Below are 57,671 nucleotides of genomic sequence, written 5' to 3'. Positions count from 1 at the left end.
TGCGGTCGGCCTCGCCCAGCTTGTGCTGGCGCAGTACCACCGCGTTGTCCCGATAAAGCCTCACTCCCCGAGTCTGTCATGTCGCGGTGACAGGGGACGACCCGCGAAGGGACTCGACACCCAGAACTGGAACGCGTTATTGTTCGTTCGAACGAACGGGGGAACGAATGGACGCTCGAACCGACCTGCGCGACCTGAAGGCGACCGTCGAGGCACTCGACCGCGGCGAGACCACCTCCACGGATCTCGTCCGTGCGAGCCTCGGCCGGATCGACGAGTCGCAACCGCACCTGAACGCCTTCCGCGTCGTGCGCCGCACGGCCGCACTCGACGAGGCCCGCGAGGCCGACCGGCGCCGCGCGAACGGCGAGCGTCTCCCCCTGCTGGGCGTCCCCATCGCGATCAAGGACGACACCGACATCGTCGGTGAGACGACGATGTTCGGCTGCGCCGGCACCTTCACCCCGAAGGACACCGACGCCGAGGTCGTGCGCCGCCTGCGGGCCGCCGGCGCGGTGATCGTCGGCAAGACCCACTCCCCCGAACTCGGCCAGTGGCCGCTCACCGGCGGCGACGCCTTCGGGCACACCCGCAGCGCGTGGTCGCGCGACCATACCCCCGGCGGTTCGTCGGGTGGCAGCGCCGCGGCCGTCGCGGCGGGACTCGTGCCGGCCGCCCTGGGATCCGACGGCGCCGGATCGGTCCGCATCCCCGCCTCGTGGTCCAATCTCGTCGGCATCAAGCCGCAACGCGGCCGGATCTCCATGTGGCCCGACGCCGAATCCTTCAACGGACTCACCACGCACGGCCCACTCGCCCGCACGGTCGCCGACGCGGCCCTGCTCCTCGACGTCGTGTCCGGAAACCACCCCGGCGACCGGCACAGGTGCGCGCCGCTGACCGTCTCCGACGCCGTGGGACGAGATCCCGGCAGACTGAACATCGCTCTGTCGCTGAAGATCCCGTTCACCGCGACACCCACCCGCCTCGACGCCCGCGTCCGCACCCGCATCGCCGCACTCGCCGCGGTACTGCGTGATCTCGGCCACGAGGTGACCCTCGCCGATCCCGACTACGGAATGGCGTTCGGCCTCGCCTTCCTCCCGCGATCCATGGCCGGTATCGAGGACTGGCTGTACCGCCTGCCCGACCCGTCCCTCGCCGACGTACGCACCCGCGCCAATGCCCGCACCGGCCGATTCCTGCACGGTTATCCGCTGCGGGCGGCGCGCGCGATCGAACCGCGACTGCACCGTCGGGTCGGCCGCATCTTCGACCGGTTCGACGTCGTGCTCGCCCCCACCACCGCCACACCGCCGCTGCCGGTGACGGCGATCGACGGCATCGGCGGCTGGGCGACCGACAAGGTCATCACCGGGGCATGCCCCTATGCGTGGCCGTGGAACGTGCTGGGCTGGCCCGCGATCAACGTCCCCGCGGGTTTCACCGAGGAGCGACTGCCGGTGGGTGCCCAGCTGCTCGGCCCGGCGAACTCCGAACCGCTGCTGGTGTCCCTCGCCTCCCAACTCGAATCGGTGCTGCGCTGGCACGAACACACCCCGGAGCACTGGTGGTGACCACACGCGACGACACCCGCTCGCGGATCGTCCACGCCACCCTGTATCTCGTCGGCACCGACGGGGTCGCCGGGGTGACGAACCGGCGCATCGCGGCGCGCGCCGAGGTCTCGCTCGGTTCGATCACCTACCACTTCCCCACCCAGGCCGACCTGCTGCGCGCCGCGCTCGAGTTCTTCGTCGACGAGGAGACCGAGCGGCTGCGAGAGCTCGCCGAGCAGTATCGATCCCGGGTCCTGTCGCTGACGGAGGCCGCCGAACTCACCGAACGCGTCGCCCACGACCTGACCTTCACGGCCGAACGCATCGCCCCCTTCGAGCTCTACGTGCAGGCGGGGCGCGACGAGGAACTGCGGCGGGTCGCCGAACGCTGCTGGCGTGCCTACGACGCGTTGACCGTCTCCGTCCTTTCGGCGTTGGGAGTGCCGGATCCGGAGACGATCGCCCCGACGGTCGTCGCGACCATCACCGGGCTACAACTGCGCCGCCTGTCGACGGGTACGGAGCCGGATCTGTCGGAGGCCGTCCTGCTGTTGCTGCACGGCGCGACAGCCACCCGTCGCTGAGTTCCCCTCGGTCACCGGCCCCGGCGTGACGACGCGTTCACATCCGCCTCCGTGACGAAACACCCCCGTCACGAATTGTGCAGTGTGCACAGTTCTTTCCCGTCGCGAGTGGTCTGTCGGCCGATTGCCGAGTCCTGTCCGACTCTTCAAGATCGACATGTTCCGGCCGACGACGGCGGTGCCGCCCATCGATGTCGCGGCGCCCTTCGATCCGTCCACGGTCGTCGCCCGCCGCATGTTCACACGTCGAGGAGTCTCCCGTGACCGTCGCGCACATCGTCTTCCTGCTCGGACTGGTCGGCCTGATCGTCGCCATGGCACTACGCAAGAACGTCCTGATCCCGGCGGTCGTCGCCACTTTCGCCACCGCCCTCGCCTACGACGGCAACGTCGCCTCCGCCGTCATGGCGGTCTTCCGCGCCACCCTCACCGCCGGCGGAGCCCTCTTCGAGATCTTCGTCGTCATCGCCGCCGTGACATCGATGCTCGCGGCGATGCGCACCATCGGCGCCGACGAACCCATGGTGCGTCCCTTCGGACGCTGGATGATCAACGGCCGCGTCGCCTACATCGTGCTGTTCGTCGTCACCTACCTGCTGTCGCTGTTCTTCTGGCCCACACCCGCCCTCGCACTCATCGGTGCCGTGCTGCTCCCGGCGGCCATCAAGGCCGGGCTGCCGCCGCTCGGCGCCGCACTCGCCCTTGCGATCTCCGGGCAGGGCATGGCACTCGCCTCCGACTACGTCATCGGTCTCGCACCGTCGATCTCGGCGAGCGGCGCAGGTGTGCCGGCCGACGACATCGCCGACCGCGCGCTGGTCCTGTCCCTCATCGTGGGTCTGACCGCGGCCGTACTCGCCTGGTTCCTCACCATCCGCAAGGAGATCGTGCGCCACTCCGCGAATCTCGTGTCTGCGACGGACGATCCGGGCACCGGTGGCTCCGTTTCCGGAGGTCCGGCACCGCACCCGAACGGGGACCTCCCGACCCCCGAGAACGATCACACCGGGACCGACCACACCGCACCGGTGAGCACCGTGGCCGCCATCGACCTGCCCGGAACTCTCACCCCGGTCCTCACCCGCCCCACCCCGGCACGCGCCTGGGCTATCGGGGTTCCCGCGACCTTCGGTCTGGTGCTCGTCTACATGATGCTGGGGCGCTTCACCGATCTCGTGCCGTGGTCGGACGGCGCCGGTGCCTCGCTCGTCGGCGGCACCGCGCTCGTCCTCATGGCCGCCGTGACCCTGACGACGCGCCCGGCCGACACCCTCGAACACTGCGCCACCCATTTCGTCGACGGCCTGGTCTACGCGTTCAAGGCCATGGGAATCATCCTGCCGGTGGCCGGATTCGTGTACCTCGGCATCCCCGACTACTCCGGTTCGATCCTGGGACTCGAGGACGGCACCGGACCGGCCTTCCTGTTCGACACCGTCGAGAGCATCCAGACCTACATTCCCGACAACGGTCTCTTCGCCGCGTTCAGCATGCTCCTGATCGGCCTGCTCATCGGCCTGGACGGCTCCGGCTGGGCCGGTCTGCCGCTCACCGGTGGTATCGCCGCCGCCCTCGCCCCGCAGGCCGGCATGGACACCGCGACGCTCGCCGCCCTCGCGCAAAACGCCGCGACCTGGACCGGCGGCGGCACCCTCGTCATCTGGTCGTCGCTGATCGTGGTCGCGGGCTTCTGCCGCGTTCCGGTCGGGGATCTCGTGCGACGACTCGCGATCCCGGTGGTGAGCGGACTGCTCGTCGCCACCGTCGCCGCGGTGGTGATCTGGTGATCACCGCATCCGCACCGAACACCTTCGAGGAGAGGACCCCCGTGGACGAATCCGGTTTCCGCTACGACCCCCAACGCTGCGCCCTGGTCGTCGTCGACATGCAGAACGACTTCTGTTCCACCGACGGCGCTCTCGCCGGCTGCGGCTTCGACGTCTCCGCCGCGGTCGCCATGACACCGCGGCTGGCGGAACTGATCGACCGCGCCCGCCGCAGGGACGTGTCCGTCGTCTGGGTCCGTACGGAGCACGACGAGACCACGGACACGCCCCAGTGGCTGGGCCGCGTCGGTACCGGTCCCGGCACGGCGCGGACCGGTCTGACCTGCCGACCCGGTACTGCCGGAGCGGACTTCTACGGTGTCCGTCCGGAGCCGGAAGAACCGGTGATCGTCAAACATCGCTTCAGCGCGTTCGTCGGCACCGACCTCAATAGCGTCCTGCGGTCACGGGGCATCGAATCGTTGTTGTTCACCGGCGTCGCCACCGAGATCTGCGTCGAATCGAGCCTGCGCAGCGGCCTGTTCCACGAGTACTGGGTCTCGCTCGTCGAGGACTGCGCCGCGTCCTACAGTCCCGCCGCGCACGCCGCCTCGGTCGCGGTGGTCGCGCAGAACTTCGGGACCGTGGTGACCGCAGACGACCTCGCGTCGATGTGGGTCGCCCGGCCGATCACCGCGTCCACCCCGTAGGGGCTCGGCGTCAGAATCCCAGACGGCCCAGCTGTTTGGGATCTCGCTGCCAGTCCTTCGCGACCTTCACGTGCAGGTCGAGGTAGATCTTCACGCCGAGGAGCTTCTCGATCTGGGTGCGTGCGGCGGTGCCCACCTCGCGCAGCCGCGCACCCCCCTTGCCGATGACGATGCCCTTCTGGCTCGGCCGCTCGACGTAGAGCAGGGCGTGCACGTCGAGCATCTCGCCCTGCTTCTCGGTGCGACCCTCACGTTCGGTGATCTCCTCGATCACGACGGCGAGCGAGTGGGGCAGCTCGTCGCCGAGACCTTCGAGGGCGGCCTCGCGGATGAGCTCGGCCATCAGGGTCTCCTCCGGCTCGTCGGTGAGCTCGCCGTCGGGATAGAAGGCCGGTCCGGGCTCCATGTGCGAGACGAGGACGTCGACGAGGACCTCGACCTGCTCCCCCGAGGCCGCGGAGACCGGCACGACCTCGCAGTTCTCGCCGAGGAGTTTCGACACGGCGAGCAACTGCGCGGCGACCTGCTGTTTGCCCACCTTGTCGATCTTCGTGACGATGCCGATGACCGGGGTCTTCGGCGCCATGTGGCGCACCTGCTCGAGGATCCAGCGGTCGCCGGGGCCGATCTTCTCGTCGGCGGGGAAGCACATGCCGATCGCGTCGACCTCGGAGTAGGTGTCCTGCACCAGGTCGTTCAGCCGCTGGCCGAGCAGGGTGCGCGGGCGGTGCAGTCCCGGGGTGTCCACCAGGATGAGCTGGGCGTTGTCGCGGTGGACGATGCCGCGGATGGTGTGACGGGTGGTCTGCGGGCGCGACGAGGTGATCGCGATCTTGCTGCCGACGAGTGCATTCGTGAGCGTCGACTTCCCGGTGTTGGGCCGGCCGACGAAACAGATGAAGCCGGAACGGAAGTCGGTGTCGGTCATGCATGCTCCTCGGTGGTGGCCGTATCGGTATCGGTGGGTTCTTCTTCGGGTGTCGCGCGCTGCACGAAGACGGTGCTCACACGCACCCGCCCGCGGACGTCCGGTCCGCCCTCGCCGCGGAGCAACAGGCCGTGGGTCCGTACCTCCGCACCCGGCAGAGGAACTCGGCCGAGTTCGTAGCCGAGGAGTCCGCCGACGGTGTCGACCTCGTCGTCCTCGATGTCGATGTCGAACAGTTCGCCGAGGTCCTCGACGGGAAGTCGCGCGGAGACGCGGTAGGTGTCGTCGCCGAGTTCCTCGACGTCGGGGATCTCCCCGGTGTCGTACTCGTCGGCGATCTCTCCGACGATCTCCTCGATGACGTCCTCGATCGTCACGAGGCCGGCGATGCCGCCGTATTCGTCGACGAGGACCGCCATGTGGTTGCGGTCGCGCTGCATGTCGGCGAGCAGGTCGTCGAGGCGCTTCGAATCCGGCACGAAGACCGCCGGTCGCATGACGTCGGCGACGGAGACGCTGCGCCCACCGTCGCGGTGGTAGTAGGTCTGCTGGACGAGATCCTTGAGGTAGACGACACCGCGAATGTCGTCGACGTTCTCGCCGATCACCGGGATCCGGGAGTGCCCGCTGCGGACGGCGAGCGAGGTGGCCTGACCGGCTGTCTTGGTCTCCTCGATCCACACCATCTCGGGGCGCGGAACCATGATCTCGCGGGCCGTGGTGTCGCCGAAGTCGAACACCGACTGGATCATCCGGCGTTCCTCGTCGGCCACGACTCCGCTTTCCTGAGCGAGGTCGACCAGTTCGCGCAGCTCGATCTCGTTGGAGAACGGACCGTTCCGGAAACCGCGACCGGGCGTGACCGCATTGCCGACGCTGATGAGGATCCGGCTGATCGGGCCGAGCAGGACACCGAGTATCCGCAGCGGTCCGGTGGCGGCGAGCGCGATCGGGTACGCGTGCTGGCGTCCGAGCGTGCGCGGACCGACACCGATGACGACGTAGTCGACGATGACCATCACCGCAGCGCCCACGACGAGCGCCCACGTGCGGTCGAGCACGGCGAGCAACGCACCGACGAGCACGACGGTGGCGGTGATCTCGCAGAGGATGCGCAGCAGCACCGTCAGATTGACGTAGCGGGGCCGATCGTCGAGCAGCCCGAGCAGGCGGCGCGCACTGGGACGGCCCTCTTTCGCGAGTTCCTCGGCGCGCGCCGCGGATACGGTGTTGAGCGCGGAATCGACGGCGGCGAACAGGCCTCCGAGCACCACCAGGACGACCGCCAGGACGACGAGGGGCACGGTACTCACGCGATCGTCACTCCCTCGATCGGTGTCGTCCGATCACGATGGCTCGTACTGTCGCCGCTCATGATTCGGGGGTGTCGACGAAACCGGCCTTGCCCAGCAGCTTCCGGTCGCGGGCGGCGAGCCGCGCCTCGTGCTCGGCCCGGCGGATCTCCTCGTACCACTCGGCGAGGAGCTGGTTCTGCAGGCCGAACATCTCCTTCTCCTCCTCCGGTTCGGCGTGGTCGTAGCCGAGGAGGTGGAGCATGCCGTGCACGGTGAGCAGGGCGAGTTCGTGGGCCACCGGGTGACCGGCCTTCGCGGCCTGGTCGGCGGCGAACTGCGGACACAGCACGATGTCGCCGAGCATCGACGGTCCCGGTTCGGGAGCGTCGGGGCGGCCGCCGGGTTCGAGTTCGTCCATGGGGAACGACATCACGTCGGTGGGGCCGGGCAGGTCCATCCACCGCACGTGCAGATCGGCCATGGTGTCGAGATCCACGAGCACCATCGACAACTCCGCCGCCGGATGCACATCCATCCGGGCGATCACGAAGCGGGCGACGTCGAGGAGTTCCTCCTCCGAGACGTCCATTCCCGATTCGTTCGAGATCTCGATGCTCATGACTGGAGTTCCTTCTGCACGACGGTATTCGGTTGATCTGCAAGGGTGTTCATCGACGCTGCACCCGCTGCGCGCGACGCTGGGCGCGGTTGCCGGGGATCCCGTCGCCGTCGCGGGTGGTGGCCTCGAAACGGCTGTAGGCGTCGACGATGTCGGAGACGAGCCGGTGCCGCACGACGTCGCTGCTGTCGAGGCGCGCGATGTGGATGTCGTCGATGCCGTCGAGGATCTCGGTGGCGGCGGCGAGACCCGAGCGGGCACCGCCGGGCAGGTCGATCTGCGTGATGTCGCCCGTCACGACGATCTTGGAGCCGAAGCCCAGGCGCGTGAGGAACATCTTCATCTGCTCGGCGGTGGTGTTCTGCGCCTCGTCGAGGATGATGAAGGCATCGTTCAGGGTGCGGCCACGCATATATGCGAGGGGCGCGACCTCGATGACACCCGCCTGCATGAGCTTCGGGATGGCCTCGGGATCCATCATGTCGTGCAGCGCGTCGTGCAGCGGACGCAGATACGGGTCGATCTTCTCGTGCAGGGTGCCCGGCAGGAAGCCGAGCCGCTCCCCTGCCTCGACGGCGGGACGCGTGAGGATGATGCGGTTGACCTGCTTGGTCTGCAGGGCCTGCACGGCCTTCGCCATGGCGAGATAGGTCTTGCCCGTACCGGCCGGTCCGACACCGAAGACGATGGTGTGGGCGTCGATGGCGTCGACGTACCGCTTCTGGTTCAGGGTCTTGGGCCGGATCGTCTTCCCGCGCCGCGACAGGATGTCGAGGCTGAGCACGTCGGCCGGCGACTCGGAGAGCCCCTGGGTGAGCATGCCCACGGTGCGACGCACGGCGTCGGGCGCGAGCGATTGTCCGCGACGGACGATGGTGACGAGCTCGGCGAGCGCACGTTCCGCGAGGGCGACGTCGGCGGGCGCTCCGGTCAGCGTGACGGTGTTGCCCCGCACGTGGATGTCCGCCGCCAGGAGGGCTTCGAGGGCGATCAGATTCTCGTCCGCGGCTCCGAGCAGGGGCGCTGCGGCCTCCGAGGGGAGGTCGAGGCTCGATTTGACCGTGGTCGGTTCGAATTCGGCGGGCTCGTGGGGTCGGTCTGGTTCACTCACGTGGACGGTACGTCCTGCTTTCGGTTCGGCTCCTGCACGACGGTCGTCGTGTTCGTGCCAGTCTAGCGCCGGACGAGGCGCACCCTCCCGCAACAGCGAGTTTCAGCGAGGTTCGGTTCCGCCTTCGCCTGAGGTGGCCTCCGCGAGCCACCGCCGTGCCTCGGCGAGGATCCCGGGTGCCCGGTCGGGTGAGACCCCGGCGAGCACGAGGTTGCCCAGGACGATCGTGTCGCCCGAGTCGTCCACCAGCCCGAGATTGGCCTGCTCGAGTGTGGCCATCGTCAGGCCTTCCATCATCCCCACGAGGACGGGCGCCGGCAGATAGTCGGAGAACTGGCTCTGCGCGAGGCCGCGTTCGACGTGTCCGAGGACACGCGAGCGCACCGGGGAGACGAGTTCGGCGATGCGCTGCTCTCCCATCTCCTTGCGCGCGAACGAGAGCAGCACGCGGTAGCGGTCGCCGATGGGCCAGGTCCGCAGCGCCACGACCGCGAGTGCGACCGCGGGATCGTCCGGTTCAGGATGGTCGAGAGCCTCGGCGAGTGCGGTCGAGGCGTCGTCGACGATCCCCTCGACGAGGGCTTCCCGGTTGGGGAAGTGCGCATAGACGGTGCGGCGGACGACACCTGCGGCCTTGGCGACATCGTCCATGCTCGCGTCGGAGTCGGCGGCGAAGCACATCACCGCAGCGTCGAGTATGCGCATGCGGTTCGCATTGAATCGGGTTCGCGGTCGTGTGACCGAGTTCTCCACGTTCTCGTCCTCTTCCGCCGACTGTGATCTGTCTTTCATTTTAGTTGCACACAGATGTGCAGCTGCGTAACTTGCACACCACCGTGTAGATCGGGGCTCCGGTCCCGGCCCGTGTCGCACCCGAGGAGAACCCATGACCACTGCCGTCACCCCCGCAGGAGGGACCGCAGCGAAGGAACCCTACCGGCTGCGCTGGGCCGGACTGGCAGTGCTGTGCCTGAGCCTGCTCATCGTCGTGATGGCCAACACCTCGCTCATCGTCGCCGCACCCGGCATGCTGCGCGACCTGCAGCTCACCAGCGCCGACATGCAGTGGATCATCGACGGCTACACCGTCCCCTACGCCGCGCTGATGCTACTGTTCGGCGTGCTCGGCGACCGGTACGGGCGACGCCGCGCGTTGCTGGCCGGCCTGGTCGCCTTCGCCGCCGGCGCGGTCTACGGATCGTTCGCCGACAGCGCCGGCGACGTGATCGTCGCGCGCATCGTCATGGGTGTGGGCGCAGCCGTGATCATGCCCGCAACGCTGTCGCTGCTCGTCGCGATGTTCCCCGTGCACGAGCGTGCCCGTGCGATCGCGGCCTGGGCGGCTACGTCCGGACTCGCCATCGCGCTCGGTCCCCTGCTCGCCGGATGGCTCCTCGAATCGAACTCGTGGGGTTCGACCTTCCTCATCAACGTGCCGATCGCGGCGTTCGCCGCGATCGCGGCCCTGATCCTCGTGCCGGCCTCGAAGGCGGACGATCTCACCCGCACCGACTGGGTCGGCGGCGCCCTGTCGGTCGCGGCTCTCGGCGGAATCGTCTACGCGATCATCGAGGGGTTCCACTTCGGTTGGGGCACCGGCGTGATCGCCACCTCGATCGGGTCGGTGATCGCCGCGGTGCTCTTCGTGGTGTGGGAACTTCGTCACCCCCGGCCGCTGCTGGACGTGCGCCGGGTCGCGGACCGGACCGTCGGCGGAGCCTGCGTGTCGGTGCTGTTGCTGTTCCTCGTCGCCTTCGGCGCCATCTACTTCGTCGCGCAGCAGTTCCAGTTCGTGCTCGGTTACGGCCCGCTCGAGACCGGCCTGCGTCTGCTTCCCCTCGCGGTGACGGTCTCGCTGGGTGCGGCGCTGAGCGGCCGGCTCGCACCCCGCCTCGGCGCGCGGATCCTCGTGGGCGCGGGCATGGTCGCTGCCGCGGCGGGCATCCTTACACTGACCGTCACGGACGCCGCGTCCGGTTTCACGCCCTTCCTGATCTCGTTGCTGCTGCTGGGGTTGGGCATCGGTCTGGCCACACCCCCGTCCACCGACCTGATCATGGGCGGTTTCCCCGACTCGGATCTCGGAGCTGCGGGCGGATTGAACGACACCGCAGTGGAATTCGGAGGTTCACTGGGCATCGCCGTGCTCGGTTCGATCCTCGCGACCACCTATCACCGCGAGATCTCCGGCTTCCTCGACGGATTGCCGCTCGCGGATCTGACGGGCCCGATGGCCGATCAGGCCGCGATGGCGATCGAGGCGGCCGGCGATTCGGTGGGCGGGGCGGCGATCGTCGCGGAAGAACTCGCGGCGAACCCGTTCGCGGCGTCGTACGCACAACCGCTGCTCGACGCGTCGTCCGCAGCGTTCGCCGAGGCGATCTCGTCCGCGAGCCTCGTCGCCGGCATCGTCCTGCTCGTCGGCGCCGCGGCGGTCACCGCGCTACTCCCCCGCGGACTCCGCACCCGCGCCGGCAGCGAGGCCGAGATCGGCAACTGACCGGACGGTGAGCAGGTCGAGCGATCGCGCCCAGGCACGGGTGGTCCGGTTCAGGAAGGCGACGTGATCCTCGCCGTCGAACAGTTCCAGCGACACCGGGTCGCCCGCCGCGTCGGCCGCGTCGACGTAACGGTGCGCGACACTCACCGGCACCTGCTCGTCGGCGGTGCCGTGCAGCACCGCGACCGGCACACCGATCGGCGGCCGGTGCGTCGGTGAGGCAGACCGGTAACGCTCGGGTGCATCCGCGTAGGACGCACCGAAGAGCGCCTCGAACGCCTCCACGCGACGACCACGTTCCCCGGCGGTGACGAGATCGAGCGCACCCGCCTGCGAGACCACGAATTCCGGTCGCACCGATGTACTCTCACCCGCGAGCCACACCGCCAGCTGACCTCCCGCCGAGTGACCGACGAGCCTCACACGGTCGAGATCGACCTCGACACCGCCGCGCTGCGCGTGCGGAACGACCTCGCTGAAGATCGTGTAGTACGCCGCGACCACATCGGCGGACATCTCGTCCCACGCGCCACCGGCCTCGAGACGGCGGTACTCGACGTTCCACGCCACCACACCGCGACGCGCGAGTTCCACGGACAGCGCGGTACCGAGGGTGAGCTGGTAGCGGCCGTGCCACGAACCGCCGTGAACGACCATGACGACGGGAACGGGCCCCGTCACCGTCGCGGGGTCGGGCAGGAAGACGTGCCCGAACTGCTGCGAGTGGGTGCCGTAGGCGATCTTCGTACGAGCCAAGAGAGGAAATTCCTTCGCTACAGAGAATCGGGACCCGCAAGCGATCCCTCAGTGCAAGGGCCTGGTCCGCCACCGGTCGGTCATCACACCGATCGCGCCGAGGGCGACGGCCGCGGCGGTCGAGGTGCGCAGCACCGTGGGGCCGAGACCGACCGCCACCGCTCCCGCGTCGACGAGGGTCTCGACCTCCGCGTCGTCGAGTCCCCCTTCGGGACCGACGATCAGCGTCAGCGAATCGGCGTCGCGCACCGGCAGATCGGCAAAGGGGATCGTGGCGGATTCGTGGAGCACCGCGACGACGTCGCCGCGCTCGACGGCCGAGCGGACCCGGGCGACGACCTCGGGTGTGCGGTGCAAGCCGACGACCGTCGGCACGTGCGCGCGCCGCGACTGCTTCGCCGCGGACGTCGCGACCGCCTGCCACTTGGCAACACCCTTGTCCGCCTTGGCATCCCACCGTGCGACGCAGCGCGCCGACTGCCACGGCACGAACTCGTCGGCGCCGGCCTCGGTGGCCAGTTCGACGGCGAGTTCGGACCGGTCGGATTTCGGCAGCGCCTGCACGACGGTCACGCTCGGACGGGGCGGATCGACGACGCGACGATCGAGCACGAGCGCTTCGAGCCGGTCCTTCGCGACCGCCGTGACCTCGACGTCGGCGACCTCACCGGCACCGTCGGACAACACGAGCCGCTCGCCGACCGCGATACGGCGCACCGTCGCGGCGTGCCGGCCCTCCTTGCCGTCGAGAACGGCCGTCTGCCCCTCGTCGGGCAGCGGGTCGAGGTAGAACAGTGTCGCGGCCACCCGAGCGACCTAGCGGGCGCTGAACGCGTCGCGCAGGCGCGAGAACAGGCCGCCGGTGTTCTGCGAACCCGTGGTCACGACCTCGACGTGCTCCCGGTCGCTGTGCCGGCGCAGGTCCTCGAGCAGCTTCGTCTGCTTGTGATCGAGCTTGCTCGGCACCACGACCTCGAGATGCGCGTGCAGGTCGCCGCGCGTACCCGAGCGCAGCTTCGGCATGCCGTGGCCGCGCAGCACCGAGACCGAACCGGGCTGGGTGCCGGGATCGATGGTGATCTCGGTGGGGCCGTCGAGGATGGTCTCGACCGTCACCTTGGTGCCGAGCGCAGCGTCGACCATGGGCACGCGGATGGTGCAGTGCAGGTCGTCGCCGTCGCGCACGAAGACCTCGTGCTGCTGTTCGAGCACCTCGACGTAGAGATCGCCGGCGGGTCCGCCGCCGGGGCCGACCTCGCCCTGGGCTGCGAGTCGGATGCGCATCCCGTTGCCGACACCGGCGGGCACCTTGACGGTGATCTCGCGGCGGGCACGCACGCGGCCGTCGCCGCCGCACTTGCGGCAGGGATCCGGGATCGTCTCGCCGACACCGCGACAGGTGGGGCACGGTCGGGAGGTCATGACCTGGCCGAGGAAGGAACGCTGGACGGACTGGACCTCGCCGGCACCGCCGCAGGTCTCGCAGCGCACGGGCTTCGAGTCGCCGTGGGTGCCGGAACCGGTGCACGCGTCGCACAGGATCGCGGTGTCGACCGTGACCGTCTTGGTGACGCCGCGAGCGCATTCCTCGAGGGTCAGGCGGGTGCGGAGCAGCGAGTCGGCGCCGGGCTGGACGCGGCCGCGCGGCCCGCGGGAACCGCCGGCGCCGCCACCGAAGAACGCCTCGAAGACGTCGCCGAGGCCACCACCGAAGCCGGCGCCGCCGAAGCCGCCCGCACCGCCGCCACCGGGTTCGAGCGGGTCGCCGCCGAGGTCGACGATGCGTCGCTTCTCGGGATCCGACAGCACCTCGTAGGCGGCCGAGATCTCCTGGAAACGCTTCTGCGCCGACTCGTCGGGGTTCACATCCGGGTGGTGCTCGCGCGCCAACTTGCGGTACGCCCGTTTGATCTCCTGGTCGGTCGCGTTCTTGGACACGCCGAGCGTCCCGTAGTAGTCCCGTGCCACGTTTGGTTCTCGTCCTTACGTCGTTCTACAGAGCAAAATGGACGGTGCTCAGCGTTCGCCGAGCACCTCACCGATATATCTCGCAACGGTGGCGACCGATGCGATGGTTCCCGGATAGTCCATCCGGGTGGGGCCGAGCACCCCCAGACCACCGAAGACCGTACCCGCGGCCCCGTAACCGGTGGACACGACCGAGGTGGTGCGCATCTCCTCGAACTGGGTCTCCTCACCGATGCGGACGGTGACCCGGCCGGCGTCCTGGCTGGACGCGAGCAGTTTGAGCACCACGACCTGCTCCTCGAGGGCTTCGAGGACCGTGCGCAACGAACCCGGCACTATCCCGTGGCCGTCGAAGTCGGCGGCGTTACGGGTGAGATTGGCGGTGCCTCCGAGCACGAGACGCTCCTCGGGGTGCTCGACGAGGGTCTCCACCAGCACGGTGGTGCACCGGATGAGCGCGTCGCGCAGATCGTCCGGTGCGTTGTCGGCGAGCTCGGTGACCGCGACGGAAGCCGCGGCGAGCCGCTTGCCCGTCAATGCCCCACCGAGCAGCTCACGCAGCCGCGACAGGCCGTCCTCGTCGATCACGTCGCCGAGTTCGACGATGCGCTGATCGACGCGGCCCGAGTCGGTGATGAGCACGAGCAGCAGCCGCGCCGGTGTCAGCCCGACCACCTCGAGATGTCGCACGGACGACGCCGAGAGCGTCGGGTACTGCACGACCGCGACCTGGCGGGTGAGCTGCGCGAGCAACCGCACCGCGCGGCGCAGCACGTCGTCCAGGTCGACGCCCGATTCGAGGAACTGCAGGATCGCGCGGCGCTCGGCCGACGAGAGCGGTTTGACCTCCGCGATCCTGTCGACGAACTGGCGGTAGCCCTTGTCGGTGGGCACGCGTCCCGAGCTCGTGTGGGTCTGTGTGATGTATCCCTCTGCTTCGAGCACAGCCATGTCGTTACGGACCGTGGCGCTGGACACACCGAGGTTGTGCCGGTCGACGAGAGTCTTGGAGCCGATCGGCTCCTTGGTGGACACGTAATCCGCCACGATGGCGCGCAAGACCTTGAATCTCCGCTCCTCGGTACTCGACAACCCGCCACCTCCGTTTCCGCCGCCTGCAGGACTGCACCTCTCGGGGCCGTACCCTGCCAGTCTAATCGCGCGACGACCTCGAAGGTGTCGGGCACGTGTGCGACACCACCCCGAACCGGAGGCGACGCCGTCGGCGCGTCCCCCGTAATGTGTCCGCATGATCTTCAAGGGCGTCCGGGACGGCAAACCGTATCCCGATCACGGACTGTCTCTGCGCGACTGGTCGAGGATTCCGCCCCGCCAGGTGCGCCTCGACGAGATCGTCACGACGACGAAGGTGCTCGAACTCGACCGGCTGTTGTCGGAGGACTCGACCTTCTACGGCGATCTGTTCCCACACGCCGTCCAGTGGCAGGGCGTGCTGTACCTCGAGGACGGGCTCCACCGTGCCGTGCAGTCCGCGCTGCGGAACCGGCCGGTGCTGCACGTGCGTGTCTTCGAGTACGACGTGCTGATTCCCGGTGGCGTGCCCGACCCGGGCGCCGAGGTTCGGGGCCCGTCTCCCGCATAGCCCGATCAGGGGTGGATTCGCCCCGTTTCGACCGACGTCCGACGGACCGCCCGAGCTCTCGGACACCGACCGGGAAGGAATGGCATGGGCGAGACGTTCGGCCGCTACGAACTGCAGACCCGGCTCGGCCAGGGCGGGATGGGTCAGGTGTGGTGCGCATTCGACTCGGTCACCGATCGTCAGGTCGCGGTCAAGGTCCTGCCGCCGGAACTCGCCGACGACGCCGGATACCGCGCGCGTTTCGATCGTGAGGCCCCGGCCGTCTCCAAGCTCCGCCATCCGAACATCGTCCCGATCCACAATTTCGGTGAGATCGACGGACGGCTGTACATCGACATGGCCCTGCTCGAGGGCGAGGATCTCGGCACCGTCCTACGACGTGAAGGTTCCCTGCCGCTCGACCGCACCGTGCGCGTGATCGGCCAGGTCGCTGCGGCTCTCGACGCCGCACACGATGCGGGACTGGTGCACCGGGACGTCAAACCGGCCAACATCGTGCTGCACCCCAGCGGCCATACCTATCTGATCGACTTCGGGATCGCACATGCCGACGGTCAGACCGCGCTCACCCGCGAGGCCGGGGCGATCGGCACTCTCGCCTACATGGCCCCGGAACGCTTCGACGGCCGATCCGGGCCGGGTTCCGACATTTACGCGCTGACCTGCGTGTTGTTCCAGTGCCTCACCGGACGAGCACCGTTCGCCACCGACAGCACCGCCCAGCACGTCGCCTCCCATCTGACGAAACCGCCGCCGCGTCCGACCGACCTCGTGCCCGGCCTCCCCGCCGCGCTGGACGGCGTCGTCGCACGTGGGATGGCCAAGCGGGTCGAGGATCGGTATCGCCGGGCCGGTGAACTCGCCGAGGACCTGGCTCGGAGCACGATGGACCGACGGCCGCCGCGCGGGGCACCGGTCCCGCTCCGGAAGGTCGAGCCCGGACCGCCGCCCACGGCGGTGATCCCGCCGACCGCGGTGAACCCGTCGAGCTGGACGGGCCCGCCGACCTTCCCGAACCGACCCCCGATGGGGCCTCCTCCCCCACCTTCGGCGCGTGCACCGCGCCGCGGTGCGGTCGTGGCACTCGCGGTCGCCGCCGCGGTGATCGCAGTGGGGGCGGTGCTCGCCTTCGTCCTCGGGCGGGACACCGGCGACTCGCCGTCCGCCGGTGCCACGAGTCCACTCCCGGCGGAGACCTCGACACCCTCCACCGTTCCGTCCTCACCCGGATCGACGTCACCCGAACCGACCTCGTCGGAGTCACCGCCGAGTTTCGAGCGCATGGCGACCTTCGTGCGGGACTACTACGCGTTGCTCCCGGACGACACCGAACAGGCCTGGGCGTTGTTCGATCCCCACTACGCGGGAAAGGTCGGCCGGGCCGGCTTCGAGGAGTTCTGGCCGACGATCCGGTCCGTCTCGGTGGATGCCGTGGAGCCCCGCGATGCGTCGAGTGTGATCGTCACCCTGACGTTCGTCACCGTCGACGGCCGGACCGAGTCGGAGAAGCGCTGGGTGTCGGTGGTCGAGAACCGTGGGCGGCTGTCGGTCTACGACTCGGAGCGCATCGGAGCGGCATGACGCGACCGGTCGGTCGGAGCGGCGTGACGCGACCGGACGGTCAGTCGTCCGCGCCGAGCAGGATGGTGCGGACCACCGCGTCGGCGAGCAGCCTGCCCCGGTCGGTCAGCACGAGATGATCGTCGCGCTCCACAGCGAGCCCGTCGGCGACCACCGTCTCCGCCGCGACGCGCTCACCGTCGTCGAGCTCCGACAACGGCAGGCCCGTGCGCAGCCGCACGGTGAGCATGACGAGTTCGGTGTGCCGGTCCTCGGCCGTGAGATGTTCGCTTCCCGCAACGGGCAGGGCTCCGTCGGCGAGGGTCGACGCGTAGCGGGCCGGATGCTTGACGTTCCACCAGCGCACGCCGCCGACATGGCTGTGCGCGCCCGGCCCGGCGCCCCACCAGTCGCCGCCGTCCCAGTAACCGAGGTTGTGGGCGCAGCGCGCCGACGGATCGTCGGCCTTCGCCCAGTTGGACACCTCGTACCAGGTCATCCCGGCGTCGGCGAGTCGCGCGTCGATCCGCTCGTACCGCGATGCGAGCACGTCGTCGTCCGGGGCCGGCAGCTCGCCGCGACGGACACGGCGGGCGAGGGCGGTGCCGTCCTCGACGATGAGCGCGTACGCCGAGACATGGTCGACCCCCGCTTCGAGCACGGCATCGAGGGAGGCGTCGAGGTCGGCGTCGCGCTCGCCCGGAGTGCCGTAGATCAGATCGAGGTTGACGTGGCCGAAACCGGCCGCGCGCGCTTCCTTCGCCGCCGCGACGGGACGCCCGGGTGTGTGGGTGCGGTCGAGGACCGCCAGCACGTGGGGCGCCGCGGACTGCATGCCGAGCGACACGCGGGTGTATCCGGCCTCGCGGATCGACGAGAAGAACTCCGTGGAGGTCGACTCCGGGTTCGATTCGGTCGTCACCTCGGCGCCGGGGGCGAGCCCGAACGAGTCGCGGATCGCGTCGAGTACCTGCGCGAGACCGTCCGCGCCGAGCAGCGAGGGCGTTCCGCCGCCGACGAAGACCGTCTCGGCGGCGGGGGCCGGTCGTCCGGCCTCGGACAGCAGCCGGGCACCGGCGTCGAGTTCGCGGCGCAGACCCTCGAGCCAGGACTGCGGCGAGGCCGCGCTGCCGAGTTCCCCGGCCGTGTAGGTGTTGAAGTCGCAGTAGCCGCAGCGGGTCGCGCAGAAGGGCACGTGCACGTACACGCCGAACGGTCGCGTCCCCACGCCGGCGAGTGCCGAAGCGGGAAGTTCGAGACCGGCCGGACGACCCGCGATACCGATTTCCGTGCCGGTGCGTCGACCGATCTCAGTGCTGTTCACGCCCTCCAGTGTTCCAGAGACCCGAAGGGCGGTTCCGCGCGCGACGCCCCTACCTCGACATTTCCCGAAAATTGGGTGGAAATACCGCCCGCAATTCGGAATCGCCCCGGTGACATGGCACAATGGTCCGCATGACAGGACACGGAGTGCGACTCGTGGCGCGACGCCACGTCGACTTCAAGCGCGTCTGCGCATCCTGTTGTCTGCCTTGCGCCGCTTGTCTCTGCGCCGACTGTCTCTAGTCGGCACTCCCCGGCACATCCCAGATCCCGCCGGGTCGAAGCATGCGTGCACGAGGTCAGCCCCCTCCTGCGCTCGTCGATCCGGTTCCAGCGAATATCAGGAGACCCTGTATGTCGTCGACCACCGACGTCACGCCCGCCGACGAGTCGGCCACTCCCGCCCGCCGCGCGCGTCCCGCCAAGCGTCGCGCCGAGGGCCAGTGGGCCCTCGGTTACCGGGAGCCGCTCAACGCCAACGAGCAGACGAAGAAGGACGACAACCCGCTCAACGTCCGCAAGCGCATCGAGAACATCTACGCGCAAACCGGTTTCGACGGAATCGACAAGAGCGATCTGCGTGGCCGCTTCCGCTGGTGGGGTCTGTACACCCAGCGCGAGCAGGGCTACGACGGCACCTACACCGGTGACGAGAACATCGACCTGCTCGAGGCGAAGTACTTCATGATGCGGGTGCGCTGCGACGCCGGCGCCCTGAATCTCGCGCAGCTGCGGACGATCGCCGGTATCTCCACCGAGTTCGGTCGCGACACCGCCGACCTGTCCGACCGCGAGAACGTCCAGTACCACTGGATCGAGGTCGAGAACGTCCCCGAGATCTGGCGTCGCCTCGAATCGGTCGGCCTGAAGACCACCGAGGCGTGCGGCGACTGCCCCCGCGTCGTGCTCGGTTCGCCGCTCGCCGGTGAGTCCCTCGACGAGATCATCGACGGCACCCCGGCGATCGACGAGATCGTGCGCCGCTACATCGGCAACCCCGAGTACTCGAACCTGCCGCGCAAATTCAAGACCGCGATCTCCGGCCAGCAGGACGTCGTGCACGAGATCAACGACGTCGCCTTCATCGGCGTCGAGCACCCCGAGCACGGCCCCGGCTTCGACCTGTGGGTCGGCGGCGGCCTGTCCACGAACCCGATGCTCGCGCAGCGGGTCGGCGCGTGGGTGCCGCTCGAGGAGGTCGCCGATGTGTGGGAAGGCGTCGTCGCGATCTTCCGCGACTACGGCTACCGCCGGCTGCGGTCCAAGGCACGCCTGAAGTTCCTCATCAAGGACTGGGGCATCGAGAAGTTCCGCGAGGTGCTCGAGACCGAGTACCTGAAGCGTCCGCTGATCGACGGCCCGGCCCCGGCCGCACCGGAGCGTCCGATCGATCACGTCGGTGTCCAGAAGCTGCGCAACGGCCTCAACGCCGTGGGTGTCGCGCCGATCGCCGGTCGTGTCTCGGGCACGATCCTGTCGAAGGTCGCCGACGCCGCCGAACGTGCGGGTTCGGACCGGATCCGGTTCACGCCGTACCAGAAGCTGATCGTGCTCGACGTGGCCGACGACAAGGTCGAGCAGCTCGTCACCGAGCTCGAGGCGCTGGGTCTGCCGGCCTCGCCGTCGCCGTGGCGCAAGAACCTCATGGCGTGCACGGGAATCGAGTTCTGCAAGCTGTCCTTCGTCGAGACGCGCAAGCGTTCGCAGGCCCTCGTGCCCGAGCTCGAGGAGCGTCTCGCCGACATCAACGCGCAGCTCGACGTCCCGGTGACGATCAACATCAACGGCTGCCCGAACTCGTGCGCGCGCTCCCAGATCGCCGACATCGGCTTCAAGGGGCAGCTCGTCGACGACGGTGAGGGCAACCAGGTCGAGGGTTTCCAGGTGCACCTCGGCGGTGCGCTGGGCTTCGACGCGAAGTTCGGACGCAAGCTGCGCCAGCACAAGGTCACCAGCGCCGAGCTCGGCGACTACATCGAGCGGGTGGTGCGCACCTTCGTCAAGGAGCGCACGCCCGGCGAGCGCTTCGGCGAATGGGTCGTCCGCGCCGAGGAGGCAGACCTGCGATGACGGGCACTGCTGCAGCGGTCGACACGAAGACGGATCGGGAAGGGACGCGATGACGATCGATACGAACATCGACGAGCTCCGGAGTATTGCCGCGCAGGGGGCGGCAGAACTCGAGGGTGCGTCGGCGCAGGAACTCCTGCGGTGGACGGACGAGACCTTCGGTACCCCCACCACCGACGGTGGACGTAGCGGGTACATCGTCGCGTCCAACATGCAGGACGGTGTCCTGGTCCATCTGGCCGCGCAGCAGCGCCCCGGCGTGGACGTGCTGTTCCTCGACACCGGCTACCACTTCGCCGAGACGCTCGGCACGCGCGATGCGGTGGAGCAGGTGTACGGCGTGAACATCGTCGACGCCCGGGCGCAGCAGTCCGTCGCGGAGCAGGACGCCCTGCTCGGCAAGGATCTGTTCGCTCGCGACCCGAACGAGTGCTGCCGTCTGCGCAAGGTGGTGCCGCTGAAGGAGAGCCTGAAGGGCTACCGCGCCTGGGTGACCGGCATCCGCCGTGTCGAGGCGCCCACCCGCGCGAACGCACCGCTGATCTCGTTCGACGACGCGTTCGGACTGGTGAAGATCAATCCGATCGCGGCATGGTCCGACGAGGACATGCAGAACTACATCGACGAACACGGGATCCTCGTCAATCCCCTCGTCGACGAGGGCTACCCGTCCATCGGGTGCGCCCCGTGCACCACCAAACCACTTCCCGGAGCCGATCCGCGCAGCGGGCGCTGGGCCGGCCGAGCCAAGACCGAATGCGGGTTGCACGCCTCATGACACTCACCGATACGAATCCCACCGAGACCCGGACGCTGCTGGACGGCAACCGGTTCGACACCCTCGACGCCCTCGAGTCGGAAGCGATCCACGTCTTCCGCGAGGTCGCGGGCGAGTTCGAGCGCCCCGTCATCCTGTTCTCGGGAGGCAAGGACTCCACCGTCCTGCTGCACCTCGCGATCAAGGCGTTCTGGCCCGCGCCGCTGCCCTTCGCGCTGTTGCACGTCGACACCGGCCACAACCTCCCCGAGGTCCTCGAGTTCCGCGACCACGTCGTCGAGAAGTACAACCTGCGACTGCACGTCGCGAGCGTCGAGGACTACCTCGCCGACGGCCGGCTCACCGAGCGTCCCGACGGCATCCGCAACCCGCTGCAGACCGTGCCGCTGCTCGACGCGATCTCGGAGAACCGGTTCGACGCCGTCTTCGGCGGCGGCCGCCGCGACGAGGAGCGTTCGCGCGCCAAGGAGCGGATCTTCTCGCTGCGCAACGCATTCGGCCAGTGGGATCCGAAGCGTCAGCGTCCGGAGCTGTGGAATCTGTACAACGGGAAGCACGCACCGGGTGAGCACGTGCGGGTCTTCCCGCTGAGCAACTTCACCGAGCTCGACATCTGGCGCTACATCGCCCGCGAGAACGTCGAACTGGCGAGCATCTACTACGCGCACGAGCGTCCCGTCTACCGCCGCGACGGCATGTGGATGACCCCGGGTGTCTGGGGTGGTCCGGCCGAAGGCGAAGAGCTCGAGACGCGTTCGGTGCGCTACCGCACCGTCGGCGACGGATCGACCACCGGCGCGATCCTGTCCGAGGCCTCCACGAACGAGGAAATCCTCGCCGAGGTCGCGGCATCACGACTGACCGAGCGCGGCGCCACCCGCGGCGACGACCGGGTTTCCGAAGCGGCGATGGAAGACCGCAAGCGAGAGGGCTATTTCTGATCATGAGCGACCTTCACGAGCGGAGCGTGCAGAGCGACACGCAGCTGCTGCGCCTCGCCACCGCCGGTTCGGTCGACGACGGCAAGTCCACCCTGGTGGGCCGGCTGCTCTACGACACCAAGTCCGTGCTCGCCGACCAGATCGACGCCGTCACCCGCGCGTCGGTCGACCGCGGCCTCGACACCCCCGACCTGTCGCTGCTCGTCGACGGCCTGCGCGCCGAGCGTGAGCAGGGCATCACCATCGACGTGGCCTACCGCTACTTCGCGACGCCGAAGCGCAGCTTCGTCCTGGCCGACACGCCGGGTCACGTCCAGTACACCCGCAACACGGTGTCGGGTGCGTCCACCGCACAGCTCGTCGTCCTGCTGGTCGACGCGCGCAAGGGTGTCGTCTCGCAGACCCGTAAGCACGCCGCCGTGCTGGCCCTGCTCGGTGTGCCGAAGCTCGTCCTCGCGGTCAACAAGATCGACCTCGTCGAGGATCCGGCCTCGGTGTTCGCGCAGATCTCCGCCGAGTTCGGCGAACTGACGAGCTCGCTCGGCTGGGCCCCCGAGGACGTGCAGGAGATCCCGGTCTCCGCGCTGCACGGCGACAACGTGGCGGTGCGCAGCGAGAACACCCCCTACTACGACGGCCCGACCCTCATCGAGTACCTCGAGTCGGTCCCCGTCGACGCCGACGTGCACGGCCGGCACGAGACCGGTCTGCGCTTCCCGGTGCAGTACGTGATCCGTCCCCGCACCGCCGAGTTCCCCGACTACCGCGGCTACGCCGGTCAGGTCGCGGCAGGCTCCGTGCGCCCCGGCGACGAGGTCGTCGTGCTGCCGTCCGGTGTCCGCACCACCGTCGAGCGCATCGACAGTGCCGACGGCGCATTCGATGTCGCGCACGCCGGCCGGTCGGTGACCCTGGTGCTCGCCGACGACGTCGACGTCTCCCGCGGCGACATCATCGCCACCCCGGAGGCGGCACCCGAGCCGCTGTCGGAGTTCGAGGCCACCGTGTGCTGGCTCGCCGAGAAGCCGCTGCGTCCCGGCGCCCGGCTGCTGCTCAAGCACGGCACCCGCACCACGCAGGCCATCGTCGGCACGATCGACGAGCGGTTCGACGAGCAGAACCTCTCCTCCGTCCCGAGCCCGGACAGCATCGAGCTCAACGAGATCGCGCGCATCACGGTGCGTGTGGCCGAGCCGATCGCCGCGGACGACTACCGCGTCAACCGCCGTAGCGGCAGCTTCCTGCTCATCGATCCGGCCGGGGGCAACACCCTGGCTGCGGGTCTCGTGGGCGACGGACTCGCCGACATCGAGCTCGGGGACCGCGTCCCGGCATGATGCCGCTCGTCGCCGTCGCGCACGGCAGCCGCGACCCGCGTTCGGCGCGGGCCGTGGCTGCCGCGCTCGACACCGTCCGGGCCGAGAACCCCGGTCTGGACGTGCGACTCGCGTTCCTGGACCTGAACACCCCCTCGGTCGGGCAGGTCCTCGACGCGCTCGCCGCGGACGGGCATCGGCAGGTCGCGGTGGTGCCACTGCTGCTCGGCAGCGCCTTCCACGCGCGGGTCGATCTGCCGGCCCTGTTGCACGAGGCGCAGCAACGTCATCCGTTGCTCGAGGTGCTGTGCTCGCCGATCCTCGGCGACGATGATCTCCTCGTCGACGCGGCTCGCGACCTGATCACGGCCACGGGGGTGTCGGTCGATGATCCGTCCGTCGGTGTCGCGGTGTGCGCGGTGGGATCGCGGCGCCCCGAAGCGAACCGGGCGACAGAACTCGTCGTGCCCCGCATCCTCGCCGGGACGGCGTGGACGCAGGCCGCGGCGTGCTTCGCCACCACCGGCCCGTCGGTCGGAACGACCCTCGCCGATCTCACCTCCCGCGGCGCACGCACCGTCGTGCTGACGCCGTGGATCCTCGCCCCCGGACTGCTGTGGGACCGCGCCTGCGCCGAGGCCGAGAGTCTCGGGCACGTGCGGGTCGCGGAGACCCTCACCCGGCACGATGCCGTCGCGCGGGTGATCACCCAGCGCTACACCGAGGCCGTGCACCGCCGGCGCGGACTGCGCGTCGCCTGAGTCGCGTCCGACTCTCCGCCCGAGTTCACGCACGATTCGCATTCCTCCGCTACAACGGAGTCACAGTCGTCGTTCGACGACATCGGTGATCCGGGAGGACCTCGCGTGCAGAACGAACTCCGTCGCTACATCGACCGGCTCCGCACGGAGGGCTATTCGGTGCGCGACGACCACGGTGAGGACCCCGATCTGATCGACATCGAGGGCCGGGCCGTCGACACCTGGCGGGAGAACTATCCGTACGACACCCGGATGGACCGCGCCACCTACGAGGTCGAGAAGTACCTCCTGCAGATCGAACTGCTGAAGTTCCAGTCGTGGGCCAAGGACAACGGGTCCAAGCACATCATCGTGTTCGAAGGTCGCGACGCCGCCGGCAAGGGCGGCACCATCAAGCGGTTCCAGGAGTACATCAACGTCCGGCACGCCCGGACCGTCGCGCTCAACAAGCCGTCCGACCGCGAGCAGGGCCAGTGGTACATGCAGCGCTACATCCAGCACTTCCCCACCGCCGGTGAGCTCGTGCTGTTCGACCGCTCCTGGTACAACCGTGCCGGGGTCGAACGCGTCATGGGGTTCTGCAGCGACGACGAGTACGAACGCTTCATCACTCAGATCCCGATGTTCGAGCAGCTCATCGTCGACGCCGGGATCTCGCTGACCAAATTCTGGTTCTCGGTCACGCAGAACGAACAGCGCACGCGGTTCGCGATTCGCCAGCTCGACCCCGTCCGCCGCTGGAAGCTGTCGGAGATGGACCTCGAATCGCTCGACAAGTGGGACCAGTACACCGAGGCGAAGGAAGAGATGTTCCGTCGCACCGACACCGATCACGCCCCGTGGACGACGATCAAGTCGAACGACAAGAAGCGGGCCCGGATCAACGCGATGCGGTTCTTCCTGAACCAGTTCGAGTACGACGACAAGGACCGTCAGATCGTCTTCCCGGCCGACCCGAAGATCGTCCAGCGCGGCAAGGACGCCGTCGGCGACTAACTGCCGGGAGGTCGTGCTCCGGCGTGCCGAGGCGCGCAGGGCTGGCGCGCAGCCTGTGATCCGTACCACACTGGACGGTGACGCGAGGAGGCAGCATGGGCACAGCCAATGTCGGTCACGGAATCGTCGTCGGCATCGACGGATCGGACAGCGCACTCGATGCGGCCCGGTGGGCCGCGTGCGTCGCCCGACGTCTCGGCGAACCGATCGACCTGGTGCACGTTCATCCCCCCACCTCCGACAACGGGACCGACCCGTCGGAGGCCGTTCTCACCGCCGCGGAAGCAGCCGTTCGTGGCGCAGTCGACCGGGTGGAGGTCCGGCGGTCCACCCCGTCGGGCAAGCCGGATCGCGTGCTCACCGACCTGTCGCGCGAGGCACGGATGATCGTCCTCGGTCACACCACCACCACCGAATGGCAGTCGATGGTGCGGCGCTCCGACGTCGTGTCGGTCGCCAACCACGCCGAATGCCCGGTGGTGACGTGGCGCAGCCGCGAGGGATTCCAGCCACCCGACGGCCGTCCGGTCGTCGTCGGCGTGGACGGCACCGAGGTCAGTGCGGAGGCCGTCGAGCACGCGTTCGCGACCGCAGCGGCGCTCGAGGCACCGCTCGTCGCGATCCACACGTGGACAGAGCAGTCCACGCTCACCTACGGCGAGGGATCACGGTTCACGGACTGGACTGCCTACGTCGAGCACCGGAGGGAGGAGATGAAGTCGCATACCTCCGGGCACACCGAGCGGTTCCCCGACGTCGAGGTCTCCTACCGGGTCGAGCGGGGCAAGCCCGACATCGTCCTGCTCGAGGAATCCAAGAGCGCCCAGCTCGTGGTGGTGGGCAGCCACGGCCGGAGTCCGCTGGCCGCTGCGGTGGTCGGCTCGAGCAGCCAGGGACTCATCCACCACAGTTGCTGTCCGGTCATGATCTGCCGGGCCCACCACCGGTCGGAGACCGAGGCCCACTGAGCCGACCCGCGTGACCCTCGAGTCCCCCGCTCGGTTACTGCGCGGCGGTACCGAGCGGGGCGGTCTCCGACGCGGCGGGAGCGTGCGCGTAGACCGTGTCGCCCGCGACGAGACCCAGGTCGTGGGCTTCGCCGCGGGTGATCTGCGTCGTGAACTGCTCACCGGTCGCGTCGTTGCGTAGTTCGACACGGACCTCGAAGCCCAGCCGGACCACACGCTCGACGGTCGCCCGCGTGACACCGACCGAACCGCCGGAGGTGTCGGAGAGCGCGGGTCGCCGGGCGAGCCGGATGTCGTGCGGCCGCACCAGCACGCCGTTGAGCTTGGACACCGTCCCGAGGAACGACATCACGAAGCTGTTCGCCGGGCGATCGTAGAGTTCCTCCGGCGTTCCGACCTGTTCGATGCGTCCGGCGTTCATCACCGCGATGCGGTCGGCGACGTCGAGCGCCTCTTCCTGGTCGTGCGTGACGAGCACGGTGGTCACGTGCACCTCGTCGTGCAGGCGGCGCAGCCAGGTCCGCAGGTCGGCGCGGACCTTCGCGTCCAGGGCGCCGAACGGTTCGTCGAGCAGCAGCACCTGCGGGTCGACGGCGAGGGCACGGGCGAGGGCCATGCGCTGACGCTGGCCGCCGGACAACTGCGCCGGATAGCGTCGCTGGAACCCCCCGAGCCCGACGATCTCGAGCAGGTCGTCGACCCGCTTCGTGATCTCGTCCTTGGGTCGCTTGCGGATCTTGAGTCCGAAGGCGACGTTCTCGCGCACCGTCATGTGCTTGAACGCGGCATAGTGCTGGAACACGAAACCGATGTCGCGCTTCTGCGGGGTGACGCCGGTGACGTCCTTGCCGGCGATGTGGACGGTGCCCGCGTCGAGGGTCTCGAGGCCGGCGATCGAACGCAGCAGTGTCGACTTCCCCGAACCGGACGGTCCGAGCAGGGCGGTGAGCGAGCCGGACGGGATGTCGATGCCGACGTCGTCGAGTGCGGCGAAGTCTCCGTAGTTCTTGCGCGCCCCGGTGACGGTGATCATTCGGTGCTCCTCTTCCGGTCGAGCAGGGTCATCAGCAGCAGGACGATCACCGCGATGGCCATGAGCAGGGTCGCGGCGCTGTAGGCGCCGAAGGTGTTGTGGTCGTCGATGTACCGGGCGTGCACGAGCAACGTCAGGGTCTGGGAGACGCCGGGGAAGCCGGACGAGACCATGATGACGGCGCCGAACTCGCCGAGGGCCCGGGCGACGGTGAGGACGATGCCGTAGGTCAGGCCCCAGCGGATCGCCGGCAGCGTGATCCGCCAGAAGGTCTGCCAGGTGTTCGCACCGAGGGTCGCGGCGGCCTGCTCCTGCTCCTCCCCGATCTCGCGCAGCACCGGTTCGACCTCGCGCACGACGAACGGCAGCGTCACGAAGATCGTCGCGAGCACCATGCCCGGCAGCCCGAAGATCACCTTGAAGCCGAGATCCTCGACGGCACCGAACCAGCCGTTGGCGCCCCACAGCATGATCAGGGCGACACCCACGACGATGGGCGAGACCGCGAAGGGCAGGTCGACGACGGCCTGCAGCAGTCCTCTCCCCGGGAATCTGCCGCGGACGAGGGCCAGCGCGACGACGATGCCGAAGATCACGTTCACGGGAACGACGATCGCGACGATCAGCAGCGACAGGTTCAGCGCCGAGATCGCGGCGGGAGTGCTGATCGACTCGGCGAACGCCACGATGCCGTTCTCGAAGGTGCGGTAGAGGATCACCCCGATCGGGACGAGCAGCAGCACGAACAGATAGGCGAGCGCGACGAAGCGCAGCGACAGTCGGGATGCGACGGACGGTTTCACCGGTCGTCCTCCTCTCGGCGCAGCCCCCGGTTCGCGACCAGGCGCAGGACGAACAGCACGACGAAGGCGATCACCAGCAGCGCGACGGAGACCGCGGCGGCGTTGACCGGCCGGTCGATCTCGATCTGCTGTTGGATGTACTGCGACGCGACCTGGGTCTTGTACGGGATGTTGCCGCCGATGAGCACGATCGAGCCGTACTCACCGATGGCACGGGCGAACGCCAGGCCGGTGCCGCCGAGGACGGCCGGTGCGAGCACGGGCAGCACGACCGTGCGGAAGATCGTGAAGTTGCCGGCTCCGAGCGAGGCGGCGGCCTCCTCGACCTCACGGTCGGCCTCGATGAGCACCGGCTGCACCGAGCGCACCACGAACGGCAGCGTGACGAATGCCAGCGCCACCACCAGTCCCGGCTCGGTCGCGTTGAGCTGCACACCGATCGGGCTCTGCGGCCCGTACAGCGAGAGCAGCACGATGCTCGCGACGATCGTCGGCAGGGCGAAGGGGAGATCGATGAGGGCGTTGACGAACTTCTTCCCCGGGAACTCGTCGCGGACGAGCACCCAGGCGATCACCGTGCCCATCACCGCGTTGATCGCCGCGACGACCAGCGAGACGACGACGGTGATCCGCAGGGTCGCCAGGGCGGCCGGAGCGGTGATCGCATCGACGAAGGTCCCGAGACCGTCCGAGACGGAGTGGAAGGCCAGGGCCGCGAGGGGAAGCAGGACGATCAGGCTCAACCACAGGGTGGCGATGCCGATACCGAGGGGCCCGACGGCGCCGGTGAACATCCGGCGACGCCGTCGGGCGGGGGCCGCGGCGGACGGCCCGCGACGCGAACCCGCCGGGGCGGGAGACGAATCTCCCGACCCGGCGGTGTGTTCCGAGATGGTCACGCGCGCGCTCTACTTCGTCGCGTTGTCGTAGATCACCGCGATGGTGCCGGTGCTGTCGGCGAACAGCTCCTCGTTCACGGTCTCCCAGCCACCGAGATCGGCGACGGTCCACAGCTTCTCCGGCTGCGGGAACTCGTCGGCGAACTCCTCGGCGACGGTCGGATCGACGGGCCGGAAGCCGGCCTCGGCCCACAGGCGCTGCGCCTCGGGGGTGTACAGGAAGTCGTTGAACGCCTGCGCGACCTCGACGTCCTTCGCGTTCTTCAGTACCGCTGCGGGATTCTCGATCTTGAAGGTGACGGGCGGGGTGACGTGCTCGACGGGGTCGCCGTTGCGCTCGATGAACAGTGCCTCGTTCTCGTAGCTCAGCAGCACGTCGCCGGTGCCCTGCAGGAAGGTCTCGGTGGCCTCGCGACCGGACTTCGGCTGCACCTTCACGTGGTCGGTGACCAATGCGGTGACGTAGTCGATGCCGGCCTGCGGGTCGGCGCCGCCGTTGCTCTTCGCGGCATAGGGCGCGAGCAGGTTCCACTTCGCCGAACCCGAGCTGAACGGGTTGGGGGTGACGACCTCGACGTCCGGACGGAGCAGGTCGTCCCAGTCGCGGATGTTCTTCGGGTTGCCCTCACGGACGACGATGGTGACGACCGATCCGAACGGAATCCCGTTGTAGGCGTTGTCGTTCCAGTTCTCGTCGACGAGACCGGCCTCGACGAGGCGGGTGATGTCGGGCTCGACGGAGAAGTTCACGAAGTTGGCCTCGGCGCCGTCGCGCACCTTGCGGGACTGGTCTCCGGAGGCGCCGTAGGACTGCTGGAAGACGACACCCTCGCCCTCTTCGGTCGCCTCGAATGCGGGGATCAGCGAATCGAATCCGACCTTGGGCACGGCGTAGGCGTAGAGGTTGATCGTGCCGCCGGACCCGTCGCCACCACTCTCGGCTCCGACGGTGTCGCTCGAACCGCCGGCGCAGGCGGTGAGGGAGAGGGCGGTGACCGCGGCGAACGCCGCGACGACGAACCTGGAACGTTTCATGACGAGCCTCCTGAGGGGCTGTTTCGAGGGGAATGAACGCGACCGGCACCGGACGAGGGGTTGCCGGAATCGGACCGGCCGGGATTCGCGAGGATGCGGCACCGACGGACGAGAGGGCCCGGAAGATGGGGACCGCGGAGAGAAGAAGGGTTCAGCGACAACAGTCGATGTCGGCGACCGAAGGCATGCCCACAGCGATCAACGCCAACTCGTGGCGGATGCGGGGCAGAGTGGTCGCGGACACGCGGCAGAGATTAGCAGAGGTCGAGGGTCGACCGAAATCGACGATTCGGACACCGGGCGTCGAGCACCGAACCGGATGCGCGAGCGGCGTGCTCACATGGAGACGAGCCATGCGACGACGACGATGATCAGCAGCGCGATCAGCGCCAGGGTCACGCGCGAACGCGGCATGTCAGCAATCCTCCGTCGTCGTGGCGGGCGAGTCCGTCTCTCCGCGGCCGAGCAGTGCGAAGACACCGGCCATCGCCCGATCGAGCAGCCATGCGACCCCGAAGCAGGCCGGCACCAGCACCGCCAGCACGAGGGCCACCTGGGGGACGAAGGACAGGCCCGCGAGCCACAGCTCGAAGCCGTCCCACCACGAAGCCACCCGATCCATTGCCTACACCCTAGTAGGTTCGGCAACCGCACTGCGATCCGCCCGGCCCGCAGTGATCATGGAGGAATGGATCACCACCACTCCTCACCGCTGTCGGGGTCACCCTTCCGACGGAGCGTGTTCCCGCCCATCGACGACTACGCATTCCTCTCGGACTGCGAGAGCACCTGCCTGATCGCGCGTGACGGCACCGTGGAGTGGATGTGCGTGCCGCGACCCGACTCCCCCAGCGTGTTCGGTTCGTTGCTGGATCGCAGCGCAGGTCATTTCCGGTTGTCGCCGCACGACCGCACCGTTCCCGCGGCACGCCGATACCTGCCGGGCGGGTTGGTCCTCGAGACGACCTGGCAGACCGACACGGGCTGGATGATCGTGCGCGACGCGCTGGTCATGGCGCCCTGGTACGACGTCGAGGAGCGCTCGACCACGCACCGCCGGACGCCGTCCGACTGGGAGGCCGAGCACATGCTGTTGCGGACGGTGCGCTGTGTGAACGGGACGGTGGATCTGTACGTCAGTTGCGAACCCGCCTTCGACTACCACCGGGGCCGCACCGAATGGCGGTACACCGGCAAGGTCTACGAGGAGGCCACCGCGGTGTGCCGGAACGCACCGGACGAGCATCCGACGCTGCGCATGACGACGGATCTGCGCCTCGGTATCGAGGACCGCGAGGTCCGCGCGCGACGCCGACTCCACAAGGGCGACACGGCCTTCGTCGCCTTGTCGTGGGCGGACTGTCCGATGCCGCACACCTTCGACGAGGCCGTCGCCAAGATGGTCTCCACCCAGGACTACTGGCGCGAATGGATCACGACGGGCCGCTTCCCCGACCACCCCTGGCGCACCTACCTGCAGCGCAGCGCGCTCACGCTCAAGGGACTGACCTACAGCCCGACCGGAGCGCTGCTCGCCGCGTCGACGACATCTCTTCCGGAAACACCTGGCGGAGAGCGAAACTGGGATTACCGCTATGCCTGGGTACGCGATTCGACCTTCGCACTGTGGGGTCTGTACACCCTCGGATTCGACCGGGAGGCGGACGACTTCTTCTCGTTCATCCTCGACGTCTCGCGCGACGCGGACGGCGTCCGCTATCCGCTCCAGGTGATGTACGGGGTGGGCGGCGAGCGCGAACTGCCGGAGTCGACCCTCGGGCATCTGAGCGGCTACGACGGCGCCACCCCGGTCCGCATCGGCAACGACGCCTATCACCAACAGCAGCACGACATCTGGGGCACGCTCCTCGACTCGGTGTACCTGCACGTAAAGTCCCGCGGACACTTCCCCCAGACGTTGCTGCACACCCTGCGGCGGCAGGTCGAGGAGGCGGCGGCCAACTGGCGCAAGCCCGATCGCGGCATCTGGGAAGTGCGCGGCGAGCCCCAGCACTTCGTATCGTCGAAGGTCATGTGCTGGGTTGCCCTCGATCGCGGAGCGAAACTCGCCGAGCTGCAGGGCCGCCCCGACTACGCCCGCAAGTGGGCGGCGATCGCCGAGGAGATCAAGGCCGACGTCCTCGAACACGGCGTCGACGAACGCGGTGTCTTCACCCAGCGGTACGGCCACCCCTCGCTCGACGCCTCGGCGCTGCTGATCCCCTTGTTGCGCTTCCTGCCCGCGGACGACCCCCGGGTGCGGGCCACGGTGCTGGCGATCGCCGACGAACTCACCGAGGACGGGCTGGTGCTGCGCTACCGGGTGGAGACCACCGACGACGGACTCGCAGGCAAGGAGGGCTCGTTCACCATCTGCTCGTTCTGGCTGGTCTCGGCGCTCGTCGAGATCGGTGAGGTCGAGCGGGCGGCCGCACTGTGCCAGCGCCTGCTCGACTACGCGAGCCCCTTGAAGCTCTATGCCGAGGAGATCGACACCGAGACCGGACGCCATCTGGGGAACTACCCGCAGGCGTTCACCCACTTGGCGCTCATCAATGCCGTCGTCCACGTCATCCGCGCCGAGCGGGAGATCGGGGCGGGCAACTTCCGGCCCGCGCATCTCGGGCCGTGAGCCGGTCTCAGGCGTTCGCGACCGCCTCGAGCTGCGGCCGGATCACGTCGAGCGCATAGTCGATCGACAGCGACGAGGGCGTGTTGAACGCGACGACCGTCGGGAAGTCGACGACAGCGAGACCGCCTCCGGTGACGGCGGGCAGCCGGTCGAATCCGGGCAGGGCCATCAGGTCCTGCTCGGTTCCGCCGCGCGGCAGGATGATCAGCAGATCGGCCACCAGAGCGTCGACGCGTTCGGGGCCGAGCACAACCCGCCCCTGGGACGCTCCGCCCTCCGCGACCAGCGTCGGCGGCAGCGTCATGCCCAGCTGCGTGAACAGCGCAGCGGCACCGTCGTCCGGATCGGCGACCACGACGACCTGTTGCTCGTTGGTGACGTACTGCGACAACGCGGCGGTCCGGCCCTCCAGTCCCGGCAGAGCGGCCTCCTCGATCTCGGCGTTGCGGTCGGCGATGATCCGCTCGGCGTCCTCGGTGCGGCCGAGAACCTCACCGAGCACGCGCACCTGTTCGTCCCAGCGGTCCACGCCGGTATCGCCGAGAGGTCCGATCGTCGGCGCGACCGCGGAGATCGTGTCGTAGTCGTTCTGCGAGACGATCTGCCACGCGCCGAGAATCAGATCGGGTTCGAGAGCGGCGACCTCCTCGACGGGCACCGACGTCTCCGCCGTCGGACTCAGCGCCACCGCATCCGGGGAGACGTCGGTCTGCCAGGGGTAGAGGCCGCGATCGTCGCCGTACGAGCCGGCGCTGTAGTACGCGACCGGCTGCACTCCGAGTTCGACGAGGGCGTCGAGCCATTGGCTGGAGGTCGCGACGATCCGCTCGGGTGTGCCCTCGATCGTCGTCGTGCCGTAGGAGTGCTCGACAGTGACGGTCTCGCCGCCGGCGGTCGCGGTTTCCTCGGTGTCCGACGAACACGCGACGAGACTCGGGACGGCGAACAGTACGAGCGCTACCGCGGAGAGAACGACTCGATGCATGGGCGACCTCCGTTTCAGGTAAGGCTCACCTTAACTCGAGTGGGGACGTCCGTGTGCCGATGCCGTCCTCAGCGGAAGCGGGACAGCAGGGTCTCCGCCTGCTCGGCGATACCCCGGATGACCTCGCCCGCGGGTCGCTCGGACCGCACCAGACCGGCAGCCTCCCCCGCGTAGACCACACCGATGTCGGGATCGTCGCCCGTGTACGCCGCGGCGAGGGCGTCCTCGTCGGCGCCCCGGCCGTGCCACTCGTCGGTGAAGGCGTTGCGCAGGGCACGTCCGCCCCAGCGCGCCGGCCACGGCTGGTGCCGGGCCTTGTCGAAAACATCGGTGTAGACGGTGTCGGCGCTGCCGGCCTCCACGAGTCGCCCACGGGCGTAGTCGGGGCCGACGGTCTCCGGGCTGGCGAGCAGCGCCGTCCCGACCAGAGCGCCCTGCCCACCGGCTGCGAGCACTGCTGCCAGACCGCGACCCGTGGCGATGCCGCCTGCGGCGAGCACGGGCAGCGACGTCGACTCGAGCACCTCCTGCAACAACGGGAGGGTACCGATCCGGCCCGTGTGCCCACCGGCCTCGTGGCCCTGCGCGATCACCGCATCGACACCCGCGGCCTCGACCACCCGCAGATCGTCGATCGTGTTGATCTGCGAGAGGACGACGGCCCCGGCCTCGTGGACGCGCTCGACGTAGGGCGCGGGATCGCCGAACGAGAGCGTGACCACCTGCGGCCGGTGCTCGAGCACTGCGGTGAGGAGGCTGTCGTCGTCGGCGAGCGCCCAGGTCATCAGACCGAATCCCACAGGCCCACCACCGATCTCGCGGGCGGTGCGCACCTCGCCCTCGATCCACTCGGCGGTGTTGTAGCGGGCGGCGCCGATGAGGCCGAGGCCGCCGGCCCGCGTCACCTCGCCCGCGAGCCGCCCACCGGCCCGGCCACCCATGGGCGCACCCAGCAGAGGAACGGAGATTCCGAGTTCACGGGTGAGCCAGGTGTCGAGCACGCGAATCCTTCCGGTGGGCGTCGCAGCAGGGACGACTACTTCTTCGGCTTGTCGGACGAGGCCTCGGACGACAGCGCGGCGACGAACGCTTCCTGCGGCACGTCGACGCGGCCGATCGTCTTCATCCGCTTCTTGCCTTCCTTCTGCTTCTCGAGCAGCTTGCGCTTACGGCTGATGTCGCCGCCGTAGCACTTGGCGAGAACGTCCTTGCGGATCGCCCGGATGTTCTCGCGGGCGATGATCTTCGAGCCGATCGCGGCCTGGACGGGCACCTCGAACTGCTGCCGCGGGATGAGTTCCTTGAGCTTGGTCGTCATCTTGTTGCCGTAGGCGGCAGCGGCGTCCTTGTGGACGATCGCGCTGAACGCGTCGACGGCCTCGCCCTGCAACAGGATGTCGACCTTGACCAGCGCGGCCTCCTGCTCGCCGGCCTCCTCGTAGTCCATCGAGGCGTAGCCACGGGTGCGCGACTTCAGCGAGTCGAAGAAGTCGAAGATGATCTCGGCCATCGGCAGCGTGTACCGCAGCTCGACGCGGGTCTCGGACAGGTAGTCCATGCCGCCGAGCTCACCGCGCCGCGACTGGCACAGTTCCATGATCGAACCGATGAACTCGCTCGGCGCGATGATGGTGCACTTGACGATCGGTTCGTAGATCTCGCGCGCCTTGCCCTCGGGCCAGTCGGACGGGTTCGTCACGACGACTTCCTGGCCGCCTTCGAGCACGACGCGGTAGACGACGTTGGGAGCGGTGGAGATCAGGTCGAGGCCGAACTCGCGCTCGAGGCGCTCGCGGGTGATCTCCATGTGCAGCAGACCGAGGAAGCCGCAACGGAAGCCGAATCCGAGGGCGACGGACGTCTCGGGCTCGTAGGTGAGCGCAGCGTCGTTGAGCTGGAGCTTGTCGAGCGCGTCGCGCAGCACCGGGTAGTCGGAACCGTCGACCGGATACAGGCCGGAGTACACCATCGGGCGCGGTTCGCGGTAGCCGGTGAGCGGCTCCTCCGCACCGTTGCGGGCGGTGGTGACGGTGTCGCCGACCTTCGACTGGCGCACATCCTTCACGCCGGTGATGAGATAGCCCACCTCGCCGACGCCGAGACCGGCGGTGGCCTTGGGTTCGGGCGAGACGATGCCGACCTCGAGCAGTTCGTGGGTCGTGCCCGTCGACATCATCTTGATCTTCTCGCGGGGCACGATCTTGCCGTCGACCACACGCACGTACGTCACGACGCCGCGGTAGGTGTCGTAGACGGAGTCGAAGATCATGGCGCGGGCGGGCGCGTCGGCGTCACCGACCGGCGGCGGCACCTGGCGGATCACGGCGTCGATGAGTTCGGGGACGCCCTCGCCGGTCTTGCCGGAGACCCGGAGCACGTCGGACGGCTCGCAGCCGATGATGTTCGCGATCTCACCGGCGTAGCGGTCGGGGTCGGCCGCGGGCAGGTCGATCTTGTTGAGGACCGGGATGATCGTCAGGTCCTTGTCGAGCGCGAGGTAGAGGTTGGCGAGGGTCTGTGCCTCGATGCCCTGCGCGGCGTCGACGAGCAGGACCGCGCCCTCGCACGCCTCGAGCGCGCGGGAGACCTCGTAGGTGAAGTCGACGTGGCCCGGGGTGTCGATCAGGTGCATCACATAGTCTTCGCCGTCGAGCTTCCACGGCAGACGTACGTTCTGCGCCTTGATCGTGATGCCGCGCTCGCGTTCGATGTCCATGCGGTCGAGGTACTGGGCGCGCATCTGCCGCTCCTCGACCACCCCGGTGAGCTGCAGCATCCGGTCCGCGAGCGTCGACTTTCCGTGGTCGATGTGCGCGATGATGCAGAAGTTCCGGATCTTTGCGGGGTCCGTGAACGTGGTGTCGGCGAAGGTGCTGATGTCGTGCTCCTGACTCGGACTGGCAGCGGCCTGCAGACCGCGGTCACCCTGCAGAATATCCAAGTCGGGTGGCGGCCGGGACTTCGCCCGGGTCAGGTCCGGTTAAGCTCGGTTCCCGTGGCCGGTACATGGAAGAAGTTGGGCAGGCAGCTGGGTCGTCTCGCCGTCGAGCAGGGTCCGAAGATCTACCAGCAGTTGCAGCAGTCCGGGGCGCTCGACAAGGCGCGCGCCGCGCTGAACGCGGCCGGCCAGGCCGGCGCAGCGAGCGGAACCTCGGGGAGCGGTACCACCGCGGCACCGAAGCCCGGCGCGGACCGGACGGCGGCGCCGAAGCCGGGTGCTGCGAAGACCCCGTCCGGTACGAAGCGTCCGGCCCCCGGTCGCCCGGTGGCGTCGCGCACCACGCCGACGGCGCAGCGTGCCCGCCGCCTCGAGTACTCCCCCGACCTCGACGGTCGCGCCGATCCGGGCGAGATCGTGTGGACCTGGGTGGCCTACGAAGAAGATCCGACGCAGGGCAAGGACCGCCCGGTGCTCGTCGTGGGCCGCGACGACTCGACGCTGCTCGGACTGATGCTGTCGTCGAACTCCGACCGCGACGGTCACCGCGACTGGCTCGGAATCGGCTCCGGACCGTGGGACGCGGAGAACCGCCCGAGCTGGGTGCGCCTCGATCGCGTGCTCGACGTCCCCGAGGACGGCATCCGCCGCGAGGGCGCGGTCCTTCCCCGCGCACGCTTCGATCAGGTCGCGGCCCGGCTCCGCACCGATTTCGGCTGGAGCTGAACCGGGCCGCGCCCCGAACGCAGGATCTCAGGAGGCCCGGAGCCCGTACCGCCGTCCGAAGAGGAAGGTGTAGACGAGGGCTCCGAGCGCGCCGCCGATGAGCGGGAACACGATGAACGCCCACAGCTGCCCCAGCGCACCGTCCTGGTAGAAGGCGACGGCGAGGCTGCGGGCGGGATTGACCGACGTGTTGTCGATCGGGATCGAGATCAGGTGGATCACGGCGAGGGTGAAGCCGATGGCGATGCCGGCGATCGGTGCGTCGGCGACCTGATCGGTCGCGCCCAGCACCACGAACACCAGCACGGCCGTGAGCAGGACCTCGACGACGATCATCGCGCCGATACCGTAGCCGTTCTCGAGCACACCGCCGAGCGGGCCGTGCACCGCCGAGGGGCTGTGCGCGCCCCAGCCGTTCGCCCCGAGCCCGTCGGCGGCACGGTCGTAGCTCGGAAGCGACGACGCCACCGCGTAGAGCGTCAGACCGGCGATCAGACCGCCGACGACCTGCGCGATCCAGTAACCCACGGCGCGCACCGGGGTCACATGACCGACGATGAGCTGCCCGAGCGTCACCGCCGGGTTCACGTGACACCCGGAGATCGGGCCGATGGTGTACACGAGGAACAGCAGGGTCAGGCCGAACGCCAATGCGACGCCGAGCTGGCCGACATAGGTTCCGGCGAACACCGCGGTACCCACCGCGGAGAACACCAGGAGGAAGGTTCCGATCGCCTCCGCTACGTATTTCCGCAGATCGGAGAACTCACCGGGGTCTCTGATTTCCAGGGATGTCTGGCGTGCGAGATCTTCGTCGATTCGGGACTCGGGATCGCGTGGGGGTTCCATGGGTCACCTCGATGTTCGCGGTCCCGCACGCAGGCGGAACCTGGTGGTAGAACACTTCGAGTCGATGCACCGCAGCCGCGAACTCGCCGTTCGCGCTGTGAGGGAGATTACGCAAGCGCCGTGACCTCGACAACGACATCGTGCGCCGTGGCGTGTCCGCCCATGTAGATGCCCTCCCGCGGCGGCACGCAACAACAACAGTCAGGTGCGCGTCGTCCTGGCCGAAACGATCAGGCCGGTGAGAAGGGTGATTCGACGGCCGGTTTGGGCTTTGCGATCCGTTCTTGGTAACCTTGTCCATCGGTGCTCAGATGCACCCAGAGCTTTCCTACCAGCTACCAGCAAGACGACAGGATTTTACGCGTGGCCAACATCAAGTCCCAGGTGAAGCGGATTCGCACCAACGAGCGCAACCGACTCCGGAATCAGTCGGTGAAGTCGTCGCTTCGTACGGCGATCCGTTCGTTCCGCGAGGCTGCGGCCGCCGGCGACAAGGACAAGGTCAACGAACTCCTCGTCGCCACCAGCCGTCAGCTCGACAAGGCTGCCAGCAAGGGTGTCATCCACCCCAACCAGGCCGCCAACAAGAAGTCTGCTCTCGCGAAGCTTGCCAACAAGCTCTGAGTTCATCGCTCCGAGGTAGTAGACGCAGGCTCTGCTTCACGAAGGCCGTCCCCCGCCGGGGACGGCCTTCGTGGCATTGAACGGCAGACATGACGCCGCCCCTGAAGCGGGATCGGCGCGGACGGCTCAGGCCGCCAGTTCGGAGATGACCCGCACGGCGTGCTCGAGAGCGTAGTCCGGATCGGCGGCCGCTCCCTTGACGTCGGCGTTGAGCGCAGCGACCACCGTGAGCGCGGTCCCGATCGACGCCGGCGCCCATGTGCGCGCCTGTGCCTGGGCCTTCTTCACCTTCCACGGCGGCATACCGAGCGACGACGCGAGGGAGAACGGGTCGCCGCGACCGGCGGAGCCGACCCGGGCGATGGTGTGCACGGCGTCGGCGAGGGCATCGGCGAGCAGCACGTGGGCGACACCGCGGTGCATCGCCCACCGCAGCGCTTCGAGCGCACCGGCCGTGTCGCCGGCCACGGCCTTCTCGGCCACGTCGAATCCCGACACCTCGGCCTTGCCCGAGTAGTAGCGCCGCACGGCCGCAGCGTCGATCTTGCCGCCGGTGTCGGCCACGAGCTGGCTGCACGCAGCGGCGAGTTCGCGCAGGTCGGATCCCACCGCTTCGATGACGAGTTGTTCGACGTCGCCCGAGACCCGTACGTCCGCGGCCTGGAACTCCTTGTGGACGAACGTGCGCACCCACGCGGCCTTCTCCCCCGCCTTCGCGGGAGCAGCGCACATGTGTTCCTCGGCGCCACACTTGCGCAGCGCGGGCACCATCGCCTTGGTGCGACCGCCGCCGCTGTGGAGGATCACCAGTGTCACGCCCGGAGGCGGATCGGCTGCGACGTCGAGGATCAGCGCCGCGGCGTCCTTCCCGGCGTCGGCCGTGGATTCGAGGATCACGATGCGTTCTTCCGCGAACAGCGACGGGCTCAGCAGCTCGGCGAGTTCGGGCACACCCGCGTCGCCGGCGCGGAGCCGGGAGACGGGGAGGTCGCCGGGAGTTCCGCTGCGCGTGCGGACATCGGACACGATCTGCGCGACGGCACGGTCGACGAGCAGTTCTTCCTCACCGAGGACCAGATGCAGGGACGCGTCGCTCACGGTTCGATCGTGCCACGCACGTCCGACACCACCGCGAGCGCCCCGGAACCGGCACGGACGACTGCGACGTCGCCGTGCAGGTCGGTGCGCAGCACCCGCGCTCCCATCCCGCTCAGGGTGGAGACGATCTCGGGATGGGGATGCCCGAACAGGTTGTCGCGTCCGGCGCTGACGAGGGCGACGCTCGGCCGCACGGCGGCGAGGAACCGTGCGGGTGTGGTGCGCGAGCCGTGATGCGGCACCTTCAGCACGTCCGCACGCACATCGGTGCCCGACCGCACGAGTGCGTCGAGCGCGGCCTCCTCCGCGTCGCCCGGCAACAGAACCCGACCGACGACGGTATCGACCGTCAACACGAGCGAGTCGTCGTTCTCGGAACCGCCCGTCCCGCGTCCGGCCGGACCCACCACCCGGATGTCGAGATCGCCTGCACGCAGAACCGCGCCGGCGCCCACTTCCCGCACGGGGACACCGATCTCGGTTGCCGGACCGAGCACGTCCGCCGCACCGTCACCGGCAGCGCCCGGCCCGACTACGACCGTCTCGACCGAGCGCCCTTCGAGGACACCGCGGACTCCGCCCACGTGGTCGGCGTGCAGGTGCGACACGACGAGCAGTGCGACGCGGCGAATCCGCAACCGGCGCAGGCACCGATCGACGGGTTCCGGTTCGGGGCCGGTGTCGACGACGACCGCGCGTCCGTCCCCCGTCGCCAGGACCAGTGCATCGCCCTGGCCGACATCGCATGCGACGAGAACCCATTCGGCTCCGGGCCAGCCCGGTCGCAGCATCCGCACCGGAAGCCACACCGCCGCGACCGCCACCGCGATCACGAGAGCCGTGATCCGCACCCGCCGGTGACGAGCCACCGACCACACCACAGCGACCAGCACGGCCGCGACGAGTGCTCCCACCGGTCCGTCCGGCACCTCGAACTCGGCCGACGGCAACGACGCCGCCCGATCGGCCACCGTGATCAGCCACCACAGGAAAGGCCCGGTGCCGCGCGCGAGCACCTCCCCCGGCCACGGGACGACGGAGGCGGCCACCGCGACGAGTGAGCCGAGGACCGTCAGTGGCGCAAGTACCGGGGCCACGAGGACATTGGCCGCGACCGACACGACGCTCACCGTCCCGCTCACCCCCGCGACGAGAGGTGCGGTCGCCACGAACGCGACCAGCGACATCGCCGTGACCTCCGCGACGGGACGCGGCCACCCGCGATCGACGAGTCGGGTCACGACGGGCGGCGCGGCGACGATGAGCGCCGCCGTCGCGGACACCGACAGCGCGAACCCGACATCGACTGCGAGGTCGGGCATGAGCACGAGCAGCACGCCCACCGCGGTGCACAGGGCGGGAAGTGCCTGTCGCTCACGGCCCGTCACGAACGCCAGCAGCCCGATCGATCCCATCGCCGCCGCGCGCACCACACTCGCCGACGGACGGACCACGACGACGAAGGCGACGAGAGCCGTTGCGGCGAGGACGGCGCCGGAACGCGGGCCGAGTCCCACCGCGCGCACGAGGAGCAGTACCGCTCCGAGAACGATGCTGACGTTGGCTCCGGACACGGCCGTCAGGTGCGTCAATCCGGCAACCCGGAAGTCCTCGCGCACCTCGTCGGTCAGCGCCGTCGTGTCGCCCACCACGAGACCGGGCAGCAAGCCGGCCCGGTCGGCGGGAAGCACCGCAGAACTCACCTGCGCGAGGCGGTCGCGCACCGTGCCCGCCCACCGCTGCCACACCGGTGGCGGGCCGACAGCCGTCGGCGCCCGCTCCGCGCGGAGCACCGCCACCGTGGTGCCCGGCCCGGTGTTCGGCGCGACCCGCACACGTGCGGTGACCGACTGGCCGGGCAGGAGATCTCTCCACGAGTCGGCCGGCGCGAACACCACCACCGATCCCCCGGTGTCCATGGACCGTCCACCGACCGTCACGTGCTCGAGCCGTGCCGGAATGCGTACCCGGGGTGTGTCGTCGAAGGCCGCGGCCCGGATGCGTCGTGGGTCGTCGGTGGGGACGAGAACGACGCCGGCCCACGCTCCCCTCTCCGCTGCGGAGGCAATCGGGTGCTGGTCGGCGGCCCACATCCGGAGCCCGGCGGCCGGCCCGAATCCCGCGACGACGGCCAGTGCGGCGAGGAGGATCCGCGCACCTCCGCGAGGGATACGACCGGCCCCGACGAGACGGACCGTCACGGCGCATCCGACGACGGCCGCGACCGCCACGGCGGTGACGATCCGCCATCCCGTGTACAACCCGAGAAGCGTCACGGCCCACGCGGCCAGTGCGCACGGCACCAACCGGGCATCGACAACCGTTGCGGTGTCGGACCCGTCGTTCCGGACGGTCACACCGTCACCAGTTCACGCAGCCTGGCCAGGCGCGCCGGTCCGATCCCGTCGACCTCACCGAGTTGTTCGACGTCCGTGAACGGTCCGTTGGTGTCACGCCACGAGACGATCGCCGCGGCCGTCACAGGGCCGACTCCCGGCAGCGCGTCGAGCGCGGTCTCGTCGGCGGTGTTGAGGTTGACCAGCCCGCCTGCCTCCGGTGGAGCATCGCCCGGTGCCTGCGCCCCGACGATTCCACTGGCCTGCGGAACAGGTTGGGGCGGGGCGATTCCCACGACGATCTGGTCACCGTCGGCGACCCGCCGGGCCAGATTGAGGCCGATGAGGTCGGCACCGTCGAGGGCACCGCCGGCAGCGTCGAGCGCGTCGGCCACACGGGATCCCGCCGGCAACCGCACGAGTCCGGGCCGTGTCACCGCACCCACGACGCTGACGACGAACTCGGCGGAATCCGGCTGTGCCGTGTCCGTCTCCTTCGTGGCGGACGGCTCTGCGGTGTCCACGACTTCGACCCTCGGCAGCGGCGGTACCGGTTCGGGGACCGGCCGGTCGCGCCACACGACGACGAGGGCTACTGCGGCGGCGAGCACTCCGATCGCGGAGAGAGCAGCGGTCCCTCGTCGTCCCGTGTCCCATCGCGCAGCGGCCAGCCGATCGACGAAGCGTTCCCGGCCGGGACCGCTGCGGACGGGTTCGTCGCCGTCGTCGGGGTCCGCCCAGGGGTGGTCGTTCGTCGGCGTGTCGTCGGTCCAGGGCGGTTCCGCAGGCATCGCCGAGGAACGTGTGATCGCGCCGAGGCGGGTGCGCGCGAGATCACGGTGGTCACTGCTCGCCATGCCGCGACGCTAACCGCGTCCGCGACCGCCGGATTCGGTATCGGCGCCGATCCGCCCGGGGTTGTGGATGACCTCCACCCCTGTGGATGAATGCCCGGATCGGGCCTCTACCGGCATGGTCCGGGCCGGGAGGTGGTGTAGGTGGTCAGTCCTCGGAGACACCGGTCGCCGCGGACGCGACGACCACACCGACCGCGCCCGGTCCGACGTGCGCGCCGAGAACCGCGTCGAGTTCGGACACGACGATCTCGGTACCTTCCGGAAGACGCTGCGCGAGCTGATCGGCGAGGCTGCGCGCCCGTTCGGGTGCCCCGCGGTGGTGCACCGCGACGAGCGGTTCGTCGCCGACATCGGTTGCGGCTCCGTCGACGAGCTTGGCCATCGCCTTGGTCATCGTGCGGGTCTTCTCCCGCAGGACGAGCTTGCCGTCGGAGATGTGCAGCACGGGTTTCATCGCGAGCGCGGTACCCAACAGCGCGGTGGCCGTGCCGATCCGGCCACCGCGGCGCAGGTGGTCGAGCCGGTCGACGACGAGCAGGGTCCGGGCGGACGCCGCGACCTCCACGGCCCGCTCGTACACCCTCACCAGATCGGCTCCGGCCCGGGCGGCGCGCACCGCTTCGAGGACGGCGAAACCCGAACCCATCGCGGTGTTCCGCGAATCGACGAGCCGGATCCGGTCGCCCAGCGATTCGGCGGCGTGCCGGGCGGCGTCCCACGTCCCGGACAGCACACGCGAGAGGTGCACGGCGACGACGCCGTCTCCCCCGCTGGCCTCGAGCGCCTCGGTGTAGGCGTCGGTCAGTTCGGCGGGCGAGGGGCCGGAGGTGGTCACGGTCGACAGGTCCTCCGGCAACTCGTCGACGCCCTCGCGAAGGTCGCGTCCGCCCACGATGATGTGCAGTGGCACCACTCGGATGTCGTACCGACGGACCAGTTCGGGGTCGATACAACTCGACGAATCTGTGACGACGACGACGGACACGACGCCTACCGTAGGCCCTCCACCGGGACTTCCGCATCCCGATGCACGATCCGGACAGCGTCACCGACAGCGGCGGCGACGCGGCGGTGTCCTTCCCAACCCCAGTGGATCCCGTCGGGGTTGGCGTCGTCGGAGAAGACGTTCTCCCGCACCGCTTCGGCGAGATCGACGAGGGGAACCGACTTCTCGGCCGCCCAGTGGGTGATCGCGCGTGCCGCGGGGAGCCGGCCGGCATGCACCGACCGGTACTGCTCGCTGCGGTGCACCGACGGCAGGGTGCCGATGACGGGCAGGTCGGGTCGCATGTACGCCAGTGCGTCCCTGATCGTTTCGAGGTACTCGACACTGACCCGGGGCGGGAGCGCCACCGGGCGACCGAGCGGCGACAGTCGCGGCTGCAACCACCCGTAGGCGGTACGCGCCGCGCGACGCAGGGCCGGCGGGCGGATGTAACGCAGGCCTTCCCGCAGTGCGGTGGGCAGCGGGGACGGCAGGGTGTCCATCCCGCCCACGGCCAGGACGACGGCTCCGGCGTGCGGGATCGCGGCCCACACCCGCGGGTCCTGGGTCATGGCCCACCACGCGTCGCGTGTGGTCCACCCGATCCGGGCGACGAGTTCGACGTCCCAGCCGAGTTCGGCCGCGACCAGATTGGGCCAGATCTGCGGATGGTCGGCGGGCAGGCCGCCCTTCGGGCCGTAGTAGCTCAGCGAGTCGCCGATCACCAGCAGGACCGGGCGCCGCGGGGCGGCGTCGGTCTCGATCGGCGTCGGTTCAGAGGACGTCATCGGGCGCCACCATGGCCGACGCGTTCCACACGTCCAGGCGCCAGGACGGCACCTCTCCGTATCCGCTGAGCTGCACCCAGCCGGTGTTCCCGAGACCGCCGAGGACGGACCACCGGTCGACCGGCAGGTCGAGCAGGGCCGCGGTGAGCGCGGCGATCAGGCCCCCGTGCGCGACCAGCACGATGGGCCGATCGTTCCAGTCCTCGTACTTGTCGAGCAGTTCGCCGATGACGGCGATGCTGCGCCGCGCCACGTCGACGCGGTTCTCGCCTCCCGGGGGTGTCCAGGTCGCGTCGGCGCGCCACGCGCTGCGCGCGCCCGGGGCCACGGCGTCGACCTCGGTGTGGGTCAGGCCCTGCCATTCGCCGAGATGCGTCTCGCGCAGCCGCGTGTCGATCGCGACCGGCAGACCGATGCGGTCACCGAGCGCGGTCGCGGTGTCGTAGGCGCGGCGCAGATCGGACGAGACGACGGCGAGCGGATCGAACCGGGCGATCACGTCGGCGACGGCGAGCGCCTGCCGGCGGCCGAGTTCGGACAGATCGGTGTCGAGCTGCCCCTGCATCCGCCGTGTGGCGTTGTACTCGGTCTGGCCGTGGCGCAGCAGCACCAGCTGCCGCACCCGCGGGCTCTGCGCACCCTCCTCCGGACGGCTCACACGTCCTCCGGCGAGTCGGCGGCGTCGATCGCCGAACGGGGGCCACCCACACCGTCGACCTCGATGGTCGGGCAGTCCTTCCACAGGCGGTCGAGGGCGTAGAAGTTGCGCTCGTCCTCGTGCTGGATGTGCACCACGACGTCGACGTAGTCGAGCAGGGTCCACCGTCCTTCGCGGGTGCCCTCGCGGCGGACGGGCTTGTGGCCGGCCAGGCGCAGCTTCTCCTCGACGTTGTCGACGATGGCGTTGACCTGACGCTCGTTGGGTGCGGACGCGATGACGAAGCAGTCGGTGATCACCAGCTGCTCGGACACGTCGAGCACCACGACGTCGGTGGCGAGTTTCTCGTCGGCGGCCAGGGCTGCGATTCGGGCCATCTCCGTGGCTTCTGCCGTTGCGCTCACTGCGTGCTCTTTCTCTCGATGGTGCCGGGGGTGTTTCCGTCGAACACCGGGACGGGATCTCCGTCGAGGTGCGTATTCGTGCGGTAGAGCCGGCGTTTGCTGATGTACTGCACCACTCCGTCGGGCACCAGATACCAGACGGGACGGTTCTCGCGGGCCCTCCTGCGGCAGTCCGTGGAGGAGATCGCCAGTGCCGGGATCTCCACCAGGCTCACCGCCTCGGCCGGGAGATCGTCCAGATGCGGTGCCAGATGTTCGGCGTGCAGGTCGTATCCGGGCCGGGACACCCCGACGAAGCGGGCGAGGTCGAACAGGGTCTGCCAGTCCTGCCAGGACAGGATCGATCCCAGGGCGTCCGCGCCGGTGATGAAGTACAGATCCGCGTCGGGATACTGCTCGCTGAGGTCGCGCAGGGTGTCGACGGTGTAGGTGGGTTTGCGTCGATCGATGTCGACGCGGCTGACGGAGAACCGCGGGTTGGATGCGGTCGCGATCACCGTCATCAGGTAACGGTCCTCGGCGGGGCTGACGTCGCGCCCGGTCTTCTGCCAGGGTTGCCCGGTGGGCACGAAGATCACTTCGTCCAGGTCGAAGCTCGCGGCGACCTCGCTGGCCGCCACGAGGTGTCCGTGATGGATCGGGTCGAACGTTCCACCCATGACGCCCAGGCGGCGCCTGGGGGCCGAGGGCCGATCCGTTGGCTGATGCACGGTTGTCCAGCTTACGGGTTCACACGGGGAGCAGACTCGCCACCACCGTTGCGAGCTGCTGCGCCGACCGGCACTCGTGCATCGTGACGACCTCGCTGTAGACCCTGGCGGCCGAATCCCCCGAACCCCATTGTCCCTTCGGCTCGGGATTGAGCCAGTGCGCGTGCCGTGCGACGGACACGAGATGCTCGAGGACTTCGAGGTTCGGATTGCGGTAGTTCGTGCGGCCGTCCCCGAGGATCAGCAGCGAGCTGCGGCTGGTGAGGGCGTGGGCGTGGTTCTCGGCGAAGCTGCCGAGGGCGTGTCCGTAGTCGGAGTGACCGTCGTAGGTGATCAGCTCCGCTTCCTTCAGCATCCGCGACATGGACTCGCCCAGATCGGACCCCGCATTGAAATAGTGCGTGACCTCGTCGGCGGTGTCGATGAACGCGAACACGCGCACGCGGGAGAACTGTTCGCGCAGGGCGTGCACGAGCAGCAACGTGAAGTGGGAGAAACCGGCGACGGAACCGGAGACGTCGCAGAGCACGACGAGCTCGGGACGCGCCGGACGGGGCTTGCGGTTGACCAGATCGATGGGCACACCACCGGTGGACATGGACTTGCGCAGGGTGCGCCGCAGGTCGATGGCGCCGGCACGAGCGCGCCGGCGGCGCGCGGCGAGACGGCTCGCGAGCAGACGCGCGAGCGGCATGACGCTGCGGCGCAGGGCGACGAGTTCCGCGTCGGACGCGCGCAGGAAGTCGACCTCCTCGGCGAGCTTGGGCACCCCGTACTTCTCGACGCGTTCGCGCCCGAGCTGCTCGGCGGTGCGCCGGCGGGTCTCCCGTTCGACCATCGCCCGGAAATCGGCGATGCGCTGGGCGGCGGTGCGCCGCGCGACCTCGCTCTCGTAGGCAGCGTCGTCGCGTTCCTCGCGGGTGCCGTTGCCGAGCAGTCCCTCGAGGATCTTCGTGAGCAGGGTGTCCGGGGAGACGTCGCGCAGCGCCTGGTAGGCCGAGAAGGACGGACCGTTCGACGATGCGTACTGGCCGAGTTCCTCGACGATGGCGGAGACGAGCATCTCGGAGGCCTCGAGTGCCTCCGGCGACTCGTCGGACAGCAACTCGGCGATGAGGTCGCGCAGGGCCTCGAAGTCGACCTCCCCCGTGGGGGTGCGCGGGATGCTCACCTGCGGGCCGGTGGCCTCGCGACGTCCGATCGCGGGTGGGAACCACAGGTCGAACAGGGCATCGAAGGTCGGGCGGTGCGTGGACCGGCGGAGCAGGGTGCACGCGAGACCTTCGCGGAGGGCCTCCCGGTCGAGGAGATCGAGCACCGTCATGACCCGTCCGGCGTCGACCGTCTCGGACGGCCCGACCGCGATGCCGCGGCGACGCAGCGCCTCGACGAATCCGACCAGGTGCCCGGGCAGTCCGTGGGGAGCCGGGGGCGCCCCGGATCCGGGAAGGTGCGCGGCCGCCATGTCAGTTCAGCCGGAGCTCGGCGGCAGCGCGGACCTGGTCGGACTGGTGCTTGAGGATCACGCCGAGCGTGCTGCGCAGCGCGGTGTCGTCGAGGGTGTCGAGACCCAGCGCAAGCAGGGTGCGACCCCAGTCGATCGTCTCGGCCACCGAGGGCACCTTCTTGAGCTGCATGCCGCGCAGCACCCGGACGGTGCGCACGAGCTGTTCGGCGAGCGCGTCGGGCAGATCGGGGACCCGGCTGGCGAGGATGCGCCGTTCGAGATCGGCGTCGGGGAAGTCCAGGTGCAGGAACAGGCACCGGCGCTTGAGCGCTTCGGACAACTCGCGGGTGGCGTTCGAGGTGAGCACCGCGAACGGCTTGCGGGTGGCCCGGATGGTGCCGAGTTCGGGCACGGTGACCGCGAAGTCGCTGAGCACCTCGAGCAGCAGACCTTCGATCTCGACGTCGGCCTTGTCGACCTCGTCGACGAGCAGCACGGTGGGATCCTCGCGGCGGATCGCGGTGAGCAGCGGCCGCGACAGCAGGAACTCCTCGGAGAAGACGTCCTCCTTGGTGCGGTCCCACGACTCCCCCGCCGCGGCGGTCGCCCCTGCCGACTGGATGCGCAGGATCTGCTTGGCGTGGTTCCACTCGTACAGCGCGCGGGATTCGTCGACGCCCTCGTAGCATTGCAGGCGCACGAGTTCGGCCTCGGAGGTCTCGGCGACGGCGCGGGCGAGTTCGGTCTTGCCCACGCCCGCGGGTCCCTCGATCAGCAACGGCTTGCCGAGGCGATCGGCGAGGAACACCGCGGTCGCGGTGGACTTGTCGGCGAGATATCCGGTCCCGGCGAGGCGATCGACGACGTCCTGGACGTCCGCGAAGATCGGCGGGGTGGCGGGCAGCGCACGATCCACGCTGGTTCCTTTCGTCGGGCCGGTCTCGATCAGGCGGGGCGGGTGTGGCCGTCGCCCCACACCACCCACTTCGTCGACGTCAGTTCGGGCAGACCCATCGGGCCGCGAGCGTGCAGCTTCTGGGTGGAGATGCCGATCTCCGCGCCGAATCCGAACTGCTCGCCGTCGGTGAACGCCGTCGAAGCGTTGACCATAACGGCTGCGGCGTCCACGCGCGTCGTGAACTCCCGCGCAGCGGCGAGGTCCGAGGTGACGATCGCTTCGGTGTGGCCGGTGCCGTAACGGTCGATGTGGTCGACGGCGGCGTCGAGGTCGTCGACCACCGCGAGGGCGACGTCGAGCGAGAGGTACTCGTCGGACCAGTCCTGGTCGGTCGCGGGCACGAGGCCGGGCAGGTCGCCGTGGACCGTCACGCTGTGTTGCTGGAATGCCTGCAGGAGCTTCGGGACGGCGGTGTCGGCGATCGCCTTGTCGACGAGGATCGTCTCGGCGGTGTTGCACACGCTGGGCCGGCGGGTCTTCGCGTTGATCACGATCTTCTCCGCCATCTCCAGATCGGCCGCGGAGTGGACGTAGACGTGGCAGTTGCCGGTGCCCGTCTCGATCGTGGGGACGGTCGCGTCGCGGACCACTGCGGCGATCAGACCGGCGCCACCGCGCGGGATCACGACGTCGACCAGGCCGCGGGCCTGGATCAGATGTGTGACCGACGAGCGGTCGGCGCTCGGCAGCAGCTGTACGGCGTCGGCGGGGATGCCCCGGCTCTCGAGCGAGGCGCGCAGCACGTCGACGAGCGCGGCGTTCGAGCGCGCCGCGGACGACGAACCGCGCAGCAGCGCGGCGTTGCCGGACTTCAGGGCGAGACCGAAGGCGTCGACCGTGACGTTGGGCCGTGCTTCGTAGACCATGCCGACCACGCCGAGCGGGACGCGCACCTGGCGCAGCTCGAGACCGTTCGGCAGCGTCGAGCCGCGGACCACGCCGCCGATCGGGTCGGGCAGTCCGGCCACCTGGCGCAGGCCGGCGGCGATCCCGTCGATCCGGGCGGAGGTCAGGCGCAGCCGGTCGAGGATGGCCTCCTCGGTGCCACCGGCGCGGGCGGCCTCGATGTCCTCCGCGTTCGCGGCGAGGACGGTGTCGGCGGCGGCGAGCAGAGCGTCGGCCGCGGCGTGCAGAGCCGCGTCCTTCTCGGTGGTGGTGAGCAACGCGAGACGACGCGAGGCCACGCGGGCGCGACGCGCGGCCTCGTGGACGGCCTCACGGGTGTCCGTGCCGGCGTCGGTCGCAGCTGAGTCGGGGGTCACGGCAGTCATGTATCCAGCCTAGTCGGGTCCTGATGGAAGCCGACAGGCCGTGTGCCGTCAGCGCAGGCCGGTCCCCCGCGCGAGCGCCGTCTCCACCAGGATCGACAGCAGCTCGGCGTACTCCACGCCGGTGGCCTCCCACATCCGCGGGTACATCGAGATCGACGTGAAACCGGGCATCGTGTTGATCTCGTTGATCACCGGTCCGTCCTCGGTGACGAAGAAGTCGACGCGGGACAGACCGTGGCAGTCGAGGGCCCGGAACGCCCGGACCGCGAGCTCGCGGATCCGGTCGGAGATCTCCTCGTCGAGCTTGGCCGGGACGTCGAACTCGCAGACGTCGTCGAGGTACTTCGTATCGAAGTCGTAGAACGCCTCGTGGTCGCCGGAGGTGTCGGGCATGCGGATCTCGGCGACGACACTCGCGCGAACGTCGCCGTCCGGGAACTCGAGCACGCCGCACTCCACCTCGCGGCCGATGATCGCGGACTCGACGATGACCTTGGGATCGTGCTGCCGGGCCTTCGCGACGGCGTCGTCGAAGGCGGCCCAGTCGGCCACGCGGCTGATGCCGATCGACGATCCGCCGCGGGCGGGCTTGACGAAGACGGGCAGGCCGAGGCGGTTCTTCTGCTCCTCGGTGAGGTTCGCGGTGCCGGGACGCAGGACGATCTGGAAGCCGACGGGCAGGCCTTCGGCCGCGAGCAGTTTCTTGGTGAACTCCTTGTCCATCCCGGCGGCGCTGGCAAGAACCCCGGGACCGACGTACGGGATGTCCGCGAGTTCGAGCAGACCTTGGATGGTGCCGTCCTCGCCGTAGGCGCCGTGCAGGACCGGGAAGACCACGTCGACCGATGCGAGCACCCGGCCGTAGGAGCCCTCGTCGAGCGCGACGATGTCGCCGCTGCGGGTGGGGTCCGCGGTGAGCACGAGATCGGAGCCGTCACCGGCGACGACGGGCAGTTCGCGACCGGCCGCGGCGAGGCCGGCGGGGTCCGCGTCGCCGAGGACCCATGCGCCCTCGGGAGTGATGCCGATGGGCACGACCTCGTACTTCTCCGGATCCAGGTTGCGCAGGATGCTCCCTGCCGAGATGCAGGAGACGGAATGTTCGTTGCTGCGACCACCGAAGACGACGGCCACCCGGGTTCGGGGCGTACTCACGTGTCGAACGGTACCGGTTGACGATCTCCACGTGACGGGCGAGTCCTGCGCGAGTGGGATCGGACCCCTGCTATGTCTCCGCCGGCCCCGGTCCCCCTCAGTGCAGTGTCGTCTCCCTCAGCGCCGCGTCGAGATCGGCGAGCAGATCCGCGGTGTCCTCGATTCCGCACGACAACCGGACGAATCCCTCCGGCACCGCGTCGCCCCAGCGTGCGCGACGATCCGCTGTCGTGTGGATACCGCCGAAACTGGTGGCGGGTGCGACGAGCGTGGCCGCGCGGACGAAGCGGTGCACCTCGTCGCGGCCGGGCAGCCGGAACGTGACGAGGGGGCCGAAGCGGCTCATCTGGCCGGCTGCTACGGCGTGGGCGGGGTCGCCGGCGAGTCCGGGATAACGGACGTCCGTGACGGCGGGGTGCTCGAGCAGCATCCCGGCGACGGCGAGCGCGTTGGCGCACTGCCGTTCGAAGCGCAGTCCGGCGGTGCCGAGGCTGCGGTGCGCGAGCCAGGTCTCGAAGGGTCCCAGCACGGTTCCCGACAGCAGTCGTTCCCGGTCGATCGCGGGCAGCAGGTCGGGATCGGCGACGGCGATGTATCCGAACAACAGATCGCTGTGTCCGCTGAGCGATTTCGTTCCGCTGGCCACCACGACGTCGGCGCCGAGGTCGAGCGGGAGCTGTCCGAGCGGGGTGGCGGTGGTGTTGTCGACGAGCAGCAATGCCCCGGTGCGACGGCACGATTGCGCGGTCTCACGCAGATCCACCGTGTCGAGACCGGGATTCGACGGCGTCTCGGCGAGGACCACCGCACCCCGGCCCGCACCGTCGAGCACCCGCTGCAGGGAGCCGTCGCCGAATTCGTCGACGGAGAGTTCGTGGACGTCGATACCGTGCGGCGCGAGATATTCGGTGGCGAACTTGCGCACCTGGTAGTAGCCGTCGGAGGGGACGACGACCGTGCCGCCCGGGGTCACGAGCGATCGCAGGGCGACCGTGATCGCCGACATTCCCGAGCCGACGACGCGGGCGGCCGAGGCGTGCTCGAGGTCCGCGAGCGCCGATTCGAGTGCGCGCCAACCGGGATTCGAAGCACGCGCATAGGTGTCGACGTCGTCGCGTTCGTCTTCCCCGAGTAGATACGGTGCGGCGAAGACCGGCCCCGCCTGCAGCGGAGAGCCCGGAACACCCTCGTGTGCAACCGCCTTCACACAACGTGTCGAATCGCCCGTCATGCCGCTCATTCCGGCTTGATCCGGCGCCCGAGCAACTGCCCGATCGCGTCCGGCACCGACATGCCCTCGTGGCACACACGGTGCACGGCGTCGGTCAGCGGCATCTCGACGTCGTAGCTCGCTGCGAGGGCGCGGACCGAGGTGCACGACTTGACCCCTTCGGCCACCTGACCGTGGGTGGCCTCCTGTGCGCTCTCGAGCGACTCGCCGCGGCCGAGGCGTTCGCCGAACGAACGGTTGCGGGACAACGGGGACGTGCACGTGGCGACGAGATCGCCGACGCCGGCGAGACCGGCGAGCGTGGCCGGCTTGGCTCCGAGGGCGGTTCCGAGCCGGGTGATCTCGGCGAGACCGCGGGTGATGATGCTCGCGACGGTGTTCTCACCGAGCCCGACCCCGGCGGCCATGCCGCACGCGAGGGCGATGACGTTCTTGCAGGCGCCGCCGATCTCGCAGCCGATGACGTCGGAGTTGGTGTACGGACGGAAATACTTTGTGGCGCAGGACTTCTGGATCTCCATGGCGCGGGTGGAGTCGGGGCACGCGATGACGGTCGCGGCCGGTTGCCCCTCGGCGATCTCGCGGGCGAGGTTGGGTCCGGACAGCACGGCGATCCGATTCTGCTCGGCGCCGGTGACCTGACCGATCACCTGACTCATGCGCATCAGGGTGCCGCTCTCGATTCCCTTGGCGAGACTGAGAAGTGTGACCTCCGGTCCGATATCCGCCTTCCACGCCTCGAGATTGGTGCGCAGGGTCTGGCTCGGGACGGCGAGGACCACGAAATCGGCACCCTTGACGGCCACCCGGTGATCGGCCGTCGCCTTCAGCGAGTGCGGCAGTTGCACACCGGGCAGATAGTCGGAGTTCTCGTGTCGTTCCGCGATGCCGCGCGCCACTTCTTCGCGCCGCGCCCAGATCGTCACGTCCGTTCCGGCGTCGGCCAGCACCTTGGCGTACGCCGTCCCCCACGAACCCGCGCCCAGAACTGCTGCTGTGGTCACGCGATCCTCACTCTCGTCCGATGCCCGGCACCCGCCGGTCGCGATCGGCCCGGAGCGGGCGGTCGCGACCGGTTCGGTCCGGGCGGTCACCACCCACGGTCGCACCCAGTATCGCGCAGGCGCCACCGACGCCGCGCCGGGTCGGAGGACGGACCGCACGACGCCGGTCGCAGCGGTGGTCGTGCGGTTCGTCACCTCGCACGATCGTGTCGTCGATCACTGATGGCACAATCGGGCAATGCCCGCGACGCACGTGCTCGTTCCCGTCAAGGCCCTCGGCCTGGCGAAGTCGCGGCTCTCGCACGTCCTCGACCCGGCGGCACGGGAATCACTGGTGCTCGCGATGCTGCAGGACACCGTCACGGCGGCCCTGTCCGCCGGAGACGTGACGGTCATCGTCGTCACCGCCGACGAGCGGGTCGCGGCCGCCGCACTGGACTGCGGCGCGGACGTCCTTCCCGACCCGGTGCGTCCCGACTCCCCCGACCCACTGAACTCCGCACTGCTCGCAGCGGCCCGCCGGGCGCGGGAGCACGCACCCGGCGCCGAACTCGTGGCGCTGCAGGCCGACCTTCCGTCCCTGCGGGCCGAGGAATTCGCGCTCGCACGCGAGACTGCGCGGCGGACCGGAACGGCCGTGGTCGTCGACCACACGGCGAGCGGTACGACGGCGTTGCTGCACTGCGTGAGCGGCACGCTGCCGCCACTGTCGTTCGGTCCGGGATCGGCCGGTCGCCACATCGATGCCGGTGCGTATCCGGTACCGGACGCCCTCCCCGGACTGCGACTCGATGTGGACACACCGGACGATCTCGCCGCCGCACTGCGACTCGGCGTCGGACGGGCCACCGCGGCCGTGCTCGACACGGTCGAGTTCCCGCTGCGCCATCGGTGCGACAGCGCTGCAGGGAGCCGTCGCTCTGCAACAATGAACTGGTGACCAACGGCGATTCCCCCGATCCCACGAGTTCCGAGCACGCGGCACCGTCCGGTGCCGCACGACCTGCCGGTCGCGTGGCGACCGCCACCAGCGCCCCTCCGGCCGCGACGGGACTGCAGTCGAGGACCGATCACGACAACACCCTTCCCGTCGACCGCTATCTCAACCGCGAACAGAGCTGGCTCGATTTCAACGCCCGCGTTCTCGCGCTCGCGGAGGACACCTCGCAGCCGTTGCTCGAACGCGCCAAGTTCCTCGCGATCTTCGCGTCGAATCTCGACGAGTTCTACATGGTGCGGGTCGCCGGGCTGAAACGTCGCGCCGAGACGGGGTTGTCGGTCCGGTCCGCGGACGGACTGACCCCGCGCGCCCAGCTCGCGCTCATCGCGTCGAGCACGCGCGAACTCGCCGGTCGCCACGCGCAGGTCTTCCTCGACTCGGTCATGCCCGCCCTGGCGGCCGAAGGCATCTCGATCATCCGATGGGCGGATCTGACGGAGGACGAACGCCGACGATTGACACAGTATTTCGCCGACCAGGTCTTCCCGGTCCTGACGCCGCTCGCCGTCGATCCCGCCCACCCTTTCCCCTACATCAGCGGCCTGTCCCTCAACCTCGCTGTCACGGTCAAGGATTCGCAGTCGTCCGGTGAACACTTCGCGCGCGTGAAAGTGCCCGACAACGTCGAACGGTTCGTCCGGGTCGATCGTGCGGGTTCGTCGCACGGACTGCCGGCCTTCCTCCCGCTCGAGGAGCTGATCGCCGCCCATCTCGACGTGTTGTTCCCGGGCATGGAGATCGTCGAGCACCACGCATTCCGCGTCACCCGCAACGCCGACTTCGAGGTCGAGGAGGACCGCGACGAGGATCTACTCCAGGCCCTCGAACGCGAACTCGCCCGGCGGCGCTTCGGATCTCCCGTGCGGCTCGAGGTGTCGGACGACATGACCGAGCACATGCTCGACCTCCTGTTGCGCGAACTCGACGTCGATCGGGTGGACGTCGTCCAGTTGCCCGGTCTGCTCGATCTGTCGTCGCTGTGGCAGGTGCACGCCGTCGACCGGCCGGATCTGAAGGACGCCCCCTTCGTGCCGGCGACCCATCCCGCCTTCGGCGAGCGTGAGACACCGAAGAGCGTGTTCTCCACCCTGCGCGAGGGCGACATCCTCGTCCACCATCCGTACGACTCGTTCTCCACGAGCGTGCAACGGTTCATCGAGCAGGCCGCCGCCGACAGCCAGGTCCTCGCGATCAAGCAGACCCTGTACCGGACGTCGGGTGACTCCCCCATCGTCAACGCCCTGGTCGCCGCCGCCGAGGCGGGCAAGCAGGTCGTCGCGCTCGTGGAGATCAAGGCACGCTTCGACGAGCAGGCCAACATCAAGTGGGCGCGCAAGCTCGAACAGGCCGGTGTCCACGTCGTATACGGACTCGTGGGTCTCAAGACGCACTGCAAGACCTGTCTGGTCGTGCGGCGCGAGGGTTCGATGATCCGCCGTTACTGCCACATCGGCACCGGCAACTACAACCCGAAGACCGCCCGTCTCTACGAGGACGTCGGCCTGCTCACGTCGTCACCCGAGATCGGCGCCGACCTCACCGACCTGTTCAACACCCTCACCGGATACTCCCGGAAGGCGCAGTACCGCAATCTGCTCGTCGCACCGCACGGAGTCCGCAAGGGCATCATCGAACGCGTCGAGCGTGAGATCGAGCACCACGCAGCCGGTCGCCCCAGTGGGATCCGGCTCAAGGCCAACGCTCTCGTCGACGAGCAGGTGATCGACGCGCTCTACCGTGCGTCGCGGGCGGGGGTACGGACCGAGGTGGTCGTGCGCGGGATCTGTGCCCTCAAGCCGGGCGTGCCCGGCCTGAGCGAGAACATCACGGTGCGCTCGATTCTGGGGCGGTTCCTCGAACATTCGCGGTTGTTCCATTTCCGGGGCAGCGACGAGTACTGGATCGGCAGCGCCGACATGATGCACCGGAACCTCGACCGTCGCGTCGAGGTGATGGTGCAGGTGAAGAACACCCGGCTCGCAGCGCAGTTGGACGGCATCTTCGATTCCGCGCTCGACCCGGTCACCCGCTGCTGGATTCTCGAGGGCGACGGCACCTGGACGGCGTCCCCCGAGCCGGGAACCGCTGCCCGCGACCACCAGGTCGAACTCATGCGTAGCCGTGCGTCCTGAGGTGGAGGGAACGTTGACCGAATCACGCGACAAGCCCGTGAAGGCCAACATCTTCGCGGCGGGCGCCGTCCTGTGGCGTCCTGTCGACGAGAACGCTCCGGGCGATGCACAGGTCGCGCTCGTGCATCGCCCACGCTACGACGACTGGTCCTTCCCGAAGGGCAAGCTCGACGCGGGTGAGACGGCCGTGGTCGCCGCGGTGCGGGAGATCGAGGAGGAGACCGGATTCCGCGCCGCACTCGGCAGTAGTCTCGGGAAGGTCGTCTACCCCGTGCCGGGGCACCGCAAACTCAAACGGGTGGACTACTGGGCCGCGCGGTGCCTCGACGGGCAGTTCGCGCCCAACGCCGAGGTGGACGAATTGCGTTGGGTGTCCCCCGAAGAGGCATTCGATCTGTTGTCCTATCCGATGGACCGCAGTATCCTGCGCCGGTTCCGCCGGGTGCCGCTGGACACGACCACGGCGCTGATCGTGCGGCACGCCAAGGCGGGTAGTCGCAAGAAGTACAAGGGCGACGACCGTTACCGGCCCCTCGATGCGTCCGGACGGGCACAGGCCGAGGCTCTCGTTCCGCAGTTGACGGCGTTCGGCGGCGACAGCGTGGTGTCCGCCGACCGCACGCGGTGCATCGCGACGGTCGAACCCTTCGCCTCCCGGAACGGGTTCGAGATCGCCATCGAGCCGGCCCTGTCGGAGGAGGAGTACCGCGCCGATCCGGACCGCGGCCGCAAGCGGGCGCTGGAGATCGCGTCCGGTCCCGGCACTCCCGTGATCTCCAGTCAGGGCAAAGTGATCCCGCCGCTGCTGGAGTGGTGGGCCGAGCGCGACGGTCTCGTGCTGCCTCCGGCACGGAACCGCAAGGCGAGCATGTGGGTGTTGTCACTGCGCGGCGATCGTCTCGTCGCGGCCGACCACATCGACAGCCCTCTTCCCACGGGCCGACCGCCGGCGGACGACGAGAGCATCTGACCGAGTACACACGACGGCGGCCACCGGATGT

The 57,671-nt window shown here is 69.2% G+C and carries 56 protein-coding genes (1 of these 56 only partly in view); 21 read left to right on the top strand and 35 right to left on the bottom strand.

Going from position 1 to position 57,671, the window contains the following annotated elements:
• Window positions 1–64 carry the start of a DNA repair protein RecO gene (gene recO, locus ACNJ7K_RS14490; RefSeq protein ID WP_192378491.1) on the bottom strand. Its footprint begins 767 nt before the window's first position, so only the first 64 of its 831 coding nucleotides appear in the window; it begins with the start codon at window positions 62–64; its stop codon lies beyond the left edge, outside the window.
• Between the two features lie 103 nt (window positions 65–167).
• Here recO and ACNJ7K_RS14485 point away from each other — a divergent pair, with 103 nt between their 5' ends.
• The 4 genes from ACNJ7K_RS14485 to ACNJ7K_RS14470 all read left to right on the top strand — a co-directional run bounded on the left by ACNJ7K_RS14485 (window position 168) and on the right by ACNJ7K_RS14470 (window position 4,619).
• On the top strand, window positions 168–1,577 hold the full coding sequence (locus ACNJ7K_RS14485) for an amidase (RefSeq protein WP_487041832.1): 1,410 nt from the start codon (window positions 168–170) through the stop codon (window positions 1,575–1,577).
• Complete coding sequence (locus ACNJ7K_RS14480; protein WP_419150154.1) at window positions 1,571–2,143, top strand: TetR/AcrR family transcriptional regulator; 573 nt, start codon at window positions 1,571–1,573, stop codon at window positions 2,141–2,143. Before ACNJ7K_RS14485 ends, ACNJ7K_RS14480 begins: the two co-directional genes overlap by 7 nt.
• Before the next feature lie 260 nt (window positions 2,144–2,403).
• Complete coding sequence (locus tag ACNJ7K_RS14475) at window positions 2,404–3,930, top strand: permease (RefSeq protein ID WP_159417989.1); 1,527 nt, start codon at window positions 2,404–2,406, stop codon at window positions 3,928–3,930.
• Window positions 3,931–3,971: 41 nt separating this feature from the next.
• Window positions 3,972–4,619, top strand: coding sequence for a cysteine hydrolase family protein (locus tag ACNJ7K_RS14470; RefSeq protein WP_419150194.1), 648 nt, complete (start codon window positions 3,972–3,974; stop codon window positions 4,617–4,619).
• Window positions 4,620–4,629: 10 nt separating this feature from the next.
• On the opposite strand, the gene era is transcribed toward ACNJ7K_RS14470, so the two are convergent.
• The 5 genes from era to ACNJ7K_RS14445 form a co-directional block, all read right to left on the bottom strand.
• Window positions 4,630–5,547: a GTPase Era gene (era, locus tag ACNJ7K_RS14465; RefSeq protein WP_024101353.1), complete on the bottom strand. Its 918-nt coding sequence runs from the start codon at window positions 5,545–5,547 to the stop codon at window positions 4,630–4,632.
• Window positions 5,544–6,860, bottom strand: coding sequence for a hemolysin family protein (locus ACNJ7K_RS14460; RefSeq protein WP_229565086.1), 1,317 nt, complete (start codon window positions 6,858–6,860; stop codon window positions 5,544–5,546). Before ACNJ7K_RS14460 ends, era begins: the two co-directional genes overlap by 4 nt.
• A 58-nt stretch (window positions 6,861–6,918) precedes the next feature.
• Window positions 6,919–7,461: an rRNA maturation RNase YbeY gene (ybeY, locus tag ACNJ7K_RS14455; RefSeq protein ID WP_006554478.1), complete on the bottom strand. Its 543-nt coding sequence runs from the start codon at window positions 7,459–7,461 to the stop codon at window positions 6,919–6,921.
• A 49-nt stretch (window positions 7,462–7,510) separates the two neighbouring features.
• Window positions 7,511–8,572, bottom strand: a complete 1,062-nt coding sequence (locus tag ACNJ7K_RS14450; RefSeq protein WP_016691337.1) for a PhoH family protein — start codon at window positions 8,570–8,572, stop codon at window positions 7,511–7,513.
• A 102-nt stretch (window positions 8,573–8,674) separates the two neighbouring features.
• On the bottom strand, window positions 8,675–9,277 hold the full coding sequence (locus tag ACNJ7K_RS14445) for a TetR/AcrR family transcriptional regulator (protein WP_174247016.1): 603 nt from the start codon (window positions 9,275–9,277) through the stop codon (window positions 8,675–8,677).
• 181 nt (window positions 9,278–9,458) lie between these two features.
• On the opposite strand from ACNJ7K_RS14445, the gene ACNJ7K_RS14440 reads away from it, so the two are divergent.
• The gene (locus ACNJ7K_RS14440; RefSeq protein WP_159417984.1) at window positions 9,459–11,072 is read left to right on the top strand and encodes an MFS transporter; all 1,614 of its coding nucleotides are present in this window, start codon (window positions 9,459–9,461) and stop codon (window positions 11,070–11,072) included.
• Here the strand turns inward: ACNJ7K_RS14440 and ACNJ7K_RS14435 are convergent.
• The 4 genes from ACNJ7K_RS14435 to hrcA are packed head-to-tail and all read right to left on the bottom strand — an operon-like array spanning window position 11,016 to window position 14,888.
• The gene (locus ACNJ7K_RS14435) at window positions 11,016–11,828 is read right to left on the bottom strand and encodes an alpha/beta hydrolase family protein (RefSeq protein ID WP_159417983.1); all 813 of its coding nucleotides are present in this window, start codon (window positions 11,826–11,828) and stop codon (window positions 11,016–11,018) included. The two genes, ACNJ7K_RS14440 and ACNJ7K_RS14435, sit on opposite strands and share 57 nt — an antisense overlap.
• A gap of 48 nt (window positions 11,829–11,876) precedes the next feature.
• The gene (locus tag ACNJ7K_RS14430) at window positions 11,877–12,635 is read right to left on the bottom strand and encodes a 16S rRNA (uracil(1498)-N(3))-methyltransferase (protein WP_159417982.1); all 759 of its coding nucleotides are present in this window, start codon (window positions 12,633–12,635) and stop codon (window positions 11,877–11,879) included.
• A 9-nt stretch (window positions 12,636–12,644) separates the two neighbouring features.
• Window positions 12,645–13,796, bottom strand: coding sequence for a molecular chaperone DnaJ (gene dnaJ / locus ACNJ7K_RS14425; protein WP_059380830.1), 1,152 nt, complete (start codon window positions 13,794–13,796; stop codon window positions 12,645–12,647).
• 48 nt (window positions 13,797–13,844) lie between these two features.
• A complete protein-coding gene (hrcA, locus tag ACNJ7K_RS14420) occupies window positions 13,845–14,888 on the bottom strand; it encodes a heat-inducible transcriptional repressor HrcA (RefSeq protein WP_088897214.1) in 1,044 nt (347 codons plus the stop codon).
• A 157-nt stretch (window positions 14,889–15,045) separates the two neighbouring features.
• On the opposite strand from hrcA, the gene ACNJ7K_RS14415 reads away from it, so the two are divergent.
• Window positions 15,046–15,399 carry a type II toxin-antitoxin system VapB family antitoxin gene (locus ACNJ7K_RS14415; RefSeq protein ID WP_060651486.1) on the top strand — a complete coding sequence of 118 codons (354 nt, stop codon included), beginning with the start codon at window positions 15,046–15,048 and terminating at the stop codon, window positions 15,397–15,399.
• 84 nt (window positions 15,400–15,483) lie between these two features.
• A complete protein-coding gene (locus ACNJ7K_RS14410) occupies window positions 15,484–16,980 on the top strand; it encodes a serine/threonine-protein kinase (RefSeq protein WP_487041831.1) in 1,497 nt (498 codons plus the stop codon).
• Between the two features lie 40 nt (window positions 16,981–17,020).
• On the opposite strand, the gene hemW is transcribed toward ACNJ7K_RS14410, so the two are convergent.
• A complete protein-coding gene (hemW, locus tag ACNJ7K_RS14405; protein WP_230789091.1) occupies window positions 17,021–18,244 on the bottom strand; it encodes a radical SAM family heme chaperone HemW in 1,224 nt (407 codons plus the stop codon).
• 392 nt (window positions 18,245–18,636) lie between these two features.
• Between hemW and ACNJ7K_RS14400 the strand changes: the two genes are divergently transcribed.
• From ACNJ7K_RS14400 to ACNJ7K_RS14370, 7 genes are all read left to right on the top strand, one after another.
• Window positions 18,637–20,352: a nitrite/sulfite reductase gene (locus ACNJ7K_RS14400; RefSeq protein WP_159417979.1), complete on the top strand. Its 1,716-nt coding sequence runs from the start codon at window positions 18,637–18,639 to the stop codon at window positions 20,350–20,352.
• 49 nt (window positions 20,353–20,401) lie between these two features.
• A complete protein-coding gene (locus ACNJ7K_RS14395) occupies window positions 20,402–21,130 on the top strand; it encodes a phosphoadenylyl-sulfate reductase (RefSeq protein ID WP_159417978.1) in 729 nt (242 codons plus the stop codon).
• On the top strand, window positions 21,127–22,071 hold the full coding sequence (gene cysD, locus ACNJ7K_RS14390; RefSeq protein WP_060651483.1) for a sulfate adenylyltransferase subunit CysD: 945 nt from the start codon (window positions 21,127–21,129) through the stop codon (window positions 22,069–22,071). The genes ACNJ7K_RS14395 and cysD overlap by 4 nt, the downstream gene beginning before the upstream one ends.
• 2 nt (window positions 22,072–22,073) lie before the next feature.
• The gene (locus tag ACNJ7K_RS14385; protein WP_120279711.1) at window positions 22,074–23,408 is read left to right on the top strand and encodes a sulfate adenylyltransferase subunit 1; all 1,335 of its coding nucleotides are present in this window, start codon (window positions 22,074–22,076) and stop codon (window positions 23,406–23,408) included.
• Window positions 23,405–24,148, top strand: a complete 744-nt coding sequence (locus ACNJ7K_RS14380) for a sirohydrochlorin chelatase (protein WP_120279712.1) — start codon at window positions 23,405–23,407, stop codon at window positions 24,146–24,148. The genes ACNJ7K_RS14385 and ACNJ7K_RS14380 overlap by 4 nt, the downstream gene beginning before the upstream one ends.
• 105 nt (window positions 24,149–24,253) lie before the next feature.
• The gene (gene ppk2 / locus ACNJ7K_RS14375) at window positions 24,254–25,144 is read left to right on the top strand and encodes a polyphosphate kinase 2 (RefSeq protein WP_120279713.1); all 891 of its coding nucleotides are present in this window, start codon (window positions 24,254–24,256) and stop codon (window positions 25,142–25,144) included.
• Window positions 25,145–25,239: 95 nt separating this feature from the next.
• Window positions 25,240–26,112: a universal stress protein gene (locus ACNJ7K_RS14370; protein ID WP_120279714.1), complete on the top strand. Its 873-nt coding sequence runs from the start codon at window positions 25,240–25,242 to the stop codon at window positions 26,110–26,112.
• A 34-nt stretch (window positions 26,113–26,146) separates the two neighbouring features.
• Here ACNJ7K_RS14370 and ACNJ7K_RS14365 read toward each other — a convergent pair whose 3' ends face one another.
• The 6 genes from ACNJ7K_RS14365 to ACNJ7K_RS14340 form a co-directional block, all read right to left on the bottom strand.
• Entirely contained in the window at window positions 26,147–27,145 is a 999-nt protein-coding gene (locus ACNJ7K_RS14365) for a sulfate/molybdate ABC transporter ATP-binding protein (RefSeq protein ID WP_159417977.1), read from the bottom strand.
• On the bottom strand, window positions 27,142–27,948 hold the full coding sequence (gene cysW / locus ACNJ7K_RS14360; RefSeq protein WP_016694106.1) for a sulfate ABC transporter permease subunit CysW: 807 nt from the start codon (window positions 27,946–27,948) through the stop codon (window positions 27,142–27,144). The genes ACNJ7K_RS14365 and cysW overlap by 4 nt, the downstream gene beginning before the upstream one ends.
• A complete protein-coding gene (gene cysT, locus ACNJ7K_RS14355; protein ID WP_016694104.1) occupies window positions 27,945–28,742 on the bottom strand; it encodes a sulfate ABC transporter permease subunit CysT in 798 nt (265 codons plus the stop codon). Before cysT ends, cysW begins: the two co-directional genes overlap by 4 nt.
• A 114-nt stretch (window positions 28,743–28,856) precedes the next feature.
• Window positions 28,857–29,882 (bottom strand): sulfate ABC transporter substrate-binding protein, encoded by a 1,026-nt coding sequence (locus ACNJ7K_RS14350; RefSeq protein ID WP_120279717.1) that lies wholly within the window; start codon window positions 29,880–29,882, stop codon window positions 28,857–28,859.
• Window positions 29,883–30,033: 151 nt separating this feature from the next.
• The gene (locus tag ACNJ7K_RS14345; RefSeq protein ID WP_315899260.1) at window positions 30,034–30,126 is read right to left on the bottom strand and encodes an Ms4533A family Cys-rich leader peptide; all 93 of its coding nucleotides are present in this window, start codon (window positions 30,124–30,126) and stop codon (window positions 30,034–30,036) included.
• A gap of 171 nt (window positions 30,127–30,297) precedes the next feature.
• Window positions 30,298–30,504, bottom strand: coding sequence for a hypothetical protein (locus tag ACNJ7K_RS14340; RefSeq protein WP_120279718.1), 207 nt, complete (start codon window positions 30,502–30,504; stop codon window positions 30,298–30,300).
• 66 nt (window positions 30,505–30,570) lie between these two features.
• Between ACNJ7K_RS14340 and ACNJ7K_RS14335 the strand changes: the two genes are divergently transcribed.
• Entirely contained in the window at window positions 30,571–32,514 is a 1,944-nt protein-coding gene (locus ACNJ7K_RS14335; RefSeq protein WP_159417976.1) for a glycoside hydrolase family 15 protein, read from the top strand.
• Window positions 32,515–32,521: 7 nt separating this feature from the next.
• Here ACNJ7K_RS14335 and ACNJ7K_RS14330 read toward each other — a convergent pair whose 3' ends face one another.
• From ACNJ7K_RS14330 to lepA, 3 genes are all read right to left on the bottom strand, one after another.
• A complete protein-coding gene (locus ACNJ7K_RS14330) occupies window positions 32,522–33,499 on the bottom strand; it encodes an ABC transporter substrate-binding protein (protein ID WP_159417975.1) in 978 nt (325 codons plus the stop codon).
• A gap of 68 nt (window positions 33,500–33,567) precedes the next feature.
• On the bottom strand, window positions 33,568–34,500 hold the full coding sequence (locus ACNJ7K_RS14325) for an NAD(P)H-dependent flavin oxidoreductase (RefSeq protein WP_120279721.1): 933 nt from the start codon (window positions 34,498–34,500) through the stop codon (window positions 33,568–33,570).
• A 35-nt stretch (window positions 34,501–34,535) separates the two neighbouring features.
• Entirely contained in the window at window positions 34,536–36,431 is a 1,896-nt protein-coding gene (gene lepA / locus ACNJ7K_RS14320; RefSeq protein ID WP_237451241.1) for a translation elongation factor 4, read from the bottom strand.
• Window positions 36,432–36,494: 63 nt separating this feature from the next.
• Between lepA and ACNJ7K_RS14315 the strand changes: the two genes are divergently transcribed.
• Window positions 36,495–37,163: a type II toxin-antitoxin system PemK/MazF family toxin gene (locus ACNJ7K_RS14315; protein WP_159417974.1), complete on the top strand. Its 669-nt coding sequence runs from the start codon at window positions 36,495–36,497 to the stop codon at window positions 37,161–37,163.
• Window positions 37,164–37,190: 27 nt separating this feature from the next.
• Here the strand turns inward: ACNJ7K_RS14315 and ACNJ7K_RS14310 are convergent, their stop codons facing one another.
• Window positions 37,191–38,012, bottom strand: a complete 822-nt coding sequence (locus ACNJ7K_RS14310) for an aquaporin (protein ID WP_059380811.1) — start codon at window positions 38,010–38,012, stop codon at window positions 37,191–37,193.
• Between the two features lie 363 nt (window positions 38,013–38,375).
• Between ACNJ7K_RS14310 and rpsT the strand changes: the two genes are divergently transcribed.
• Entirely contained in the window at window positions 38,376–38,636 is a 261-nt protein-coding gene (rpsT, locus tag ACNJ7K_RS14305) for a 30S ribosomal protein S20 (protein ID WP_006554505.1), read from the top strand.
• 126 nt (window positions 38,637–38,762) lie between these two features.
• On the opposite strand, the gene holA is transcribed toward rpsT, so the two are convergent.
• From holA to ACNJ7K_RS14235, 14 genes are all read right to left on the bottom strand, one after another.
• Entirely contained in the window at window positions 38,763–39,734 is a 972-nt protein-coding gene (gene holA / locus ACNJ7K_RS14300; protein WP_059380810.1) for a DNA polymerase III subunit delta, read from the bottom strand.
• Window positions 39,731–42,091, bottom strand: a complete 2,361-nt coding sequence (locus ACNJ7K_RS14295) for a DNA internalization-related competence protein ComEC/Rec2 (protein WP_230788982.1) — start codon at window positions 42,089–42,091, stop codon at window positions 39,731–39,733. Before ACNJ7K_RS14295 ends, holA begins: the two co-directional genes overlap by 4 nt.
• Window positions 42,088–42,927: a ComEA family DNA-binding protein gene (locus ACNJ7K_RS14290; RefSeq protein ID WP_159417972.1), complete on the bottom strand. Its 840-nt coding sequence runs from the start codon at window positions 42,925–42,927 to the stop codon at window positions 42,088–42,090. Before ACNJ7K_RS14290 ends, ACNJ7K_RS14295 begins: the two co-directional genes overlap by 4 nt.
• A 145-nt stretch (window positions 42,928–43,072) precedes the next feature.
• Window positions 43,073–43,912 (bottom strand): DegV family protein, encoded by an 840-nt coding sequence (locus ACNJ7K_RS14285; RefSeq protein ID WP_159417971.1) that lies wholly within the window; start codon window positions 43,910–43,912, stop codon window positions 43,073–43,075.
• Window positions 43,913–43,917: 5 nt separating this feature from the next.
• Window positions 43,918–44,700, bottom strand: a complete 783-nt coding sequence (gene octT / locus ACNJ7K_RS14280; protein ID WP_159417970.1) for a diglucosylglycerate octanoyltransferase — start codon at window positions 44,698–44,700, stop codon at window positions 43,918–43,920.
• A complete protein-coding gene (locus ACNJ7K_RS14275; protein ID WP_159417969.1) occupies window positions 44,687–45,358 on the bottom strand; it encodes a histidine phosphatase family protein in 672 nt (223 codons plus the stop codon). The genes octT and ACNJ7K_RS14275 overlap by 14 nt, the downstream gene beginning before the upstream one ends.
• The gene (gene rsfS / locus ACNJ7K_RS14270; RefSeq protein ID WP_016694085.1) at window positions 45,355–45,762 is read right to left on the bottom strand and encodes a ribosome silencing factor; all 408 of its coding nucleotides are present in this window, start codon (window positions 45,760–45,762) and stop codon (window positions 45,355–45,357) included. Before rsfS ends, ACNJ7K_RS14275 begins: the two co-directional genes overlap by 4 nt.
• Window positions 45,759–46,472 (bottom strand): nicotinate-nucleotide adenylyltransferase, encoded by a 714-nt coding sequence (nadD, locus tag ACNJ7K_RS14265; protein WP_225623578.1) that lies wholly within the window; start codon window positions 46,470–46,472, stop codon window positions 45,759–45,761. The genes rsfS and nadD overlap by 4 nt, the downstream gene beginning before the upstream one ends.
• 19 nt (window positions 46,473–46,491) lie before the next feature.
• Complete coding sequence (locus ACNJ7K_RS14260) at window positions 46,492–47,937, bottom strand: vWA domain-containing protein (protein ID WP_159417968.1); 1,446 nt, start codon at window positions 47,935–47,937, stop codon at window positions 46,492–46,494.
• Between the two features lies 1 nt (window position 47,938).
• The gene (locus tag ACNJ7K_RS14255) at window positions 47,939–48,835 is read right to left on the bottom strand and encodes an AAA family ATPase (protein ID WP_120279733.1); all 897 of its coding nucleotides are present in this window, start codon (window positions 48,833–48,835) and stop codon (window positions 47,939–47,941) included.
• 29 nt (window positions 48,836–48,864) lie between these two features.
• Window positions 48,865–50,148 (bottom strand): glutamate-5-semialdehyde dehydrogenase, encoded by a 1,284-nt coding sequence (locus tag ACNJ7K_RS14250; RefSeq protein WP_159417967.1) that lies wholly within the window; start codon window positions 50,146–50,148, stop codon window positions 48,865–48,867.
• Between the two features lie 48 nt (window positions 50,149–50,196).
• Entirely contained in the window at window positions 50,197–51,303 is a 1,107-nt protein-coding gene (locus ACNJ7K_RS14245; RefSeq protein ID WP_174247015.1) for a D-alanine--D-alanine ligase family protein, read from the bottom strand.
• Between the two features lie 97 nt (window positions 51,304–51,400).
• Window positions 51,401–52,534 carry a cystathionine gamma-lyase gene (locus ACNJ7K_RS14240; protein ID WP_258260980.1) on the bottom strand — a complete coding sequence of 378 codons (1,134 nt, stop codon included), beginning with the start codon at window positions 52,532–52,534 and terminating at the stop codon, window positions 51,401–51,403.
• A 5-nt stretch (window positions 52,535–52,539) separates the two neighbouring features.
• On the bottom strand, window positions 52,540–53,538 hold the full coding sequence (locus ACNJ7K_RS14235; RefSeq protein WP_258260979.1) for an NAD(P)-dependent glycerol-3-phosphate dehydrogenase: 999 nt from the start codon (window positions 53,536–53,538) through the stop codon (window positions 52,540–52,542).
• On the opposite strand from ACNJ7K_RS14235, the gene ACNJ7K_RS14230 reads away from it, so the two are divergent.
• From ACNJ7K_RS14230 to ACNJ7K_RS14215, 4 genes are read left to right on the top strand one after another with little or no spacing between them, the layout of a single operon-like run.
• Window positions 53,531–53,761 (top strand): hypothetical protein, encoded by a 231-nt coding sequence (locus ACNJ7K_RS14230; protein WP_159417964.1) that lies wholly within the window; start codon window positions 53,531–53,533, stop codon window positions 53,759–53,761. The genes ACNJ7K_RS14235 and ACNJ7K_RS14230 overlap by 8 nt on opposite strands.
• Window positions 53,762–53,776: 15 nt before the next feature.
• The gene (gene cofC / locus ACNJ7K_RS14225; protein WP_159417963.1) at window positions 53,777–54,478 is read left to right on the top strand and encodes a 2-phospho-L-lactate guanylyltransferase; all 702 of its coding nucleotides are present in this window, start codon (window positions 53,777–53,779) and stop codon (window positions 54,476–54,478) included.
• Window positions 54,475–56,670, top strand: a complete 2,196-nt coding sequence (locus tag ACNJ7K_RS14220; RefSeq protein ID WP_120279739.1) for an RNA degradosome polyphosphate kinase — start codon at window positions 54,475–54,477, stop codon at window positions 56,668–56,670. The genes cofC and ACNJ7K_RS14220 overlap by 4 nt, the downstream gene beginning before the upstream one ends.
• A gap of 13 nt (window positions 56,671–56,683) precedes the next feature.
• The gene (locus tag ACNJ7K_RS14215; RefSeq protein ID WP_159417962.1) at window positions 56,684–57,640 is read left to right on the top strand and encodes an NUDIX hydrolase; all 957 of its coding nucleotides are present in this window, start codon (window positions 56,684–56,686) and stop codon (window positions 57,638–57,640) included.
• Window positions 57,641–57,671: the final 31 nt, after the last annotated feature.

Source organism: Rhodococcus shunpengi, assembly GCF_048381395.1.
Taxonomy (GTDB): Bacteria; Actinomycetota; Actinomycetes; order Mycobacteriales; family Mycobacteriaceae; genus Rhodococcus.
This window is presented reverse-complemented; position numbering and strand designations above follow the sequence as displayed.

Bases quoted from the DNA above. Each gene is read 5' to 3' on its own strand.
- ACNJ7K_RS14485 (WP_487041832.1), top strand. From the start codon at position 168: ATGGACGCTCGAACCGACCTGCGCGACCTGAAGGCGACCGTCGAGGCA.
- era (WP_024101353.1), bottom strand. From the start codon at position 5,547: ATGACCGACACCGACTTCCGTTCCGGCTTCATCTGTTTCGTCGGCCGG.
- ybeY (WP_006554478.1), bottom strand. From the start codon at position 7,461: ATGAGCATCGAGATCTCGAACGAATCGGGAATGGACGTCTCGGAGGAG.
- ACNJ7K_RS14445 (WP_174247016.1), bottom strand. From the start codon at position 9,277: ATGCGCATACTCGACGCTGCGGTGATGTGCTTCGCCGCCGACTCCGAC.
- ACNJ7K_RS14440 (WP_159417984.1), top strand. From the start codon at position 9,459: ATGACCACTGCCGTCACCCCCGCAGGAGGGACCGCAGCGAAGGAACCC.
- ACNJ7K_RS14415 (WP_060651486.1), top strand. From the start codon at position 15,046: ATGATCTTCAAGGGCGTCCGGGACGGCAAACCGTATCCCGATCACGGA.
- ACNJ7K_RS14410 (WP_487041831.1), top strand. From the start codon at position 15,484: ATGGGCGAGACGTTCGGCCGCTACGAACTGCAGACCCGGCTCGGCCAG.
- ACNJ7K_RS14400 (WP_159417979.1), top strand. From the start codon at position 18,637: ATGTCGTCGACCACCGACGTCACGCCCGCCGACGAGTCGGCCACTCCC.
- ACNJ7K_RS14395 (WP_159417978.1), top strand. From the start codon at position 20,402: ATGACGATCGATACGAACATCGACGAGCTCCGGAGTATTGCCGCGCAG.
- cysD (WP_060651483.1), top strand. From the start codon at position 21,127: ATGACACTCACCGATACGAATCCCACCGAGACCCGGACGCTGCTGGAC.
- ACNJ7K_RS14385 (WP_120279711.1), top strand. From the start codon at position 22,074: ATGAGCGACCTTCACGAGCGGAGCGTGCAGAGCGACACGCAGCTGCTG.
- ACNJ7K_RS14380 (WP_120279712.1), top strand. From the start codon at position 23,405: ATGATGCCGCTCGTCGCCGTCGCGCACGGCAGCCGCGACCCGCGTTCG.
- ACNJ7K_RS14370 (WP_120279714.1), top strand. From the start codon at position 25,240: ATGGGCACAGCCAATGTCGGTCACGGAATCGTCGTCGGCATCGACGGA.
- ACNJ7K_RS14365 (WP_159417977.1), bottom strand. From the start codon at position 27,145: ATGATCACCGTCACCGGGGCGCGCAAGAACTACGGAGACTTCGCCGCA.
- cysT (WP_016694104.1), bottom strand. From the start codon at position 28,742: ATGTTCACCGGCGCCGTCGGGCCCCTCGGTATCGGCATCGCCACCCTG.
- ACNJ7K_RS14350 (WP_120279717.1), bottom strand. From the start codon at position 29,882: ATGAAACGTTCCAGGTTCGTCGTCGCGGCGTTCGCCGCGGTCACCGCC.
- ACNJ7K_RS14340 (WP_120279718.1), bottom strand. From the start codon at position 30,504: ATGGATCGGGTGGCTTCGTGGTGGGACGGCTTCGAGCTGTGGCTCGCG.
- ACNJ7K_RS14335 (WP_159417976.1), top strand. From the start codon at position 30,571: ATGGATCACCACCACTCCTCACCGCTGTCGGGGTCACCCTTCCGACGG.
- ACNJ7K_RS14330 (WP_159417975.1), bottom strand. From the start codon at position 33,499: ATGCATCGAGTCGTTCTCTCCGCGGTAGCGCTCGTACTGTTCGCCGTC.
- ACNJ7K_RS14310 (WP_059380811.1), bottom strand. From the start codon at position 38,012: ATGGAACCCCCACGCGATCCCGAGTCCCGAATCGACGAAGATCTCGCA.
- ACNJ7K_RS14290 (WP_159417972.1), bottom strand. From the start codon at position 42,927: ATGGCGAGCAGTGACCACCGTGATCTCGCGCGCACCCGCCTCGGCGCG.
- octT (WP_159417970.1), bottom strand. From the start codon at position 44,700: ATGACGTCCTCTGAACCGACGCCGATCGAGACCGACGCCGCCCCGCGG.
- ACNJ7K_RS14260 (WP_159417968.1), bottom strand. From the start codon at position 47,937: ATGGCGGCCGCGCACCTTCCCGGATCCGGGGCGCCCCCGGCTCCCCAC.
- ACNJ7K_RS14250 (WP_159417967.1), bottom strand. From the start codon at position 50,148: ATGACTGCCGTGACCCCCGACTCAGCTGCGACCGACGCCGGCACGGAC.
- ACNJ7K_RS14240 (WP_258260980.1), bottom strand. From the start codon at position 52,534: ATGACGGGCGATTCGACACGTTGTGTGAAGGCGGTTGCACACGAGGGT.
- cofC (WP_159417963.1), top strand. From the start codon at position 53,777: ATGCCCGCGACGCACGTGCTCGTTCCCGTCAAGGCCCTCGGCCTGGCG.